This window comes from Bernardetia sp. (assembly GCF_020630935.1).
In the GTDB taxonomy this organism is placed as follows: Bacteria; Bacteroidota; Bacteroidia; order Cytophagales; family Bernardetiaceae; genus Bernardetia.
Genome location: NZ_JAHDIG010000008.1, coordinates 1 through 57,671 on the forward strand (window position 1 = coordinate 1; position 57,671 = coordinate 57,671).

Sequence of the window (57,671 nt, forward strand, 5' to 3'; positions counted from 1 at the left end):
TGCATAAGGCAAAAAAAGAAGAAAGATAATACTTTTTTCGTGCGTTTACCCTAATTTAGGTTAGACTTTTAGTCTGATGACAAAGACTTTATTTACTCCAAAAACTTAGCTTTTGATTTTACAGAGCAATCAGAAAGACTGGTGTACAAAATTAACTGTGATAACCTTTATTATTATTGATTTTGCAAGTAATTAGACTTCACCTCGCTGCCATTTGACAAAAGGCGAAGTATCTTGATTTTTGTAGCCGTGAAAACTAGCAGCTAAGAATATTACAATTCCAAAACCAAGAGCTGTATAGGCAATCAGAGATTCGGTGTACCAATGGCGATATGCAATAGCTATCAATGCCCAAACGCCTACCATAGCCGTTTCTCTTAGATTTCTAGTAGCGATAAGCCCTAAATACAAGCCTGTGGCTGCCACAATCATCAAGACTGTCCATGTAGATGCAAAAAGAGGTTCTCCTTGCCAACCTAAACTGACAAAAAATGCTGAAAGATTAGCTATGGAAGCTACCATAATCCATCCCAAATAAATAACGATAGGCCACCAAACAAAAACAATAATTCGAACAGGTGCATCCCACATTTCTAAACGAAGGTTTTTGGTCAGTTGAATCAAAGAAAGAAGCAAAAAGAACATTGTCATAACAGAAATAGCAATGTGTTCATTCAACCAAACCACTACCCAAGCTGCATTACAAATATTGGCTATAATGAGCCAAAGTCCTGTTTCGTGAATGGTTCGAATAAATAAATTTTCTGATTTGTCATAATCTATTTCTGAATCTTTAAATTTGTGAAGGACATACCATTGGAAACCAACAAAAGCAAAAAGCATCAGAAATATTACTCCCCAAATAGAAAAAGCATAACTTGCTGGGGTAAAAAGCGTATCATATTTCTGACTAATCTCTCCAATTGTTTTGCCTCCGAAAAAGCCTGTATTGGAAAGATAATTCATAAAGACAGTAATAATGAGTGTAAGCGTATTAAAAAATACGAGTAATTTAGTTTTCATAGTGTTGTTTTAGTTAAAAAAATTGGTCAGATTGAGGATATAAAAAAAATATGTTCTTTAAAAAATAGTTCGATATAAACTACAAGTAATAAAATCAAACAAAAAACATGAATCCTACACTACATATAAGTCTTTTACAAGCTAATTTGTTTTGGGAAGACTCTATGAAGAATAAAAGTCATTTTGAAAACTTGCTTTCTAATTTTTTTGAAAATGAAGAAAATCAAAACACAGATATTGTTGTGTTACCTGAAATGTTTACTACTGGCTTTACAATGAATGTAGATTTGGCTGAAAAAATAGAAGATAGTCCAACCTTAGAATGGCTGAAGAAAAACACTAAAAAATATGATGTAGCCATTACTGGAAGTATAATTATTGAAGATGATAAAAAGTTTTATAATCGCTTATTTTTCGTAGAACCGAATGGAAATTATAATTACTATGATAAGAAGCATCTTTTCAGAATGGCAGACGAACAAAAAACCTTTACAGCAGGAATAGAACATCTGATTTTTGAGTATAAAGGTTGGAAAATTTGTCCACAGATTTGTTATGACTTGCGCTTTCCTGTTTTTTCTAGGAACAGATTAAATATTGATAAAGATGGAATAGCTACTTCTGGATATGATATTCTGCTCTATGTAGCTAACTTTCCTGCTGCTCGTGCGTTGGCTTGGAATACACTTTTACCTGCTCGTGCCATTGAAAACTCTTGTTATGCAATTGGAGTAAATAGAATTGGAAAAGATGGAAAAGGAATTAATTATGATGGAGATTCAGCTATTTACAATCCCAAAGGAGAAAAGTTAGATTCAAAAATTGAAAATATTGGAGAGGCTGAAATTTTGTCGTATTCGCTTTCGGCAACGGATTTGCAAGAATATAGAAAAAAGTTTCAAGTCTATTTAGATGATGATAATTTTGAGTTGAAATAAATTTTTAGAAGATATTTTTATATGAAGTTAAATTTATTTTATTTATTCATACTGTTTTGCTTTTCAACTACGCTTCTCTTAGCAAAAACAGCACAAAGTCAAACGTACAGATTGTTGTATCGCTTTATTGATAAAGACACAGGCAAACCGATTGATGGTGTAAGTGTACGCATTTTAAATACATCAAATAATGCTGAACAGGTAACCGTTACTGGAAAAGATGGCGAAACACTTGTTTACTTAGAACCAGAAACTACTTTTTTGATTCGTGCCTACAATAGAAAATATTTTTCGACAGATACCCTTCGTCTTCAAACTCAAAAACTGCCAAATGAAATTGCTAAAAATGACTCAAGACGAGATATAAAAAAAGATATTCCACTAGAAAAAATAAATATTGGTCTAGTAAAAAAACTCGTGGGGGTTTATTTTTCTCCGAATAGTGATGAGGTTTTGCCAGAGTGTAAAATTATTTTGAAAAGGTTGGCGTATATATTACGCCTCAATCCACGTATCATAATTGAAGTAGCTGCACACACTGACTCTAGGGGAGAAGATGCATATAACCTTGAATTAACTCAAAGGCAAGCAAATGCACTTAAAGAGTTTTTGATAGAGCAAGGTATTTCTGATGATAGAATCAAAGCTAGAGGTTTTGGAGAGAGTATTTTGGTAAATCAGTGCCAAAATGATGTCAAATGTACTTCTGCCGAACACCTACAAAATCGCCGTGTAGAATATGTAATTATAGGGTTAGAATAAATCAAAACTTCCTCAAAATCAACTATTTACATTCATTATAAATTAAAGTTTTTAAGTAGCAATACCGAACATATATATTTTTTTAACGTTTTCGTGTTAAGTTCTTTTTAACTAAAAATTATTTTTATGAGTAAGAACAAAAAACTCTTCAAAAAAATAGCTATATGGACAGTAGGTATTTTGGGTATATCATTTATCACATTGGTAGTTCATATTTATTTAGTAACTAATCCTACAGATAAACTTCCTAACCATGACGTTTATTTAAGCCGCATAGATTTCAAAGAAAGTATAGACTCCCTTGAAGCCAATCGAATTATGAATCACATTCGGACAATGAAAGGAGTTACAAATGCGCATTTCAATGTTCCTGCAGGAACACTTGTGTACGGTTATAAAAAAGATATTCAAGACCCTCAAAGCATTTACGAACAAGTATCAAAATTTACATCTCTTAAGTCGGAAAGATTGATAGTAACAGAAGAAGACATTGCAAAAGGCTGTCCTGCATTTGATAAATCTGGTTTTACATACCAGTTTGGTCAGTTTGTAAAAAATATATTTCGTTAGTAAAACTACAACATATTTTTAAGTGTGTTGTATTTATTTTTTCAATAAAAATATAATAATATTATCATCATATTGATATATTTTTATATTCCACCTTTAACCTCACAAAATACGATGAAAAACTTTAAATTTAGATTGAACTATTTAGCAATGCTAGCTTTGGTTAGTCTCTTAGCATTCTCTATGTCATCTTGTAATAATGACGATGATGATGATGACAATGAAACAGAAACACCAACACTTTATGACAGAGTAGGTGGTACTACTATGGTTACTGACCCTGTAAGTGGTGGGCAAATTCAACAAGGACGCTTAACATTACGTGCTGTTGTAGATAGTGCTATTTTTGTAATTGCTGCAGACCCTGAATTGCAACCTTATTTTGCTGTTCTTTTAGCAGAGGTTGGAAACAACGATTTGAGTGGTTTTTCGGCACTAAGTAATAGCTTGACAGATTTTTTTGTAGTAGCTACTAGTGAAAATACAGTAGGTAACTACACAGGCTTAGATATGGTATCTGCGCACGATCCAGCTCAAAACCCTCGCATGGCTCTCAAAGCTGATAATGCTGCAATGGATGCCTTTATTGCAGATGTTGGAGTTTCTTTAGGAAAAAACGGAGTAACAGATCAAGAACTCATCAACGACTTAGTAGCTTTATTAGAAACTTTAAGAGACCCTATCGTGCAACGATAGATTATTATCTAAAATATAAAAAGAAAACTCAACAAGTTTGCAATAATTTGTTGAGTTTTTTTATGTAAGACTAACTTATCTCTTCACTTCCTAAGGAGGATTCGGTCTATTTTCTCTAGCAAAAAATAATATAATCTGATTTCCACTAACGTCTGTCTGAAAACATTCCTAAAAAAAATACTCTTCATTACGAATAATAAAGAGTACTCTAAAAATTTTTATTTTGTCTTTTACATTACTTTCAAACGCTGTCCAACATTGAGTTTGTCTGAACGCAAATTATTGAGTTGCTTCAATCTTGAAACGCTAATTCCTGCATTGTTGGCAATTCCCCAAAGTGTATCGCCTTGTTTGACAACATGATACGTTCCAGAAGATTTGGTAGAAGACGAAGTTGTTGTAGTCGTTCTTTTAGATGTAGAATTGGTTGTTTTAGCAACTGCACTATAACTGCGATTATTTTTCACACCGTACATTACTATTTTTTGTCCAATATTGATTCTTGAACCATAGATTCCGTTCCATCGTCTAAGAGAAGAAACTGATGTTCCGTATTTTACTGCAATACCCCCAAGTGTTTCACCTTTACTTACTACATGGTAGGATTTTGTACCAGAAGGCTTTTTATAAGTTCTACTTGTAGTAGTTGTTCTTGCAGAAGCTGTGTAGCTTTGAGCAGTAGTAGTATTAGCTTTTGTATTTTTATAATTAGATGCTGTTCTAGTAGCTGTTGAAGTGGTTGAACTTCTATAATTTGGATTCTGACAAGCTATCAAAATCTCTTCTTGACTCTTCCAGAAAAATTCAGATCTGTTTTTAGGAATTCTGATAGGATGCTCTTTGGCATAGTTTGGAATAATTCCACGCTTTGCCTCTGGATTCATTGCCTTCAAATCAGCAGCACACATACGAAGCTCATCAGCAAGTTTGTCTAAATTTACATATTGACTAACAAAAACTGTATCATATTCCATTGCATAAACAGGATTTTCCACTACCATTCCGTGGTCTTCTGCATAATTGAATAGATAGGCATACGTTGTGTAAAGAGGTACATACGCACGAGTTTCTCTTGGCAAATAATTGTAGATTTCCCAAAATGTATTTTTTCCAGAACGACGCATCGCCTTTTTCACATTTCCCGGTCCACAGTTGTAGGCAGCAATGGCAAGTTCCCAGTCTCCATCAAAAAACTCATTCAAATACTTCAAGTATTTACAAGCTGCGATAGTAGAAGAGGTTGGATCCATTCTTTCATCTATGTAAAAATTTTGATTCAAATCAAAGACTTTTCCTGTACGTGGCATAAACTGCCAAAGCCCAACAGCTCCAGCATGCGAACGAACTTGTGTTTTAAATGCTGACTCTACGACCACCAAATATTTCAATTCTTCTGGCATTCCTTGTTCTTTCAAAATCTTCTCAAAGAGTGGAAAATATTCGTCCGACTTTGCAATCAGTGTATTGGTATAAGTATAATATTTTACTCCATATTTTTCTATAAAATTTCTAACTTCTGGGGTATAGTTGAAAGGAACTTCTTTCTCAATAGCTTTCATACGAGCAGCTATTTCTTTATCAGAGAGCGCACTTCTAAAATTACCAGCCAAATCTATTTCTTCTAAAAACTCAATCGTAGAATCTTGATGGTCAAAAAAGAGTTCTGCATCTACCATGATTGCCTCATCGCTCACAATTTCTTCAATTTCATTGAGATATTCTACTGGTTGTCCTGAAACATAAGAAACAAAATCAGCCAAAAGATGATAAGAAAAACGTTTTTGGTCTTGCAAATCACTAGAGTCTGAAGGCGTTAGGGGAGTACCTACAATCAGACGCTCCACAGCAGGAGGTGCGCCTGTCGGTGTAAATATAGAAGTCTTAAATCTATGTGAGTTCCACTTTGCCGTATCCGAATAATTTTGATGGAGAAGGTCTGTATTTTTTGTTAGAACAGAATGGTTGAGATGAGTTGAGGATATTGTTTTTTGTTTATCTGTAGTAGAGACTGTATTTTCTAAGGTAAAACTCTTGTGTTCTTCATATTTTAATCCATTTTGCGCTGACAAAGTATTGGTCGTACAGAACACAAATGCAGAAACTAGAAAAAGATGAAATAATGAATTTGCTTTTTCTTGAATAGATAGTTCGCTCATTGGCATAAGTGAAAAAATATTTTCGATAAATTATATATATATTTTTTAAACTGACTACAAATATAATAAACTAAAAATCAAATAGTTATACTATTTTTAAAATAGGCTTTTGTCAAGATGTTAGACTTTTAAGGATATACTCGCTTTTCGATAATAAATGCTATTCCTTTTTCATATCCTTACTCAATAATAATTTCTTTTGAAAATTTGACGTAAAGCAAAATTATATTTTTAGAAAGACAAATATCTTATTTTTTTGATAGGAAATCGAATTATTTTATGTGTTTTTATAAAAAACGACAATCAAATCAGTACAGAAATTAATCCGAAATCTGTTTTTTGTTGTTTTATGGTATATTTTGAAGTATTGTTTTCGATAAAGCTACTAAACTTAGCGATTTATTTCAAGTGTTTTTAGATATATTGATAAGATTTGCCTGTGAAGAATCTACATAAATAATAAAAAAAACTATCAAGATTAGCTCTTGATAGTTTTAAATTTATTCTTGATAGTTTTGTTTCTGTTTCTTAAAAACGCATTCCCATAACTAAAATATCATCTATTTGAGAACGGTCGCCTTTCCATTCTTTAAATCTTTTATCTAAGATTTGTTTTTGTTCTTCTACTGGTTTTTGATGAATTTCTTTCAAGAGAGCTTTGAAATTTTTACTCATAAACTTTTCCGACTTCTCGCCTCCAAATTGGTCTTGATAACCATCTGAAAAGATATACACCATAGTTGGCTCACTTAAATCTACTTCGTGGCGAGTATAATTTCTGTCTAACTGAAACTGAACGCCTCCTATTGGATATTTGTCGCCCTTAATGACACTCATTTCTCCATTTTTGAAATAGACCAACGGATTTTTTGCGCCAGAAAATTGCAATTTTTTAGCTTCTGTATCGATAACACAAAGTGCTAAATCCATTCCGTCACGGCTTTTATTTTCTTCTTGTCTCAATGCTTTTCTCACGCTATCATGAAGCTCATTCAAAATTTTGTCAGATTCTAATACTCCTCTTGCACTTACAATCTCATTCAATAAATCGTTTCCAATCAGCGACATAAAAGCACCAGGAACGCCATGTCCTGTACAATCAGCTGCCGTTACCACAATTTTGTTCTCTTGCTTCACAAACCAATAAAAATCACCACTTACAATATCTCTTGGTTTGAAATAAATAAACGATTCTGGAATAGACTCTTTGATTTCTTCTACACGAGGCAAAGCTGCATCTTGAATACGTTTTGCATAATTTATACTTTCAGTAATGCTTTGGTTTTTTGCCTCAATAATTTCCTTCTGTATTGTAATTTCGTTGGTTCTTTCTTCTATTGTTTTTTCTAAGTCTCGGCTATACCTTTCTAATTTTTGATGAAGTTGTTCTTTTTCTGTAATAGATTCTTTAAGGCGTTTGACGTGCTTTATCGTTTTGGCAATGGTTGCTCCTAAATCGTTGAAGTTGATAGGCTTTGTTACAAAATCAAAAGCTCCATTATTCATTGCTCGTCTGATATTTCTCATATCTCCATACGCCGACACAATAACTGTTTGAACAGTCGGATTGACAACTTTTGTTTTGGAGAGCAATGTAATACCATCCATCTCTGGCATATTTACATCACATAAAATAACGTCTATATTGGGGTTATCTTTCAGTTTTTCAAGAGCTTCTGAACCATTTGCAGCAAAAATAAACTCATATTCATTATTACGAAGCTGCTTTCTGAATTTTTGTTTCATCAAAAGCTGTACGTCTGGTTCGTCATCTACAACCATTAATATTGTTGGCATAGGAATAGTTTATTTTTATTGTAAGGAGGTATATTTATCAGACTATTTTGGAAAGAATAACCTATTTTTCTAGCTTAATTTAACTAAGATTTAAACAAATTTAATGCAAAAAATTAGTTTGCCCTAAACATACTCAAAAGTTGGGACACAAACAAAGAAAAAGCGTCGATTAATAAGGTAAAACATTCGGTAAAAACAAAAAAAGTAGAAACAAAGACAAGAAAAAAGGAACTTTAAAGAGCTAGAATTGAGTATTATTTAGTAAATTTAGAAATAGGTTTCCTTATTTTAAATAAGATTCCATCTAACTGGTAACTGTTTCAACTGATAATCAATAACTGAAACCATGCGTAGTTTTGCAGAATTTAAAGCCCTTTTTGATGAAGACTTACTCCCAGAACTAAAGGAGTTGAAAAAAGAACTTACTTGGCGCAATATCCTTCAATTCGGAATTGTGATAGCCTTGGCTGTTATTTTGAGTGTTCTTTTTGTCTTAATTGCTATGGAAATTGTTTCTATTTGGGTAGTGGTAGTCGTATCTGTGCTTCTTATTGCTGGTGCAATTTGGCAAGTTCGAAAGCTCGCCGACCGAAGAGATATTCAGATGCGCTATAAAAAAACAGTCAATTCTAAGCTCATAGAATTTGTTGCTCCTAGAGGAGAATACAATCCTGATGGTTTTGTTCCTTATAAAGATTTTTTGGAAAGCGAACTCTTTAAACGTGAACCCGATTTTTATGGTGGAGATGATTTGCTAATCACTAAACAAAATGGAGTAGAAGTAAAATTTTCAGAAGTAAAAGCTGCTTGGGAAGAACAAGGAGAAGATATAAAAGGCAATGACTCTAGTCAGTGGCATGTCATTTTTGATGGAATTTTTATGGTTTCGTCTTTACGAAAGAGTTTTCCAGATATGGTCATTATTCCAGATATTTCAGAAGGCAGTTTTGGAAGGTTAGGCTACAAAGCAAAAAAAGCAAATCATCAACACGGAGAATTTGTAGATGTAGAACATCCAGAATTTAACAACTACTTTACAGCTTATGCTAAAGATGCCAAACAGGCAAAAAAAATGATTAGTGAAGAATTTATGGATAAAGCCGTTGAGATTGCTCAAACTATTGAAGAACCTATTTATTTTTCATTTAATGGAAAAAAAATGTACGTAGCTATTCGTTATGACAAACCTATGTTTGAATTTAATACGTATCTTGCAGACATAACGAATCCAGAAAAGCCGTTTGAAATCTTTAAAGAAATGGACTTTTTGGTCACCATTGGAGCTTCGCTGAACAGTATGGGCAAACGCAAAATGCCAGATATGGGCAGCCTTGGAGGTGGATTTGGAAACAACTTTGGAGGCATGAGTGGAATGGGAGGCTTAGGAGATATGGACGGCATGGCAGGAATGGGCATGATGGGAATGGAAGAGCCAAGACAAAAACAGGCAGAACCTAAGGCAGAAGAAGAAGATATGATAGGAAGTTTGGGTTCTATGTCAGCAGAAGATTTAGGGCTAACAGAGGAGGAAATGCAGGCTCTTTTGAGAGGAGAATAGCCTACTGCTGACTAATTGCTTAAATAGGATTTGGCTTCGCTAATTTTCAATTCGTAATTCGTAATTTTTAATTTGTAATTGATATCATGACTTTTTTTCAACGCATCAATAATTTTTATTTTTGGTTTTTTGTTGCCTTCATTTTATGGATGTTTTTTTTAGATGGCAATGATATTCTGAATCAGATTCGAATGCGCCAAACGCTAGACGAGCTACAAGCAGAAAAACAATATTATAGCAAACAAATTGACCTTTTGGAAACTAAACAAGAGCAAATCAATAACGCCAAAAGCCTAGAAGAAATAGCTAGAGAAAAATACCTCATGACCAAAGAAGGCGAAGATGTGTATGTGGTAGATTAATTGAATTTTAGAATTTAGATTTATTAAGCATATAGAATGAAACACAGAAGATAACCGTCGTTGAGGCTCAAAACACAACTATCAACGAGGAAAGGCTATCCTAAACGACGGTTCAAAACCTCGTTTACGGTTGAGAAAGCACATGAAAATATTTTTCATAGCTCTAAGCAATTTTTTACTTTTAACTTTGCATTTTTCATTAATCTACCCCATTTTAAATCCAATCACAAGAACATCATCTATCTGCTGATGCTTACCTTTCCAACGCATAAAACCACGTTCTAAAAGCTCTTTTTGTGCTTGCATTCCCTCTCTGTGAATGTCTTGTAAGACCTTACGGAAACGTTTTTTCATAAATTTCTCATTGTGCTTCCCTCCAAATTGGTCTTGGTAGCCGTCAGAAAAAATATAAAAAGTAGTGGGTTGTGTTACTTCAATGATGTGTTCTGTGAAAGTTGGCGTTTTCTTCAAATACTTTCTTGAATATCCTCCAATGCCTCTAATGCTACCTTTTTGCTGTTCTACTTTCCCATCAGCAATATAAATAAGTGGATTCTTTGCTCCTCCAAAGGTTACCTTCTTATTTTCATCATCTATAACACATATCGACATATCCATTCCATCACGGCTTTGTGTTTCGTTTTGACGTAATGTATTTCGCACAGACTTATCTAGCTCATTCAAAATCATTGCAGGGCTAGTTATTCCCATCACATTTACAATTCTGTCTAAATGTGTTTCGGCAATAATAGACATAAACGCACCTGGAACGCCATGTCCTGTGCAGTCGATAGCAGCAACAATTGTTTTTCCATCTTTTTCTGTAAACCAATAAAAATCGCCACTCACAATATCACGAGGCAAAAATAACACAAAGGCTTCAAACTTATCTTTTAAAATAGAAAGAGGAGGCAAAAGTGCGTGTTGAATACGTTTAGCGTAATTTATACTATCTGTAATGTCTTTATTTTTAGCCTCAAGTGCAATTCTGTTTTCATCTATTTCTCTGTTTTGAGCTTCTATTTTGGTGTAGGCTTGTGAATTATCTAAAGCAATAACAATATAAGTAGCCAAATTTCGCAGAATAGACAAATGATTGGAGTCAAAGGCATTTTCTTTATAGCTTTGCACCGAAACGACACCCATTTTTCGTTCTCCTAACACAAGAGGTAAATACACCACAGAAGAAGTCGTTTTACCAAAAATTGGATTTGGTTTTTCTTCCATATACCTTGCGTACTCTTGCTCCACATTGTGAATTATAATTTCACGCTGTTCATTAAAACACTTCACAGCAAGCTCATTTTTGTCGTTCAAATCTACTACATGAAAAGGAAGGACATTTCCATTTTCAATAAAACCAGAGACTGTCAAATAATTGGCATCTTTATCAAATATAGCGACACCAAAAGCATCAGCAGGCATTACCTTTTGGATATTGTCGTAAACAGCTCGGATAATTTCTTTATGATGTAAACTGGCTGTTATTTGTCTTCCAATATCACTCAAAAGGCGAATATTTGCATACGCACTTTCTAGTTGGTCTCGCTGCACACGTAGTTCTTCAGTGGTTTCTAAAAGCTCACCTGTTCTTTCCTTGACCGAATTTTCTAATCTCTGATTTTGCTCTCTTATAGACTTGGTTCGGAAATAATAAATTCCCCAAAAAACTCCAGCAATAGCTAAAACAAAGAGTGTTCTGAATCCCCATGTTTCCCAATAAGGAGGGCGCATTTTGATTCTGACAGATGCTCCTTCATTGTTCCAAAGTCCGTCGTTGTTGGCAGCACGCACTACAAATTTGTATTCTCCTTTGGGCAGGTTAGTGTAAGAAGCAAAACGACGGTCATTTACTTCGTTCCAGTTTTCTTCAAAGCCTTCTAAACGGTAAGAATATCTGTTATTTTCTGGGTGTAAAAAATTGAGTGCCGTAAATTCAAAAGTAATTACTTGGTCTTCATAATCCAAAACAATCTCATCTACTACTGAAATATGGTGTTTGAGAGGAGAGTTTTTATTATTTTTATCTTTAACAGGTACAGATTTATTAAAAATCTTGAAATCGGTCAATACTACTGGAGGTAAATAATCATTGGGACGAACTGTATCTGGATGGAACATCGTTAGTCCTCCAATTCCTCCAAAAAACATCATACCATCACTTTTTCTTAAATGATATGCTCCAGAATTGAACTCATTGCTCTGTATGCCATCTTCCATAGTAAATTCCCATATTGTACTATCTCCAATGTCAAATTTTAAGATACCATTATTCGTACTCAGCCAAAGGTTTTCTTTTTTGTCTCCCAATACTCCATGAATTACTCGGCTAAGTTTTGGATAGGTTTCTCCAAAATGCAGGGCTTGTCCTGTTTTTGGGTCAAAACGGTTTAATCCATTAGGCGTCCCAAGCCATAGATAACCCGATTCGTCTTCCCAAATAGAGCGAATAGCATTACTACTTATACTTTTTGGGTCGTTGTCTTTGTAAGAAAAATTCTGAAAGGATAAAATATTTCCATTGTTGTCCCTTTTAGCGAGGCTAAGACCTCCTTCTTCTGTTCCTATCCAAAGATTTTGTTTTCTATCTTCAAAAATGACACGCACACTATTTCCAGCTAAAGAAGTTTTATCATTCTTATCATAATTGAAATACCTAAAGCGATATTTTTTAGGTGCAATCGTATTTTGATTCAGATATAAATAGTTTCCTGTTGTGTCTTCATAAATTTCATTTAGTCCCCTTTTAGCTGTTCCTACCCATATTTTACCAAAACTATCTTTATACATTGTATAAATTGCATTTCCACTTGGAGAAGCATTTAAGCTATCATTTGCTTTTTCTACAAAAGTTTGAAATTCGATAGGAATTTGAGTTTGTCTGTCTAGTTTAGCTCTAAAAATTCCATTGTTTATTACTGCTCCCCACAATACAGAGTCGCCCTCGTTGAGCAATGCTGTTATATCTCTGTTATTCGGATTTTGAAAAGAAGATAAAAGTGTGGTGTAATTGAATGTGGAATCTTTAGCTACATTTAGATAACTCCAACCATCTGCTGTTCCTACCCAAAGATTGTTATTATCAGAATTTTCAATACTCCAAACCCAAGCAGGAGGTAAACTATTGGTATTTTCTGGATTATGACGAAATGTTTTGAACTGCTTTGTGCGAGTATTTACCTTAAAGACTCCATTTTTATTTGTTCCTATCCATAAAAGTCCAGATTTACTTTTTGCAATAGCTTGAAAAGAGCCATAATTCTCAAACGTATTTCCTATATTTTGGCGTTTGTAAGTATGATTATTTTGATTAAACTTTCCTAATTCTCCAACAGATATAATCCATAAATCTCCACCTTCATCTTGTGCAATTCCCTCAATCGGATACGGTGAGGCTTTGTAGGCTGAAATGTTATCCCCAAGACGGTTGTATCGCCCTATTCCATTTCTAGTGCCTATCCAAAGAGCTTTAAAACGGTCTTCAAAAAAGCAAGTTATTTGTCCGTTGGGCAAAGTAGAAAAAGTAGAATCAGCTACATATACTTTAAAATTGTTGGTTTTGGGTTGGTAGCGAGCCACTCCATTTTGTGTACCTATCCAAACATTACCTTTTGTATCTGTGTATAAGGCTGTTATTTCATTATGAGGAATAGAGTTATTTTTTCCATCAGCAAAATACCTTTCGAAAGTCTTTGTTTTTCTATCGAATCTATTCAAGCCTTTTTTCGTTCCTACCCAAATTGCTCCTGTTGTGTCTTCAGTGATTGCATTTATTCTGTCATCAGAAATAGTTTTTTTATTAGTTTCTTGATGATAATAGTTTATAAAGTTATTAAAATCAAGATTATACATAGAAAAGCCAGCCCCTGTTCCCACCCAAATTGTACCATCTTTAGATTCGAAAAGCGTCTGTATATTGTTATCTGGCAAAGAAGTAGAATCTCCTCTTTTTAGTTTAAATATTTTGAATTTGTAGGCATCATATCTATTTAGTCCATCTTGTGTTCCAAACCACATAAATCCTTTCTGGTCTTGTAGAATTGAAAGCACTGTAGATTCTGACAACCCTTGCTCACTACCAAGATGCTCAGCCTCTAATGGTGTATCTCCAAAATCGGTAAATTGAGCAAAAGATAAATTAGAAAAAACAGATAAGCCATATATAATCAGAATACAGAAAAAAAGTGTACAGATGTACCTCATGTATTTCATTGAACTCAATATTTATATAGTTTTATTTTTAATATGGAAAAATACGCAAAAATTGAAGCAAAAAGAAAAAAATAAATTTCAATATCACTACTTTCGATAAAAACGTTTTTCTATTAGATAGAATAATTTTATACTCTCACAAAGCATATCATTTCAAAGCTAATACTTCATTGCTCAATAAATTGTTTAGAAGACAAAAAAAGAGTATATTGATATATAAAATATTTAAAACAAACCTGTATGCAAACACTTAAATATCAACTTGGTAAAATAATTGGAATTATCCTTTTAATCATAGGCAGTATTTTCTTTATTGCTATGTTGGGTACAATTAGTGAAGGAAAAAATGAAGTAGTAAATGGTCTTTTGGGAGGAGTAGCTTTGGGAATTATTCCTGCCATAGTAGGTTTTTTCTTATGGAGAAGCTCAAAATTAGGACAGCGTAGATTTCTGATGAATAAATATGAACAACAAATTTTGCAGGTAGCTTCCCAAAACGGTGGACATCTCACACCTACCGAACTAGCAATGAAAACCGACCTAAATTTAAAAGAGTCTAAAAAAGTTTTGGAAACCATGCAATTAGAAGGCTACTGCGAACTCAAAATCTCTTCTAATGGGTCAGTTGTATTTTATTTTAGAGAACTAGATAAAGGAGATGGATATGGAGATAGTGAGCTGTTGAACTAGAAAAAATAAAAAACTCGCTTACTTTTCAAAAGAAGCGAGTTCTAAAGTTTTGCCTAACTAAAAATTCGTAATTAGCTACACTGACTTTCAATTCTATAATTAATAACTTCTATAAAACCTTCTCATATTTTCAGTCAGTTGGCTATAGATGGGCTTAAAGAGTTCAACAAATAAATCTTGTGGTGGTGGTGGCGCAACAGGACGTACTTTAATGGCTTCTTTTTGCTTATCGTCTAAAGCTCTTTTGTCGCCTTGATACGTTCCCCACTCATTTCTCCAAACAAACTCACCTGGATACTTGTCTTGCATCAAAATTCTGTTGGTTTTGGCATCTACCACACGTACGTCTAAAAGTCCATTAGAAACTACATATTGTTCGTGATGTGTATAATCAGCTTTTACAGCATCTGTGATTGTTTTAGACGAACCGTCATCCAAACGAACACTTCTTCTGACGCTATCTACTGCTGTTGTTGTTTTTTCTTTTTGAAATACTTGCCCTACTGTAAACTGATCAAAACTCATCATCAGATATTGGTCAGCACAACAATAGTTTGGAGTTTCCCAAGAAAGATAAAAATCTACAAAATCATTCATTCTTCGGTTAGTATTCAAATATTCCATTACTTGGCTTTGTACAAAATCTCTTCCTACACTAAACGAATTAGGCACTTGAATAGGCTGCACCAATACTTTTAATGTCGCTGCTTCTCTTGCCGTTGTGATTTGTGTCGCTACGTCTTTATATCCTTTTACCCATTCGTCAGCTTTCACGAAGTGATAATATGCTTTTTTTGCATCTTCTCTTGTGTTTAGAGCCATTGCTTTCACACCTTCATTATAACGAGCTTCGGCAGCTTTGTTTTTAGCTTTTATTTCTTCGCCTAGATAGCTTGTCGGATTTTTGACAATACGTAAAGCAGCAGGACTACGACGAATTTCATCGCCCATTGTATTGATTCTTCCATAGCTTTCTGCAATTTTTTCCCAGTTGAGAGGATTTATTTTGGTGTCTAATGTGCGTGTTGTTCTCAAATTTTCCTCTACAGCTCTATAATAGGCTTCTCCTAGTGTTTGTCTAGCTTTCTTGTTATTTGGACTTTGGCGCAGACGTTCTACTGCTTTAAGAGTAGCATCGTAATAATCTCCTCTTTGTAAGGCTTTTTTACCCGACGAACAAGCAGATATTATAAAAAGTAGAATAAATAAATGTAGAAATTTCGTAGAATCAAGTTTCATAATTTTAAGTAGATTAAGTGATGGGTAAATTTATAATTAAATTTGATGGTGTCTATAAAAAATCTGTGCCAAAATGTAATTTTATATTAAAAAAAGATTTTTTTTAACAAAATATTATTACTAATCTCCAATAAGCAAAATCCCAGACCAATAAAAAGGACTATTAAATTTTTCAGAGGTAGATAATTCTTTCTTGGCAAGTCGTAACGCCTCAGTATATGGCTTTCCTTCGGCTACCTGTTTATAGAAAATTTCCATAAGCTCTTTTGTAGCTAAATCGTCTATTTGCCAAAGAGAAAAAACAATGTTTTGTGTTCCTGCATTGAGAAACGAACGAGTAAGCGTAATTACTCCTTCTCCTTCTACTACTTGCCCTACTCCAGAACGACAACTACTCAAAACAACTAATTCGTTTGGAAAAGACATTCCATACAAATCACTGGCATATATTTTCTTTGAAACCAAATTATTTTGAGCAGAATCATTACCAAATAGCCAAATATGAGAATTGAAAGGCGTTTTTGTAAATGTCTGACTATGTGTAGCTAGATGCAATCTACGTGTTTTGGTTGCATAGCTCTCCAAATTTTCTTGATTTGCACGCTGATTTGTTAAAGCTAAGGATTTCCGACCTTTGTTTTCAAATAGTTTGGCTATCTGACTGACCTCTTCTTCGCTGTAAGGCAAAGAAGTAAGTCGGTTTCTGCTATTTGATGCTATGAGATTCTTATTAGTTTCATCAAAATTGAAAACAGGAGCAAGCCCAACAAACTCATATTCATACTCTTTAGACTTTTTTTCCCTTTCCATATTCCATAAAGAGGAAGAATAATGAAAAGATATTTGAAAGTTTAATAGTGGATAATTAATATTTTGATAAGATATATTATCCTTATTTTCAGATGTACTGATTAGCGTAGAAAATGGAATTTGTTGTAGAATAGCATCTGGAATAATAATTAGTTTTTTGCTTTTTTCAATATGTGAAATAATAGGTTGAATCAAAATTTTATAAAGTGCATCACTTTGTGTTACAAATTTTTCTGCACTACCATCTTTAGCAATGCCATTGCGATAGTTTTTGAGTAATTTTTCAAAATCAATAGGTTTTACTCTATAAAAAAGTTGTCTATTCTTATCAATCACTTGGATAAACAAATAAGGTTCAAACCATTGATAAATAAGCATTTGTTCTTCTTCACGTAGATTGGTCTTAATATCTTCTGTTGTTACTAAATGTATTGGTTTTTCTAAATTTTTATAACTTTCAAATTTGCTTGACAGCTCTTCTTTTAGCTTTTGGTGCTTTGTTCTTGTTTCTAAAAGTTGTTGGTTGTAATACGCCAGTTGTGTACTTTGTGCTGGTTCTTCCTTTTCAAGTTGCCAAACTTGGCGTTGATAATGGTCAATCAGAGAATTATAGTTTGCTTCTTTTTTTCTTAGGTTATTAGGCACTTGTGCTAGAAATAGTGTTTCATTGGTCTGCTTTCGCAGTAGAAAAGCACGGTTTTTCTCTGCAAAGTAAAAAGCATCTTCATAAATTTTTTTGTCTATGTTTTTTGATTTGGTAGCTTCAAAACACAATGAAAGAGCCTTTCCATAAACTTCTGTTGTGAGCTTGCTCACTAAAAGTTGGTCATTGTCAGTATATATCTGTGAGCGCATTTTGTCTATCACCTCATCTGCTTTTTTGTAATACTCTAAGCGTTCTGTAAAAGAAAAAACAGGCAGAGCTGCCAGTCCTTTATAAGAATCTATGGCTACTTCGAAATCAGCATATTCTTTCCCTAAATTATTAAGAGAAAGTGATGTTTGGTAGTTTTCTTTTGCTTTTTTAAAGTCTGAAATAGCAGAAAACGTATTTGCTAAATTATTCAACACATTTGCACTGTTCCAATCTTGTTCTTTTACTTCCAATGCTTTTTCATAATAAAAAATAGCCGAATCGTAGTTTTGTTGTGCCTCAAAAGCATAGCCTAAATTGTTGTAGGTTACACCTATTCTTGCAATATTCCAGTTTTTTTGTGGAATTGATTTTTCAGCAGCCAAAGAAAGATGGTAATATTGATATGCAGAATCATAATTTTCAAGATTTCTGTACACCATTCCCATATTGATATACGTAGAAGCAAGTACATAGAATCTACTTTTTAGAAAGCGTTCTTCCATAATCTCTTTTGCTTCCAAGCTATGAGAAAGAGCTTTTTCGTTTTCATCTAGTTTTAAATAAGCCGTAGAAATAATTTGATGTGAACGAGCTATGGCAATAGGCAGACTTTCGTCGTTTGTTTGGGCATAAATTTCAATCACACGTTTGGCATACTCAATCGTTTGTTCAAAGTTTTCTTGCTCTCTATGCAGACTTGCAAATAAAGAATAGATAGCTGCTATCTGCAAATGATTTTCTCCTAATGCTTTTTTGGTAAGAACTAAATACTGATTGGCATACTCAAAAGCTCTTTCGTAATCGTTTACCTTTGAGTAGGTAACAGCAGCCACTTTATAGACATCCATTTTCAAATTTTCAGAAGCTAAGGGATTAGCTAGTATTTTTTTTGAGTAATCAATAGATTTTTGATAAAAATTTTGATAGAAATAAAGTAACGATTTGTGAGCATACAACTGTGCTACTTGTATAGATTTTTCAGAGTATAACTTTGTAAAAATTTCAATATTTTCATCTATCCAAGTTTCTGCCTCCTCCCACTTACGAGCCTCTAACAACAGAACACTTTTCATTTTGATATTATCATACACAATAGATTGAGTAACAGGAAATTTCTTACAAATTTCTAATACAGAATCTATTTCTTGTAGTTTATTTCGTGTTCTTCTTTCTACAAAGGCTTTACTTGTCTTGAGCCACCAAAAACGAAGTGCTAGTTCTGTTTCAGAAGCATACTCTTGTATCACACCTTCCATTTCTGATAAAAATTTCTCACTCTCTTTACTTTCATACAAATCCAATAGTAGAATGTCAGTATAATGCAGTTTGAACTTTACTTCTTCTATTTTATTGGCATCTTTTGGAAGATAATCAATAGCCTTTTTGGCAAATTCTAGAGCATCTTTTGGCATTCCGTATAACCCAAAAAGCTGACTTAAAAAGTAAGTTTGCTGGGAAGCTGTTTCAAATTTATTATCCTCAAATGTCTGAATTTCCAAAAAACTTGTATCTATTTTTGCAACAGTTGCATACCGATTTGCTAACTGATATAATTTTAAATTTTTATAGTTTGGGATTTGTGCTAGTAGTTCTGTGGATTCTTTATAATATCCTTTCCAATACTGATATTTTGCTTCTTGATAAGTAATTTGATGAATTAAATCACTTTCTTTTTTTGGATGTAGCTTTAAAGATTTTAGTTCTTCAATAGATTTTTTTATTGCTTCTGCTTTTCCTATCAAATAAGCTACTCTGAGATATTCTTTTTGAACTTCAATATACTTCTCTGATTCTTTCTTAGGATTCGTTTCTTCTAGCAAACGCTCATAAAAAAATAAAGTACTATCAGTTTGGTTATTTTGCCAATGCTCTACTATTTTTTGCTCGTAAACATTAGTTTGTGCTTTTGAAAGAAAAGGAAATACAATAGCAAAAAATAGTAAAACGTAAAAACATTTATTTTTCATAATTAGATTGTTTATTAGAAGATAGTTAAAACAAATCTAATAAAAAATTGCATTTATCACACTTTTACAAAACAACTAAAATATTTTTTTAGAAAAAATACTATTATCGCTCTTTCAATTTGATGTTTATTTACTCAATCCTTTTACTAACCTTTCTCTATTGTAGCTCATTTCTTTTGGTATGATGGCATAAAGAGACCAGTTTATTTTCGGATTGTACAGGTTTCGTTTTTTAGTTTTATTCCACCAAGGTAGCATTAAGTCTTGTTGTCCGTAATTAAAAATAACAAGCGTGTCAGTTGGGGAGCATATTGTCATTCCAAACAATGGATAATAGCTAGTCATAGTAATTGAATTACCATAAGAAACTTTATCGTTTAGCTCTAACAGAAATATCTCTTCATCATATACCGAATCTTGTACTCCTTCCAATAGATTGATAATAACATCTTTAGGAATATACTTGATAAAAACTGGTTGTACGGTATCGCAGTAATTCAAGTAAGCATTTTCTAAAAACTCCCTTCTCTTCTCATACATAGCTATAAGACTATCTATATTTTTATTTCTTTTTGCCTTTAAAATGGAACTAGAATAAACACTATCCGTTTGTTGCTTAAAAATTTCTTGATAAAATTCCCCTCTAGTAATTTGCTTAGTATGCCAAAGTTCGATAGAGTCCTTAAAGCAAATTTCAAAAACGTATGAGTTTATTTTCTCATAGTTGATATTTAGTTGGTCAGTAATTGAAATTGAAGAAACATCATCTACATCAATTTGCGCTTTAGCAATACTACTTAAGCCTAATATAAGAAATAATATATTTAAAAGTTTTTTCATAAAAAAAAATGAGAAGGTAATGGAAAAAATTTATGCACTATAAATGGAATCATATAAAAAAGTAAAAGTAACATTTAAACCTCATCAACTTCAGTCAATAACACAAAAAGCCAAGGCAAACCTTGGCTCTACAAAAAAACATTCTTGCCGTTATTGGTTTCTCCACCAACAACAGTCCTAAAACTCCAAAATAAATCCAATCGTAGGCAAAACACTAGGCTCATCATCTTCTAAGAAAGTCGGGATGGCGTTTGAACCGTCGTTTCTTATAGGTTGTCCGTCGGTGGTTTGAAAACCCGAATTATCTGCCGTTCTAGCAAAGGTATAGCGTGGAAACTGTGGCGAAGTTTGTACAAAAGCATTCTGAACATCAAAATAAAGGTCTAACGTAATTTTTTTGAAATTGATTTTTTTGTCTATTCTAAAATCAAACTGACTGAAATTACCTAAGCGTTCGGAGTTTAGGCGAGAATTATCCAAAACACCTGTTCCGATACTCAAATAATTTCTTCTTGATTCTAACAAATCAAAAGGTGTGTAAGGTGCACCTGCTGCAAAACGGTATTTCAAACCCATTTCCCAACCTCTGCCAAATTTTCTTCCTAAAATGGCTGAAATCAAATGTCCGTTGTCCCACGCTGAAGCGATGAGTTCTCCGTCTGAACCTGAAAATTCACTTCTAACAAAGGTATAAGAAAATACTGCAAAAATTTTACTGATAAGTTTTTGTTGGAATAAAAATTCTACTCCATAAGCTCTTCCTTCTCCAATACTGGCAACTTCTTCATTTCCGATTGAGCCAAAATTTCCTCCTTGATTAGCAAGTGAAATTCCATCACGCACCGAAACAGGGTAGTTGGCATAGCTTTTATAAAAGCCTTCTAAGGTAAAACGTGTACTTGTTCGTGGTATAAATTCTGTTCCTAAAACGTAGTGTGTAGAAGAAATATATTTGTTGGATTTATTGACAAATTCGCCTGCTTTATTCTGAAAACCCAACACTGTATAAATCGGAAGTTTGAAATAACGCCCTACCGAACCATTTATAGACCACTCATCATTGAGATAATACGAAGCTGAAAGACGTGGAGAAAGTGTTTCGAAAGGATTATTTCCTGTTTCTGTAAACGTATTCATATCTGTACGAACGCCGAAAGAAAGTCCTAATTTGTTATTCAAAACTGTCTTTGAAACTTGTCCAAAAGCTCCATATCTAAAGAAATCAATGGCAGAGTTATAGTTGATAGTTACCTCTGGTTGAATGATATTTCCTGTCGAATCTCTCAATTCTTTTCTGATTCTACTAAAAATATCATTGTTAAACTTTACATACTGTCCTACCAAACCGTAAGCGTATTTCCAACCATTTTTATTTTTATTTACATCAATTCTTAGCTTGTTTTCTATTTCTTGTGATTCTAAAAGCAATGTTCTGAACTCTTCAGTTTCTTGTTTGTCTTCAAATTGGTCTAAACGATTATCAAACATATTTCTACTGAGTGCTACATTTACATATCCATCTTTTACTAATCTTTTGAGCGCAAAACCAGTCGTATAATTCCACTGATTGATACTTGGATTGGAACGTAAAATATACTCTGTTTCTGGTGTAGATTCTTTAGGAGCTTCAAAAGTAAATTCATCTATTGCACCTACTCCAATGGCTGTAAGCGTTGTTTTTTCGTTGAATTTATGCGTTACTTTATATTGAAAATCCCAGTAATTGGGACGGATAGGCAAATCCAAAACAGAAAATAAAAATTGCAAGTACGAACGACGAGCCGAAAAAAGTGCTGTCGTATTTTTTCCTAGTGGAGTTTCAAAAGTAGTGGCAAGTTCTGTTCCTGAAAGACGAACATTTCCTTGAAAACGCTCCGAATTTCCCTCTTTTTGTTTGAAGGTAAAGACAGAAGCAAGTGCATTATCGTAACGAGCCTCAAAAGCTGAAGTACTAAGGGTTACATCTTCAATAAAAGAAACATTCAAAATTCCTGTTGGTCCTCCTGCGCTTCCCTGTGTAGCAAAATGATTGATAACTGGAATTTCGATACCATCTAAATAATAAACATTTTCATTTGGCGCACCTCCACGAATAATAATATCGTTGCGAAAGCCTCCCACAGAGCCACTCGTTGTTCCCACCCCTGGGAGAGCTTGAACTACACGAGAAATGTCAAAATTTCCACCGGGATTACTTTTTATTTCTTCTGTCGTTAGTCTCTGTGTAGAAAGAGGACTTTCAACCGTCGTAGGAGAAGCAGACGTTTCTTTTCTTGCTACAATTTCGACACCTTCCAAATTAGATGCTGATTCGGCAAGTTCAAAATTCAAATTATTAGCATTTCCTGTATTTACAACAATATTAAATTTTGTAAGAGGTGCAAAACCGACATAAGAGGCTTGAATATTATAACTTCCTACTGGAATTTCTAGTTTATAATTTCCTTCCAAATCTGTAACCACACCAATAATGGGGTCACTTTCCAAAACGATGACCGAAACGCCAATCAGAGGCTCTTGTGTGTCTTTATCTCTGACAGTTCCTTGTACAATTCCTTTATTTACAGCTTTTTCTGTTTTAGTAGATTCTTCTTCTATATTTTGATTAGTATCTTGTGCCAAAACAGGAAAAGAAAAAACAAACCATAAAAATAAAAACAGGTAGTTAAACGGTAAAATTTTCATTTGAGATATTTTTTAGGTGAATAAATTAAGTATGTTTTCGTATTAAAAATAAAATTTCAATAATTTTTTATGTGTTTAATGTTGGTTAAACAGAAATTATTTTAGATTGTTTGGACTAAATCACACTTTTTTATTAAATTTCATAAAAAACATTTTCAAATTTAGTACGTTATAGTTTTAAATCAAAACTAATATATTTTGTCAAAGGCAAGCCTTTGCCCTAAAATTTTGTAACAACAGCCGTTGTCGGTGTCTCCACCGACGATACACCTCCCAAAAAAATGAACTACGATATTTTACACCAGCTTATAGATAAAGCTCAAGAATATGAGAACCAAACAGGGCAGAAATTGGAAAAAGATGATTTGGCTGAATTTTCTGCATGGTTATATGAAAAAACAAATGCAGAAGAAGTAGAAAAACAAAGACAGGCTATCAAACTAGAACCTACAGGTGAAACATTAGATAGTCTTATTGGAAAGTTTATTGGCTACATGTATCGTTTTGCTAAGTTTTATGTAAAAAAAGCCTTAGAAAACAGTCCTCTGACTACCTTAGATGATTTTACCTATTTGGGAAGCATTATGCTAAAGGCTGGAAGTACCAAAACAGAAATCATAGACTATCATATCCACGAAAAAACAACAGGCATAGAAATTTTGAAACGCTTGAAAAAAAATGGTTTTATTACAGAAAAAAAATCAGAAACTGATGGGCGTAGCAAGGCTTTATTTGTTACAAAAGCAGGACAAGGAGTATTTTTTGCGCACGTAGAGCGAATGCAGAAAATAGGAGAACTTATTGTGGGAGATTTAGAAGAAAATGAAAAACTACAACTCGTTTCACTTCTGAATCGTTTGAATGATTTTCACCAGCCTATCTATCATGAGAATAAAAAAGAAAATATTGAAAGGCTTTTTAGTTTTAGGAAACAGTAATGAAAAAATCACATATTATTTTCCTGTTTACATTATTTTGTGTTGGCTTTTCTTTCAAATGGATTTTTACAAATCTTGATGTAGAATATTCTGTTTGGCTTCTGAAACCTACTACGCTTTGGGTAGAACAAATTACAGGTTTTGACTTCGATTTTTTGAAAGGAGAAGGTTATGTCTGTACTCAAATTGAGCCTATTACGATTATTGATAAAAGCTGTTCTGGACTGAATTTTTGGCTGATGGCTTTTCTTGTTGGAGGATTTTTGTTACATAAAAAAGTAACTGATGTGTGGCGTTTTTTTTATGCTTTTTTGGTTTCATTTTTCTTGGCTTGGTGTGTTACTATCATTGCAAATACTGGACGAATTGTGATTTCTATTAAGTTTTTATCGCTTTTAGAACCACACATAGAATACGCTCAAAGCCATCTATTACTTGGTATTTTTATTTATCTGACTATGCTGATTTTGTATTATGTGATATTGAATTATGCACTCAAAAAATGGTTTTCTAAAGTTTAGGTAAAAACTTCTGTTTTAGTTTCTTCCAAAAATTATAATACCCCACAAAAAATACGGCTCTGCCTTCTAAAAAGTAAGATGTATTTTTTTTGCTTATAATTTCGTGCTGCATAAAAAAAGCATTTAGCTTTTCACTTTTAGATTGATATGCCGATTTCCAAACTTCTGTGATAGGTACAGGAACATCAAACTTATTTTTTCGGATAAGATAATCACTAAGTTCTATTTCGTCAGACTTCAAATGATTGTCAATAAAACTACGAACAAAATCATAAACTTTTTCTGAAACAGGCATATCTATTTTTGGATAAACTTCATAAAAAGCAGGAGAAATTCGCTCAATAGCTTTTGGGTTGTAGGTTTGAAAAATGAAGAGAAATTTTCGTAAAAACCAAAACTGTCCAAGAGTGCGTTTTAGAAAAAGAATATTTCCCTTTTTAGCAAAATTCTTAATGTAATGGTCTGCTTCTGTATCTTTAAAAACTACACTTACAAAAATGATTTCTAAGGGCTTTTGATGAAATGACGTTTTTAATTTTCTGTTGAAAAATGCCTGCACAGCGACTGTTTTGCCTTCCAATTTGTGCATATAAAAAATAGGATTGTATCTTTCAATATGAAAATGAGTGATATAATTATCTGGAAAAGCAGGGTTAGCTTTTTGTGCAATATTTGTGATTTGTTGAAGTTCTTTTTCAGAAAGTTCTGTTCCTTTTTTGGCTATTATTTCTATCATCTTGTTCTGTATTTTTATTAATACTAATTTTCTTCTCACTCTAAAAAGTGAGCTACATTTTTATTTTTTTTTATAAGCAAGGAACTTCTTTTGTGTTCTTTTTGGTTAGGGTTACAAATTCTAAAAAAAACAACTACTTTGTCAGAACACTTCCAAAGTGTCATACAAATAGTAATTAATTTTTAAGAAAAATATTTTCATTTGGATAAGGCAAACCTTATCCAAAAAATTATAAAACAATGATGTTACGCAAAAACAACCTTTCAAAATATAGGTAATTCGTCTTGTTTCTCTCCCTATTCTTTACTTTTCTCTAAGAAAACAGAATGGTTAGAAATAAGCTGCTCAGAACAACCATTCTACATTACCTTACCGTTGTTGAAGTATTCCTACCAACGACATCTTTTTCATCGCTTTTGTTTGCAAAAACTCTCGTTTTTGTACCTCCTTCGTATTGCCTTTTGTTAGAAACAGCCTAAAAATATAGAAATCATGGCTTTATCAAAACTCAAACTTAGAAAACTTAGAGAACAACAAATTATTCAAGATTATCAAAATTCACTTAAAGAAAGTAAACAACATAGCGTAAAATCATTACGAAAAGTAGCTAAAAAACATTATAACGACGAGCCTTCTCCTATCTATGCAAGTGATAAAGCAAGAAAACTTGTTGAGCTTATGAGTTCGGGTTCTCATAGCAAGGAATTTTCAGATATTGTAGCTCGTATTGCAAAAAAGGGAAAGGTTGAATCGCTATTACAAGAAGAGTATATGCTTGATGCGCTTGCTTCAGTAGCAAAAGAACACGCTTTTTTTGTTAGAAATATTGAAGATTGGAAACCAAAAGGACGTAACTCGTTGAAACTCTTTACTGATTTGGTAAGACACCTTTTTGTAAAGTATGAAGTACCTCATTGTATGACTTCACTTTGGTTTGATAATGAAAATCAACTGGCTAGAAGTTGGTTTATTGATGTAGCACAAGGAAAAAATGCTTCAAAGCTCAACCATTTTCCTGTACCGATTACCAAAAAAGAAGCTCACCACTTTGTAAAAGCTCCTGCAAAATTTACATTTGTAGCTGCTATCAGATACGGACAGGCAAAAGCTATGGGTGCATCTACACCTTTTATCAATAATCTCATCAAAACTGATTTAGGAAAGTACCTTTATCCTAAAGAAAATTTTTGGAAAGAGGTAATAGGATTTTTGTACAGAAATCGTCCGAATGCAACAGCACAAGAACTAGAAATTGTGGTAGAATATATTTGGGCGCAAAAATTTGCCAAAACGTGGGGTGCAAATAACAAGGGGCAAGTGGTTCGGAAGAATCCTCCTTTTCCAAACTTCGAATTGAAAGGTAGAACATGGGATGCCCTTTGGCGAGTAGCTTTTGAATGGTTTAAAATAGTCGGAATTGTTCGTCAAGTACCTCAAGAGTGGGCGCATTTTATTATCAAAGAGAATTATGTTAAAGCCAAAACAGGACAGTGTTTTGTTTTTAATCAACTCTTAACAAGACAAGAACTCTTTGAAGAAGGAAGAAATATGAATCACTGTGTGGGTTCTTACACCAATAACTGTAAGAACAGCAATGCAGCTATTTTTTCTATGCGAAATGTACTTTCAAAAGGAAACTCTTTAGTTACGATTGAAGTAAACCCTAGAAATAGAAATATTGTACAAGCACAGCGTCGTTTCAATCACTCGCCTTCTGACTTTGAAATGAAAATCATCAAAGAGTGGGCAAGAAAAAACGACTTGAAAGTGCCAAGCTATTACTAAAAATTAAAGGTCTGATAAAATGAAAATTATCAGACCTTTCTAATTTATACAAAGCTATTTAACTTATCAGTGTTACTAAATACCAATTACAGTATTCTTAGCCGTTGTTGGTGTTTTACCAATACATGAAATCCTACTCTCCTCGCTTATTAAAAAAACGAAGTCTAATGATTTCTCTTTCATTTAATAATCTCCAGTTACCACGTCCAATGGTTTCTTTTGTAAGTCCTGCATAAACAGTTCGGTCTAGCTTAACCACTTCATAGCCCAAATGAGCAAACATACGTCTTACGATTCTGTTTTTTCCTATGTGTAATTCTATTCCTACTGAAAGACCATCAGGAGATAAAATAGCTGCTCCATCTGCTTTAGCCATTCCATCTTCTAGCTCCAAACCTTGTTTTAGTTTTTCTACATCTTCCTCTGTAAATGGCTTATCTAAAGTTGCTTTGTAGATTTTTTGTACTTCATAAGAAGGATGAGAAAGTTTTTTAGCTACCTCACCGTCATTAGTAAATAATAAAAGTCCAGTCGTATTTCTGTCTAGTCTTCCTACTGGATAAATGCGTTCTGTAGTGGCATTTTTTACTAAATCCATTACGGTCTTACGTCCTCTTGGGTCGCTTGTAGTGGTAATGAAATCTTTTGGCTTATTAAGTAGGACATACACAGGTTTTTCTTTACGAAGCACTTTCCCTTTATACTTTACCTCGTCAGTTGTTCTGACTTTAAAACCAAGTTCTTTGACGACTTTGCCATTCACTTTTATTTCTCCAGCAGCAATAAGTTTGTCAGCTTCTCTTCTTGAGCATACTCCAGAATTAGAAATATAACGATTGAGTCGCCATGTTTCATTGGCAGCAGCAGAGACCGTTTTTTGAGTCGTTTTTTCCTCCTTTGTAGGTTTGGAAATTATTTTTGAGCGTTCGAACTTCTTATCAGCCTTTTTAAAAACTGTTTTTTTTCCCTTTCTCTCAAATCTTGATTCAGCAGTTTGTTCTGGATTGGTTTCTGGTTTCTCTCTACTGGTTTTGTTTCGTTTCAAATTACTAGGTTTAGTAGATTTTCTTTTTTCTTTGTCAAAACGATTTTTTTTAGGTCTTTCCTCTTGGTTATCACCTTTGGGTTGGAAAGATGTTTTTTTACTTGGCTTTTTATCGTTACTTTTCATTGAATCTATTATTCAGTTGATAAATTTAAAATTACGAGCGCATCTCGTAATACAATAGTGTTTATTGATTAGTTATTGATAAAGTTGTTTAAGCAATGTAGCTTTACAATTGTCGGTCTGACCTCAGTCTATTAGGTCAGTCTCAGACCTTAAATAATTTGCTTTTTCTCTATTGGCTTCGCCGACTTTCAAGTCTTAAACAATTTCGATGATTAATTAAAACCTATTAATAAGAATTAGTTTATGTATTTTATAATCATGCATTATTATCATATAAAATAATGAATAGTTAAACCATATAATTAGTATTACAGAATTTACAATTAATCACTAAACATTGATAACTAATCATTCATTATCTTCTTCTTGATTTTTCTTGTTTTGAATTGCTTCTGTCCCTTGCTTAAACTTAAAGAGTGAAAACTCATCGCCTTCTTCTCCCTCTACTTTGGCTTGTAGCTTGGCTTGCTGTTGTGCATTTTCTACATCTTCAGCAGACAAATCTTCTGGCATAGGCAAGTCATCTAAAGAATTTATCCCAAAATAGTGCATAAACTTATCTGACGTTCCGTAAAGAATTGGTCTCCCTGGAGATTTGTCTTTTCCCTTGATAACTAAAAGCTCTTTTTCCAAAAGTTTCTGCACAGCATAATCACAACTTACGCCACGTATAGCCTCTAGCTTCGACTTTGTGATAGGCTGTTTGTAGGCTATCAAAGCAAGCGTTTCGATAGCAGATTTGGAAAGTTTTCGCTTTGCCCTTTGAGTCAGCAAAAGACTTACACTACTCTGAAATTCCGTTTTAGTCAGAAATTGAAATCCTCCTGCAATAGCTTTTATTTCTATCGCAAAATCTGCCTGCTCATAGCGTTTTTGTAGCACTTCAATAGCTTCTTCTATATCTTTTTTAGGAACATCTGTCCCAAAAAGTTCTGACAATACTCGCTCAATTTCTTTTACAGAAATAGGCGAAGGCGAACAAAAGATAAGCGATTCGATATGATTAAGTAAATATTGCACGATAATTTCTTTTTCTGTGTTAAAACAAGTTAGCAAAGGTACGACTTTTTATACAACTTTCTGAAATATAGACTACTAGAATTTCAGTTATTATACTGATATAAAACTTTTTGACTTTAATGATTATAGCTACCTAATAGACTATTTTTTTCTTTTTATTCTTAAAAAAACACAATTCAGTTTTTGTTTTTCATTTGGAACGGTTATTGAAACTTGGAAGAATAACATTTAAAATAAAATCCTGTCTTAGTAATTCGGTACGTTTTTAGTAAACTATTCAATAATCATTTTATTTATCCTAAAAACAAACCATTACTCAACCAAAAATAACATTCAAAAATGAGAAAGATTTTCATAATTTTTATTGCTTTATTTTTTGCAAATGTAGCAACTACCTCTCTTTATGCTCAAGATGCAAATGCTCGTGCGCTTTTGGATGCAATGAGCAACAAATACAAAAAATACAATTCGTTTAGAGCCACTTTTACCTCTACGTTGGCAAGTGAATCAGAAAGTATCAACGAATCACTTACAGGAACAATTACTGTAAAAGGAAACAAATATCATCTCAAAACCCAAGGACAAGAAATCTACAACGACCACAAAACGGTCTGGACATTTTTAGATGATGCCAACGAAGTAACCATTACGAGCTACGACGAAGCAGACGGACTAAACCCAACTGACATTTTTGATATTTATAAAAAAGGCTACAAGTATGTAGTAGTTGAAGAAGTAAAAGTAAATGGTAAGCCTCACAAGGTAATTGACTTAGTTCCAGAAGATAAAAATTTACAATTCTTCAAAGTGCGCCTAACGATAGACAAAGCCAATCATAACCTTGCTAACTGGAGTATTTTTGAAAAAAATGGACGAGTTCATTCTTACAAAATTGCTAACTTCCAACCTAATGTTTCGGTAACAGATTCTGATTTTCAGTTCAATAAAGCCAAACATCCAAATGTGGAAGAAGTAGATTTGAGATAAATATCTTTACGGTCTTAAACTCTAAAAACACCTATTCATTTAAAAATGAATAGGTGTTTTTATTTTCTATAATCACTAAACTACTTGGTTTTGTAATAACAATTCTCCTCTATAAAAATATCAGAGTTTGCTATTTCTTTAAACTCTTTTTTACTCGGAGAAATTAGATACTCTATACTTTCAATCTCTCCTTTTTCATCTGCTGTTTCGTTTTTAGATACAAAACCATAATTAAGCAGAGTATCAGAAGGAAAAATATACCCAATAAACAAACTATCATTCGTCAGACTTAAACGATTTACACTCCAAAAATTTTTACTTTCCTTTCTATTTAGGAAATAACTTCCTTTTACTCTTTTTAAGATGTGCTGGTCAGATAAGTAAAATACTGTATCTATATCTATACAAATTCCCTTTATCGAATCTCCAATAATTTTGACATTACAATTTTTATCTGCAAAAACACTGAGTATTTCTTCATCCGTTAAAATGGTAGAATCTGTATCAAAATCTCTCTTATAAAAACTAACTATTGTTTTTTTATGACCTATAATGGATTTATCACTAATAATCAGCCTTTCGCTTTCATCTAAACAATTTATGTACTCACCTTTTATTTTACGACTGAAAAAGTTTTGTGCTTTTGTGTTCGTAGGTTGAGCCGTTTCAAAACGAATATATTCATATTCTTGGCAGCTAACCAAAAGAAATAGTAAAACGATATAAGCTATTTTTTTCATAGTATTTTAATGATGATATTTTGCGTAAAGGTAAAACCTTTCTATTTCAATCCAAAAACTATAAATTAGTAACAAATCCAAATCAGCCTAGCCAAAATTATTCTTATTATGAAAATCCTATCAGCACAGCAAATGAAAAAAGCCGATAAGGCTACTATTGAAAATGAACCTATTTCTTCTTTAGATTTAATGGAAAGAGCTTCAAAAAAAGCATTTTATTGGATTCAAAATTATTTTGGACAGCATTTAATCAATACAGAATTTCATATTTTCTGTGGCATTGGAAATAACGGTGGCGATGGACTTGTACTTGCTAGACTTCTCTCAAACTTTGCTTTTCAAATAAATGTATATGTAGTAGCTTTTTCAGATAAACGAAGTGATGATTTTAAAGCTAACTTTGAAAGGATACAAGAAATTTCGAATATCAAAATTGTAGAAATCAAAGCAGAAGAGGATTTGAATAAGATTTCCATTTCTGAAAATGACTGGCTCATTGATGCTATTTTTGGATATGGTTTGAATAGAGTTCCAGAAGGAATTGCAGGGAAAGCGATTCAGTTTATTAATAAAAACTCAAATCAGAACGTAATTTCGATAGATATTCCATCTGGGCTTTTTGCAGACAAAAACCAAAGTAAAAGACAATATTTTGATAAAAGCTTAACTATAAAAGCAACACATACACTTACTTTTCAAGCTCCAAAATTTTCGTTTTTCTTTGACGAATACAGTGGGTTTGTAGGTAACTTTGAAGTGTTGGACATTGGACTAGATAAAAATTTTATTGAAAAATTAGACACTCAAAACTACTGGCTTACCACACACAAAATAAAACAAATCTACAAACCACGCACACGAACAGGACACAAAGGAACATTCGGACATGCACTCTTGGTAGTGGGAAGTTATGGAAAAATAGGTGCAGCACAGCTTTCAGCAAAAGCAGCTCTTCGAACTGGAGTAGGACTTTTATCTATCAGAACGCCGAAGTGTGGAGTAGAAATCCTTCAAACAGCTATTCCAGAAGCAATGGTTTTGGTAGATAATTTTGACAAAAAAAATAAGAAGGGTAAAAAAGAAAACAAATATTTTTTATCTGCCTTTTCTGATGATTTATTAGAAAAAACACAAGATTACAAAACTATTGGAATCGGTTGTGGAATAGGAACAGAACAAAAAACACAAGATATGTTTTTACACCTTCTAAAAACCATTGATTATCCTATTGTGATTGATGCTGATGCACTCAATATTTTAGCACAAAACAGAAATTACGAAAATACAAAAGATGATTGGTTAGATTTTGTTCCCAAAAATTCTATTCTTACACCTCACCCAAAAGAATTTGAACGTCTGTTTGGAAAAACCAAAACTGTAGAGGAAAGACACCGACTTTTAAGAAATTTAGCAAAAGAATATGAGCTTTGTATTTTGCTCAAAGGTAGCTTTTCAGCTTTAGCTCTACCTAATGGAGATATGTATCATAGTTCTTTTGGTGATATTGGAATGGCGACAGGTGGAAGTGGTGATGTCTTGACAGGCATACTTACTTCACTTTTGGCACAAGGCTACACGTCAGAAGAAAGCCTGCTATTCGGTGTATTTTTACACGGAAAAGCAGGCGAACTAGCAGCCAAAAACAAATCTAGTGAATCAATGCTGCCTTCTGATTTGATTGAAGAGTTGGGGAATGTTTTTAAGATGCTCTCATAGGCTACATTGCTTTTCCCAAAGCTATATTTAAAGAATCTTTCAAATTCTGACTTGAAATGTGTTTCATATTCATATCAAGACTAATTCCGTCTTCAATTTTTATTTTCTTGGAAGCATAAAAGATAGAATCATTTTGAACAGAAACACCTACCACAATGGCATCTTTTCCGATAGGTAATTTTGTGTACACACCCTCTTCCTTTGTGAAGGAATACAAACCATTATTTCTTTTAAAACTCATCAATCGGACATTCATATCTGGAATTACTAAAGAAAAGTCTATAAAATTTAGTTTAGTATCAGATGTATTAGCTAACATAATTTCGGCTTTTCCTGCTTTTGGGTCGTCGTAGAATCTATCACAATTAATCCAACCTAGTTTTTTGAGAGAAAAGATTGTTTTTTCATAGAGTTTGTCCATAGCCTTCTTGTCTTCAATGGCTTGCTTTTGTTTTTTTAATTCTTGAATAAGAGCTTCTCTTCTGAGGTTGTACTCCAAAATTTCACTTATTTCTTGTTTTGATACTCCTAAGTCTTTTAGTTTTTGATGTGCATTTTTAGCATTCAAATCTACTCCATAATCTTTTATGGTTTTCAATTCTTTTTTTGTTGAATTAGGAAAATATATTAGAGGTTGTTGAATATAGCTCTCTAAAGTTACACTATCTACAATGTACCCAGCTAATTGAACTTTTTTGTCATTTAAGTAACTACTATATGTAGCTTTAGCTATTGAATCCAAATACCATAATGGCTTTTCGTAATTTTGATAATATATATTCGTCATTGTGTAATCTAATTCAAACCTTGAGCAATTCCAGCCATAGTTAAAATAATACATTTTTTCTTTTTCCCAATTTGTTCCTTTTGTCCAACTCATAAAGCTATTCATGAGTAGAAGATCAACAAATCTTGTTTTAAAATCTTGAGTAGCTATTATCGTATTTTCATATTTCGGATTAGTAAGGCTAATTAGTGTGGTATCATACTTACAACTTTTTCCATCGTAAACCCAAAGATAATCAAACCAATCATTCCCTTCAGGATAAAGCAACTCCAAAGGTAAAGGAATCAAATAATCTTCTTCTAGCATAGAGCTATCTACTTTCCAATTTGTGCCATCTCCTGTAAACATCTGAAAACCTTCTTTACTCATGTTTCCCATCGTAGGCATCGAAACGGTAAGCTGTTTTCCTTCTTGAAGTTGTAGAGAATTTCCATCAGAAGTTGCGTCTATGAATAGCATTCCATTTGATAAAAGAAGTTTATCATTAGAAAGCGTTGTGAGTCCAGCTGTAATAAAATCGGAGAGTTTGAAGGCTTCTACTACTTCAATCTTAACTTTTCCCTTGACAGGATTTCCATCCTTGTCTATGAAGCTATTTTGAGGAATAAAAATCTGTGTACCTGCTTCCATTTCAAGCGTAGTAGGAATAGAAGTATCTATTTCTCTATACTGCGTTTTGGGTCTTAATGAAGAATAAGCACTATCGACAGGACTTTCATTAAAAACAGTCGTTTTGATTTTCTTGGTCTGCTCTTTCTTAGTGTCCGAACATGAACTAAAAAAGATAGAGAAAATCAGTAATGCTAGAATAGGATATTTCATATTGTTTTTTAGTTGTGGCTAATTGAGTATCTGTTAGCCATATTTTCAATCTTTAAATTGAGGAAAAGTAACAGATATTTTATGAAGTTTTACTTAAAGTTTGTTCTTTTTCAAAAACTGGATTTACTTTTATTTCCTTTCTCTTCGACATATCGATAGGATAATTTTTTCTTAATTTCTTTAAACAATAAAATGTATTCATAAAGAAAACCATCAAAAATGCACCTCTTCTCAATCTAAAACTTCTGAGTATGCGCTTAATAGAGTTCTTGAGTCCAAAACTTCTTTTCCATAATTCTCTATGTGCTTGTAAAAGTTCTGTAGCTGTCATGTTTTGAGGCTCAAAAGCTACATTGTATCCGTTGTAATAATTCCAGCCTCTTTCCTTTAAAATTCTATCTTCTTTTACTAATTTTTCTTGTAAACTTGTTCCTTGAAAGGGAGTCATGATACTCAAAAAAGGAACATCAATTCCTATTTCCATCAGTTTGTCCGACATATCAACTACAGCCTCATAATCATCATTATCAAAACCTGCGATAAAACCTGCCATTACAGCAATCCCTCTTTTTCTAATTTCAGTTACTGCTTTTTTATAATTTTCAATCTTATTTTGTCTTTTATTGGCATCCTTCAATGATTCTTTTCCGAACGATTCAATACCCAAAAATACACCAATACATCCTGATTCTTTCATCAAATCCAAAAGCTCAGCGTCTTTGGCAATATCCATACTTGCCTGTGTGAGCCACCATTTTTTCAGTGGTATCATTTCTTTGAGCAAAGGTTTAATGTAATTTCTTCTAATTGTAAGATTATCATCCCAAAACCAAACTACTTTTCGTTGCCACCAATACGGAAAATTATCATACGAGGCATCTCTAATCACATCTTCAATCGGACGCAGCCTAAACCCAGGATTTAGTGAAGGAACAGTACAAAACGAACAAGAAAACGGACAACCTCTAGTAGCTTGCAAGACTTTTTTGATAAAAAACTTATTGGGTAATAAATCATATCTAGGCGTTGGCAAATTTTTCATATCACAGGGAATGCCTGTATAAACTCCTTTTAGTGTGCCATTTTGTGCATCCTCCAAAACAGACGACCAAACATCTTCGGCTTCTCCAGTTACGATAGCATCAAAATACTGTAATGACTCGGTTTCATTGTAGGTTACATGAGGTCCCCCTCCAATCACGATTTTACCTCGTTTTTTATATTCGTTAGCAATATGATAGGCAGAATTGGCAAAACCACTAAAAAAAGAAACAGCAATAAGGTCAGCATCCGAATCAAAATTAATGGGTTCTACTTGCTGATGAATAACTCTGACCTCGTGTTCCTTTGGAGTGATAGCTGCCAAATGAATACCTGTAATGGGAGGAACAAAATCTTTTTCATGCCCAAATTCATACCTTTGAATGTAGGCTACAATGATGTCAATTTTCATTTTTTTTATGATTTAATAATAAAACAGAAAGAAAAAAGTAGAAGAAGTATTACTAAATTTAATAAAAAAACAACGACTTAAAATCCCTTATGCTATGAAAATCAATAATTTAAACAAAATTAATTTTGACGAATTGATAGAATGCTTTTTACTTTCTTTTGAAAATTATTTTGTCAAAATGCCTACAGATGCAGAATATTACAAGCGACGATGGCAAACGGCAAAAGTAGATTATCGCCTTTCTTATGGAATGTTTGATAATAATAAATTAGTTGGTTTTATAATTCACGCCATTGACAAACGAGATGGAAAGTTAGTTGCTTATAATACAGGAACAGGTGTAATTCCTTCTCATAGAGGACAAAAAATAGTACATTCTATTTATGAATATGCTATTTCTGATTTAAGAAAAAATGGAGTAGAAAAATGTATTTTGGAAGTCATCACAGAAAATACAAAAGCCATAAAAGCCTACCAAACTGTTGGTTTTGAAATAACAAAATGCTACAAATGCTTTGCAGGAGAAACAAACTTTGAAAATCAAATAATAGATAAAACCAAAACACATATTAAGAAAGTAAATTATTCGGATATAAACTGGTTAGAAATGCCGAATCAAAATAACTATTCTTGGGACAATCATTTCAAAACTATCAAGAACGGAGACTATGACTATTATCAAATTTGGAATGAGAAAAATTTAGAATCTTTTTTTATTATCAACCCTAAAAATGGGTATATCGCACAATTTGATATTTTAATAGATGAAGAAACATATAAAAATCTAGCCTATCAAAGGCTATTTTCTGCCATAAAGAAAATTTCGCCCTTCATCAAGGTCAATAATATTGACACAAAATTTGAAGACAAAATTAACTTTCTTAGTTCAATGGGCATTAAGAATAACATAGACCAATATGAAATGGAAATGAATTTATATTAAAACTTAGAATACTGAACATGAGATAAAAAGTTGTTGGTGTCACTACACTAAAATACCAACGAACGTTACTTTTCCCTGTTCTGTGACTCACAGAACAACAATATCTATTGATGTCCAGTACTCTAATTAAAACTATTTTATATCCTTTTCTAAGAGTTTCATAAATATGAATTATGTAAAAATAATTGGACTTTATTTTGCAACTATTGAATTAGTTGCTACTCCAATAAGTAGTTAGATTAAAAATATGTTCACTCATACCAAATCAATTATGAATACTCAAAAAGCTAATACAAGTCTAATTGGAAAAATACTTCTTTTATCTTTCCTGTTTTTGTTTGTTGGAACGACACAAATTTTTGCACAAAGCGCAAGAGGAAGGCAAATGCGAAATAAAAATGCTACAGCAGAAGGAAAAGCCGAAAAACGTTCTCAACAATGGCAAACAAAATTTGGATTGAACAACTTACAAACTTACCAGTTAGAAGTTGCTATGCTCAAACAAAATAGAGATATGGAGAGACTAAAAGGAGGAGGAAATGGCTTTGAGAAAAAAGAAAAACGTCAAGCCATAAAAACTGAATTTGAGGCAAAAGTAAGAAACATCTTTACTCCGACTCAGTATGCCAATTACCAAAAAATGAAAGCCGAGAAAAAAGAGAAAAATAAGAATAAAGGAAAAATAAAGTATAAAAACAAAGGCAAGAATAAAAATAAGAAAATAGACCATTACGATAACGACAATTTTTAAACTCTCATTCTACTTTAAGTACTGAAGACAATGAAAATGAGTTCATAAGGTGAAAAATTAGCTTCGCTGCTTTGGCAGGTCATAATTCTTAACTTATTTTCATTGCTTCCATAATCTCCTCTAAGGCTCTCTCAGCTGTTTCTAGTGCGCCATGAACAGTGGCAAAATGTCCGTTGTAATGGGTGGCTTCTCCTGCAAAAAATATTTTATCTTCTACAGGACGAGCCAAGTGTTTACGAAGTTTGTGTGAACCTACTGATGGATACGAGTATGCTCCTTCAATATATTCTACTTTTGCCCAATCCAAATATTCAAAATCTAAAATGGTAGCCGAAGCATTGCCATCAAAATGTTTGTCTAGCTCGTCAATGAGTTTTTCTAAAATTTGCCCTTTTGAAAAGCCATTTTCTGTATAATATTTGGCTTTATCTCCCATAATAAATGCTGTCAGTCCAAACGTTGAAGCATTTTTTATGTAGGGAACTGTTTCCCAATATTCACTAGCAGCTTCCATTCCTACCAAATACTCAGTTGCTATGCCATCGTTGTATTTTTTTTGCCAAAAATTTTCAGAAAAATTGAGAAAAAACTTGATGGCGTAACTATCCATTCCTATTTTATCAATAGCTTCTTGTTTTTTAGGTGGTAGTTCTGGCAGGAAGGTAATTTTATTTTGTTTGAGTTGTGTAAGGGGAACAGTTATGAGTGCTGCATCGGCTCTATAATTTTGAAAATCTTTGGTAATGATTTCTACTCCTTCTGCAAACGAACGCACCATCACAACAGGTTTATTGAGTTGCAAAATTGGTTTTGTTTTTTCCTTCCACTCATCCAAAAGACTTTCAAAACCTATACACATTCTATAATTTTGTTCTCCTGCTTCCCATCGGTAGGCTTCAACAGCAAGAGCTTTCATTCCAATATTTTCCAAACTCGTTCCCATTGCACCAGCAAAGGCTTCATACCAACGATAGGCATCTGGCTGACGTGTAGGTGTAATTTCGTGCTGTTCTAAAAAAGATTTGAGAGAAATATCTTCTCCTTCGTAGTTATGGTGTGCATCATAAAATTCTTCGTAGTCTGCAAAATATTGTTTGGCATCTTGTAGTTTTTTGATTTTTCTATGAGAAAAAAGTTCATCTCTCCAAAGAAAAGAAGAGCCTCCTTCTTTATGGAGTTTATCAGCTTTTTTTGCCATTTTATGCCAAAGAGTTCCCTTTCCGTGTACAAATTCTGCTCCCATTTCTAGTTTATAAGGAAAACGGTCTGTTTTTGTCCATACTCTTCCCCCTGTTCTGTCAGAAGCTTCTAATAAAGTTACTTCATATCCTTCTTCCATTAGCAGACTGGCAGCATACAAGCCTGCTGCCCCAGCTCCAACTACAATAATTTGCTTCTTATTTTTGATTTTTAAGGATGAGTTTTCCATAATTAAATGCCTACTTTACAAAGAGAAATAAGTATGTTCATTGTAAAAATAGCTTTAATTTAATTAGCTTCAAAAACTAACAAATGTTATTTACAGCTCGTTAAATCAAAAATAAGTCAAATAAACAGCTGCTGATACTCTATTTTAAAAAATAGTATGTATTTTGGCTTAATTTTTTAGCCTAATTATTTATATCAAAAACCTATCATAAGGATTGTGTAGAAGATAAAGAGTAAATTAAAATAGTCAAATAGATAGGGTTTTAATCTTCTTCCAACATTATAAAACTACAGCATGAAAACATCTCTAAAAAACATATATTCAGATACAACTGATGTATCTGCTCTAGAAAGAGCTAAGGTATCTATCCATACTAAGCTAAAGTCTGCTTTCAGATTTGGCTACTTAGGAGCTTTTGCCCTTCTTACGCTCTCTTCTTGTGGTCAGAGCCAAAAAACAGCCGAAGCAGAAGAACTAGACTCTAGTCAAGTTCCGATAGAAATGGTTGCTCAAAATGTTGCTCTCCAATATCCTAGCCTTACCACATTAGATAATCCAGATGAAGATAGTGAAGAGAAAAACCGTTTCTTGCTTACTCTTTTAGTGCAGGCTCTCACACAACAGCACTATCAACCACTTGCTTTAGACGATGATTTTGCAGGAAAGACATTCGATTTGTTCTTGACAAGAATGGATAATAATAAGCGTTATTTTACTAAAGATGATTTTAAAAAAATAGAAGCTCAAAAAAATCAGATTGATGAGCAAGCTATGCAAGGCGATTATACATTTTTCAATACAGCTTATGAAATTTTTGAAGAAAGGCTAAAGGAATCAGAAGAAATCAGTAAAGAAGTTTTATCACAACCATTTGACTTTTCTAAAAACGAATCTATCGAATTAGATGGAGACAAAACAAATTACGCAGCAGATAAAGCAGAGCAAAAAGATAGATGGCGAAAACTCTTGAAATATCAAGTGATGGTTCGCTTAGATGACTTACTGTTGGCAGAAGAGAAAAAAGCAAAAGAAGAAGAAGGTTATACAGCTAAATCAGTTGAAGAGCTAGAAAAAGATGCTCGTGAGCGTGTACAGAAAAACCAAGATGAGTTTTTTAAGCGTATGTATCGTTTAAAGAAAAAAGATTGGAGAAATCTTTACTTAAATAGCATTACAAGTGCTTATGACCCACACACAGAATATTATCCACCAAAAGACAAAGAAAACTTCGATATTCAGTTTTCTGGTCAGTTTGAAGGCATTGGAGCAACTTTGCAGGAGCGTGAGGGCGAAATTAAAGTAATGGCAATCGTTCCGGGGAGTGCATCTTGGAAGCAAGGCGAGCTCAAAGAAGGCGATATTATTCAAAAGGTAGCGCAGGGAGATGAAGAGCCTGTTTCTATTATAGATATGCCTTTAGATGATGCTGTTCAGCTTATTCGTGGAAAAAAAGGTTCAGAAGTACGCCTAACCGTTAAGAAAGTAGATGGCACAACCAAGATAATTCCGATTATTCGTGATGTCGTTATTTTGGCAGAAACGTATGCAAAATCGGCTGTTTTAGAACCACAGAAAGGAAAGAAAATTGGTTATATCAAACTTCCTTCTTTCTATGCTGATTTTAGAAATCAGAACGGACGCAACTCTTCTAGTGATATGAAAGAAGAATTGGAAAAGCTCAATGATGAAAATGTAGAAGGTCTGATTTTAGATTTGAGAAACAATGGTGGTGGCTCGCTTGCTGACGTTATCAAAATTGTAGGACACTTTATTGAAACAGGGCCTGTGGTGCAGGTCAAGCAAAGAGGAAGCCTCCCACAAGTTTATTCAGATAATGACAAAGAAGTAGTTTTTGATAAGCCTTTGATTGTTTTGGTCAATGAATTTAGTGCATCGGCTTCTGAAATATTTGCTGCTGCTGTTCAAGACTATAATCGTGGTATCGTGGTGGGTAGTCCAACATTTGGTAAAGGTTCAGTTCAGAATTTTATGGATTTAGACCGAGTTTTGGGTAACGACTATGACAATATTAAGCCTTTGGGAGCTTTAAAACTTACCATTCAGAAATACTATCGTATTAATGGAGGTGCAACACAGCTTAAAGGAGTTGTTCCAGATATTACTCTTCCAGATATGTATTCGTATATAGACTTTGGTGAGGAGCAAGAACCTTATGCGCTAAAGTGGGACGAAATTAGAGAAGCTCGTTACAAAGAATGGAATCCGTCTTATAAACTGTCAAAAGTACAAGAAGACACAAAGAAGCGAGTTTCTAAGGATGGTATTTTTTCTTCTATTGATGAGAATGCCAAGCGTCTGAAAAAGCGTAGAGATGAAACACTTTATTCTCTAAACTTAGAAGAATACAGAACTCTACAGCGTCAGTTGGAAGAAGAATCTAAAAAATACGAAAACTTAGCTAAAGCAGACGAAACGCTCAAAATCTTTGCTGTCAAGAAAGATTTAAAAGAAATCGAATCTGATACTGTAAAGCAAGCAAGTTTTGATAAGTTTGAAAAAGAACTCAAAAAAGACATTCACTTGCAAGAGGCAATTCGTATTATGAACCAAGTGCAATAATTTTTAGCAATCTGCACAAAAAAAAGAGTTTGAAACTGGTGTTTCAAACTCTTTTTTTATTTATTTTTCTGATAGAATCTTAACCAATCTTTTCCATATAATCTTCTAGAAAGACTTCGTCTGTGAGTGTATATACCAAGTTTCCTTTATGTGAAACTTGTAATTCCATCACACCAGCATCAGAGAGTGAATCCAAAATTTCTTTTGTTTCGTCAATCGGTGTATTGGTTTGTAAGGCTACTTGTGTAGGCGTAAGCTGTCCTCTGTGTTGGGCTGCCAAATACAAAATATCTAGCTGCTTTTTCTGAAAAAGTTCTTTTTTCTGTTTTTTATGAAGACGAACTGTATTCCATCCAGAAGCTGCTGCAATACTTCCTGCACTCAGAACACCAACGAGCAAATCTATATCTCCTGAGCCAAGAAACTCCCCCAAAACTGCTACACTAACAAAAGAAGAAACACCTCCTGTTATTGCAGAAGCCACTTTAAAAAATTGATTTTTAAAACCCATAACCGTAATTTTTTATAAAAATGAAGCAAATAAAATCTGTTAATTAAGATACGGTTATTTTTTGAGTTAAGATATGAGAAATTTAATTTTTAAGGGATTTTAGTAAACATTTTTTTCTTTCTTCTGATATAATTTCCACCAAGGCGTACTGGGACTGTCGTGGTGTTCGTAATGATAGCCAAAAAAATAACACGAAATAAATGCCCAAATGTGGTTTTTTTTCTGACTTCTTGAATGGTGTTTGTTATTTGGAGCGTGCCTGTGAGGTAAATATGTTCCAAAATAAAAGAGCTGAAAAGTAGAAACTACTGACGGAATCATCCAATAAAAAATAACATTTTCTATCGGAAAAATGAGCTTCAAAACATTGTAGGTAATTGCCATCAACAGGATTTGCCAAACAGTAATGTAGTTTTTAGCAAAATTGAAATACCAAATCCAAAAGTTGCCATGATGAAAGTCTGGGTCTTTGTCTGTGGCTACAAAACGATGATGTTCGTGGTGTTTTTTGAGAAGTCTTGGGTAATAGTTGAAGGCAAAAAGTCCTGTTGCAATCGTTCCGATAGTATGATTTACTTTAGAGTTTTTCGAAACTGTATGGTGCATTGCATCGTGTGCTGTGATGAAAACACCTGTATAAAGATGAGTTTGGATAAGAAAAAACAGATAAGTCAGAGGATTGTACCAGTTTATTTCATAAAATGCAAGTAAAAAGCTAAGACTAAGAAGCCAAAGTGTAATAACTGTAATGCCGATATATGTTCCCTTTTGATTCATTTTTTAATGACTTCTGCAACTGATTAGTTAAGGATTTATAGGATGAAAGGCAGGATTAAATATGGTTTTATTTTTTAAGTATAAATAAAAATTGTCTCAACTATTTACTGCTAACTGCCCTTTACTTCTTCAAACTTCACATATTCGCCTACTTTATCAAAATTATATTTCTTTCCTTTGACTGTTTTTTGTGTGGCTGGCGTTTCGACACGCAATTCTCCTTCTGGACGAATATCGTTTTGAGCTTCGTATTGTTGTTGGGCTTGCTTTTGCATTTTCTTGACGAGCTTCTTCATCAAGAACTGCATTATTTTTCCAGAAAAAAAATACAAAACCAAAAGAATAATAACCGAAATAATAAAGAACTCTAACATTTGAATTAGTGATAAATGGTAAATGATTAATTGTAAATTATGAAGTCCTAAATCCTAGTTCTGTGTCTCATAGAATATAACCCTTGTAAAAATTAACTCTCTAATTTACAGAAAGTTTAATCAATAATTTGCGCAATGTATTTCATAATTTGTTCAGTTGCTCCTGTGTGTTGAATAACGTATTCCCTCGTAATTTCGTTAATCTGTTCTCTGAAATACTCGTCTGTAAAAAGGTTTTTTAGTAATTTTTCTGCTTCTTTTGCATCTGAAACCGTAAAAGCTCCTTTTTTTTCTAATAAATCGTTGGCTTCTTTAAACTTTTGATAGTTTTTATTTCCAAAAAGAATCGGCATTCCAAACGTAGCAGCTTCTAAAATATTATGTAGCCCTTTTCCATATGCTCCTCCTACAAACGCTACTTCAGCATAGCTATAAATAGAAGATAAAAGTCCAATATTATCAATAATCAAAACATCAGCATTACGTAATTCTTGAACCTTTACTTTGTTGCTCAAATTTATTTCAGAATACCGAATTGTAGATAAGAAATTAAAAGCGTTTTCTACTTTTTGAATGTCAGATGCTGCAATAGTATGAGGAGCAATTACTAATTTGAAGTTTACAATATCTTCTCTAGCTTTATATTTAAAATGATTTTGATCTTTGCTTTTATTTTCCTTTATCGCTTTACACGCAGGCGCAATTACTTCAATATCTTCTTGCCACGAACTCCCCACTACCAAAAGATGATGCTGACCTGCAAACTTTTCTATGATAGGAAGTTCTTTACGTTGTGAAACAATGTGTGCTACCCTATCAAAGCGAGTATCTCCAGAAACCTCTACATTCTGAAAACCAATCTTATTTAAAAGCTCTTTAGAAGAATTATTTTGCACAAAAAAATGAGTAAAGCCTTCTAACATTTTCATTGAAAAGTTATTTTTCTGCTTAAAAAAATGTTGGTCAGCTCTAAAAATTGTCGAAACTGAAAAAAGTGGAATGTTTTGTTTGTGAGTTTCTTTTATGATATGATACCAAAATTCATATTTTACAAAAAAAGCAATTTTGGGCTTCGTAGTTTCTATAAAAAACTGGGCATTGCTGGGTGTGTCTATTGGAAGGTAGGTAATTATGTCTGCTTTTTCATAATTTTTGCGAACTTCATAACCACTTGGAGAAAAAAATGTCAAGAGAATTTTATAATGAGGATAGTCTGCTTTAAAGGCTTCTATGAGGGGTCTGCCCTGCTCAAACTCTCCCAACGAAGCACAGTGAAACCACGCCACAGGTTGTTTTATTTTTTCAAACTTGGCTTTTAGTTCTGCTCTCCAGTTTCGTCTTCCTTCCCTAAATAGATTTGCTTTTTCATTGAAGGGAGCAGCTAATTTTATTCCTTGCCAATATCCCCATAGAGAAGCGTCATACAATAGGCTTTTCATTTTATACTTTCAAAAAATTCTCAATTTCAGTTATCAGTTCTGGAATTGCCTCCAAATTTAGGGTGTGTCCTTTTTTAGATAATAATTTCAGTTCTGCATTCGGTAAAGCATCTACAATATTCTGTCCCATTTTTGGAGTTGTCAAAATGTCTTGTTTTCCATGAATAACTTTTACTGGAATAGTTACAGGTTTTAGTTTTTCTCTATAATCTGTACTATTTTCTGTCGCATCCATCAGTTTCATCAGAGACTCAGAGCTAATTTTGTTTTGCAAACGTGCATTCTGAATTTCTTGAATAGGAATAAGTGGACTAAAGAAATACTCTTGCCCCAAAACGGCAGGAAGCATCACATCAAGCATCAGTTCATATCCTCCTACCAAAAGCGCACGTCTCCAACTTGTTCCTATAAAATCAAAATAGGGAGTACGATTGGCAAAGGTAGAAATCAAAACAGCTTTTTCAATGTTTTGAGGATAGTTTACCAAAAGTCGCATCGCTACAGCTCCACCGTATGAAATACCGACAGGAACAACTCGTTTAGCATTTATTTTTTCTAAAACTTGATTGACATCAGCAGCGTGCTGCTCAAAACTTCTGTATTCGCCTTTTTGGTCAGATTGTCCTTGAAAAATTTGGTCTATCAGAACTATATTAAACTGATTTTTCAATACTTGTACTATCGGAAACCAAGAAAGAGTAGATTGTGAAAGTCCGTTGAGAAAAACCAATGTGTATTTAGAATCATCTATAAAATGATGTTCGTAATAGATAGAAAGACCGTCTGGCAATTTTAATTTCATTTGTTTTTGTTTTAGTATATTTTCTGTTCTGTGAGCCACAGAACAGGGATAAATATTTATCGTTGGTAAAAACATCAACAACGAATTTATTTCATTCGTAATTTGTAATTGTCCAATTCGTAATTAATTACCCATTTTCCCAAAAAAATTATTTCCTACTGCATTTTTATCATTAGAAAGATAAAACTCTCTAAAACAAAAAATTACCTCTAGATGTGAGAGAAAACCATCTTTGTTAGCATCCATTTTTGAGAATGCTTCTTCAGCATAATTTTCACTTTGCTTACAGAGCCTATAGAAATGTGTAAACTCTTTTTTGTCCCAACACTTATCTTTATCCAAATCTATCAGATGAAACAAACTTTCGATAAAAGGGTACACATAACGCTGATAAGAAGCCGAATCGGCTATCAAAACTTCATGAACCTCTACAAACTCTTCTAAGCTAATTTTTCCATCTCCATTTTCATCGGCTGCATCAATGAGTTGTCTCCAAAAACGATGAAACATTTGTTGCAAACGCTTTTGATGTGCCTGTTCGGCTTCATCTTCTGAAATAGCCAAGTTATCTACAATTTGGTCTAATTCTTTGGGTTCGATAAATCCATTTCCATCTCTATCAAAAAAATGAAAAAGATGAGTAAGTTTCTTTTTTTGGAAGGTAGTTAGCATAGACATTTTGATTGAAAATGGATGATTAACAATAGACAATGAAAATTACAGATATTTTTCTAAGCGAGCAAAAATGTATAAAGTATAGTCCCAACAAATTTCAAATTATTCATTTTACTTTTTTTACCCACGCCACAAACTTCTGCATTTCTTCGGTTGCCATAAGCTTTTCTTTGGTATTGTATTTTTCGCCTAGTGTTTTCTCATCCCAAAACTTATGAATCGTAGAATGACATTTTCTACATACCATAATTCCTCGTGTTTTCATTTCTTCTTTTCCAAACTTTCTTAAAAAAGGCTTTTTTCGGTGCATTTTTCTAGGAATAAGATGATGAAAACTAAGTCGTTTTTCTCGTTCGCAAAGCTCACATTTTTCTTCTTCTTCGTGTTCCAAATTCGGATACTTTGAATAGTCTATTTCGTAATCGTTCATTTTTCATAAAATTTTGATGATTATTTTCAACACTCTACAGAGTGTTCTACATTTTTAGAAACGCTTATTTTTTGTTTGAGGTTCTTTTTCGCTTATTTTTGTTATTGGTTCAAAGTAAATTATACACAAACTCTTCTCTATGGCAACTGTTTCCACTTCTCATAACTCTACAAATCATTTAAAAAACAAAAAAATTCTTTTAGGTGTTTGTGGCAGCATTTCAGCTTACAAATCGGCTCTTTTGGTGCGTCTGTTAGTAAAACAAGGCTGTGAAGTTCAAGTAATCATGACAAAATCGGCAACTGATTTTATTACTCCTCTCACACTTGCCACACTTTCCAAAAAACCTGTTTTGACTGAATTTATAAAAAATAAAGAAGGTGTTTGGAACAACCACGTCGATTTAGGACTTTGGGCAGATGTATTTGTTGTTGCACCAGCTTCTGAAAACACAATTGCAAAACTTGCCAACGGACTTTGTGATAATTTGCTTTCTGCGACATATTTATCAGCTCGCTGTCCTGTTTTTGTTGCTCCTGCAATGGATTTGGATATGTATCAGCATCCCTCAACGCTTCGAAATTTGGAATTTCTAAAAAGCTATGGCAACATCTTGATTGAAGCTACTCATGGAGAGCTTGCTAGTGGACTCGTTGGACAGGGAAGATTAGAAGAACCCGAAAATATCGTTAGTTTTTTGAATGACTTCTTTGAAAATTATAAGCAAGAAAAAGCTGTTACAAAAGAGATAGAACCTCCTTATTTGCCCCTCAAAGGTAAAAAAATCACACTTACAGCAGGAGCAACTCGTGAAGCCATTGACCCTGTGCGTTACCTTACCAATCATTCTTCTGGAAAAATGGGCTACGCCATTGCAACAGAAGCACAAAAATTAGGAGCAGAAGTTATGCTTATTTCTAGCTCTAATTTAGAAGTGCCAGAAGGCGTAGAAATTACAAAAGTCGGTTCGGCAGATGAAATGCTTTTGGGCGTAGAAAATGTTTTTCAAGAAACAGATATTTTCATTTTTGCTGCTGCTGTGGCAGATTATCGTCCGTTGGAAGTAGCGACACAGAAAATCAAGAAAAAAGAAGGCGTAGATAACATGGTTATTGAACTGACCAAAAATCCAGATATTGCTGCAACGATTGGAGGAAAAAAACAGAGTAGTCAGTTTTTGGTAGGCTTTGCATTGGAAACTAATAATGAATTAGAAAATGCAGAGTCAAAGCTCAAAAAGAAGAATTTGGATATGATTGTTCTTAATTCTTTGCAAGAAAAAGGTGCAGGCTTCGGACACGATACTAACAAAATCAGCATTATTGATGCAAAAGGTAAAAAAGATTTTGAACTCAAATCAAAAACTGAAGTAGCAAAAGATATTTTGGAAACTATTATTGAAAAGTTAGACCTTAAGAAAAATCCAGTTTTGGAGGAAGAAAAGAAAGAAGAAGTCAAGAAACCAGTTCATAAGAAGTTTGAAATCAATAAGGAAGAGGAGTTTTAGAAAGATGGAAAGATTTACGAATGATAGAAATCAGTTCGTTGAAGCCATAGAAAACGAGCTGATGGAATATGAAAAACAAAAAGATTTTGAGCATTTGTTTACTTATGTAGAAGTTCCTTTTTTCCTACGTTATGCTTTTTCTTATGCTTTATGGTTTGATAAAAATAACTCAAAGTATTTTTTGAAGAGAAAAGAATGGAATGCAAAATATGACCATTCAAGATTTGATAAAGGAATATACAATTTAGATAGGCTAGCAATCATTGAAAATGAAGTATCTTTAAATGACACAGACAGAGCGTATTTTGACAAAGTAGAATGGACATTATTAAACACCATAGACTTTGAAGGAATCGTATTAGACGGTCTGACGTGTAAACTTCGAATAGGAAAAGAGAATAAAACTTTGGTATGGAATCCTGATAGTAAGATGAATAATAAACTAAAAGAATTAGTGTATCTTATACGAAATTGGAAGAGAAAATTTGATGATTTTAAATAAAAATATAAAATGACTAAACAACAACTAATCGACCAAATTTGTGAACATCATTATGCTTTTATTGACTATGTCAGTACGCTAAGTGATGAAGATTTTGAAAAATCCATTCAAGACAAATGGACAGCAGGGCAGCAAGTAGAACACATGATAAAATCTGTCAAGCCTATCACGCAAGCATTTCTACTTCCTAATCTTCTGCTTAAAGTCGTAATTGGTAAATCTAATCGTGAAGGACGTTCTTATGATGAAATAGTAGCAAAATACCATCAAAAGCTAGAAGAAGGAGGAAAAGCGCCCAATCGTTTTGTTCCCAATAAAATAAGCGCAAATCAAAAAGGCTCTCTCTTAAAATCCTTGAAGAAAGTAACTTTTACATTAAGCACTCAAGTAGAAAATTTCTCAGAGGAGGAATTAGATACGTTGCTACTGCCTCATCCTTTGCTTGGCAAACTTACGCTACGTGAGATGATGTATTTTACCGTTTATCACGTACAACATCACCATCAAAAAACCATAGAAAATCTCAGATGAAAGACATAGAGATTTGAAATAGCTTTCAATTAAAATCATAACTTTGCAGTTCATTATTCTTAACAATCATTTGGCTTAGATAGATAATTTCTCTGTTTTTATGGTCTTCAACTCGTGGGAGTTTGCACTCTTTTTTCCCTTTGTCATTTTTTTATTCTTTGCTTTTCCTTTTCGTTATAGATGGATAATCTTGCTAGTAGCGAGTTATGTATTTTACATGGCGTGGAGAGTAGAATATATTTTACTACTTATTTTTTCTACTTGTATTGACTATTGGGCAAGCAACCAAATGAGTAAAAAAAGTACTAAAAATGAACGAAAGCCATATCTCTATGTCAGTATTTTATCTAACCTAGGGCTTTTGTTTAGTTTCAAATACCTTGATTTTTTTGCTTCTAGCTTTAATTATGTTTTTCCTTCTACTTTACAGATTCCATTGATGCATCTTGTGTTGCCTATGGGAATTTCATTTTATACTTTTCAAACGCTTAGTTATTCTATTGATGTATATAATGGAGAAATAAAAGCTGAAAAACACCTTGGTATTTTTGCTGTCTTTGTCTCTTTTTTTCCACAACTCGTAGCAGGTCCGATTGAAAGAGCTTCCAATTTACTTCCCCAATTTAGAGAAAAGCATTTTTTTGATGAAAAACGAATTAAGTTGGGTTTACAACTTATGGCGTGGGGGTTTTTCAAAAAATTGGTTATTGCTGATAGAGTAGCTATTGTAGTTAATCAAGTTTATAACAGTCCTTCTGACTTTTCAGGTCTTAGTATTTGGATAGCTTCTATTTTATTTGCTTTTCAAATTTATTGCGATTTTTCTGGATACTCTGATATTGCTATTGGTGCTGCACAAGTAATGGGCTATAATTTAATGAAAAACTTTGACCGTCCTTATTTTTCAAAATCCATTTCAGAGTTTTGGAAGAGATGGCATATTTCACTCTCTAGCTGGTTTAAAGATTATGTTTATATACCATTAGGAGGTAATCGTACAGTAAAATGGCGTTGGTACTACAATTTGTTTATTACCTTTCTTATTAGTGGGGTATGGCACGGAGCAAACTGGACTTTTGTCATTTGGGGAGCTTTGCATGGCTTTTATCTCATTGCAGCCCTACAGATTCAACCTATTAGTAATTGGATTTATTCTAAGTTTTCTATCTCCAAAGAAAGTCTTTTTTATAAATTTTTCCATATCAGCATTACATTTTTTTTAGTCTTGGTGGCTTGGGTATTTTTTAGAGCTAATAATGTTTCTGATGCTTTTCTGATTTTGGAAAAAAGTGTGGAAGGTAATTTTTTAGCTCAAATCAAAGACCTTTTCTTGCCTTTCAAAGAAACTTTTATCAGATTTTCTACGGCTTATCTGAAAAGCGACCTTACCTTACAAAACCAAAATTTAGGAATCAAATTTTATGAGTTTTTGATAACTCTTTTTGGGCTTTTTATTATGGAAACAGTGCACTTTCTACAGAGAAACCATTCTCTAAGAGAAGAAATTTCAAAACTACATTGGATTCTACGATGGGGACTATATTATGCTTTTATAGCTTCTATTATCTTCTTGGGCAGTTTTGGAGAGGCTTCTACATTTATCTACTTTCAATTCTAAGTGTATGTTATGAAAACAGTAATTAAAATATCACTTCTCGTTTTACCTTTTATTTTGTTTTACACGATTGGGTTATTTTTTTTAGACTCACACCTTAGAAAAGATAATTATTTGTATGGTAGTTTAAATAAGCGAGAAAGATTAGAAAATGTATCTTCTCCAAAAATGGTTTTTGTAGGTGGTTCTAGCATGGCATTTGGCTTAGATAGCAAGAAAATAGAAGAACAACTTGATTATTCTGTTGTCAATATGGGTTTACACGCAGATGTCGGTCTAAAATATATGCTATTAGAGATTGAAGATGAGATGAAAGAGGGAGATGTTATTGTACTTGGAGCAGAGTATGAACAATTTTTAAATTACTTTTATGGTGGACAGCCTTTAGTTGCTTTATCTTTTGACATTAATAAAGATTATTATAAGTTTTTCGACTTCTCAAGCTATTCAGAACTTTCAAGTTCAATTCATAAATACACTCTAAAAAAAGTGGCTCATAGCGTATTGAAGAGTTCAAATAGTGGGCAAGTCTCTGAAATATATTCGTTAAATTCATTTAACCCTTACGGAGATGTGGTATCTCATTGGAATAAAAGCCCTAAAGAATATATATACAATTTTAAAATGCAGCCCAATATCAGCAATGATGCTTTTTTATTTTTGAAAAAATTCAAAAATAGAATGAATAAAAAAAATATAACTCTCATAATTATACCTCCCATCATTCAAGATTCACAGTTTAGGTTAAATGAGAAAATTATTAAAAAAATAAACAATAAACTGGAGGAAGAAAGTTTAGATTATTCTAGCCCTTATTCGAAATATGTATTTGCTGACTCATTATTTTTTGATTCCCCTTATCATTTGAACAGAAAGGGAATTGATATACGTATGAAACATCTTATTTTTGATATAAAAAAGCATCTAAATACTGCAAACTAATTTCAAATTATAAAGCTAAATCATTGAATTTCTATTGCAATTTCAAAGGGTTATACTGTTCGTGTCAGTGGAAGCAAAAAACAAGAGGGAGTAATTCCAGATATTGTTATTGAAGATTATTTATTAGATGAAGAAGATGAGATTTTGGACGAACTCTTAGAAAGAATTAAAAATAAGTAAGACAAAAAATGTAATCTGAGCTTGCATATAAAAAGGTCAGTTTACCAACATAAAAGTTAAACTGCATCAAAAGTATGTCGGTACTGCCCTATTGGGCTGACCTAATTGGAAAATAAGGTCAGTCTCGTAGAGCCTTTAGGTTTGTATTTATTATAGCAAGTTGTAAAGTACATACTTTTTTCTTTTTTTGTAATAAAGAAAAAACGTGGTAGAAAAGTAGGCGAATTATCGCTAGAGGTAGACAGAAAGGTCTATGGTCTGAACAAATCCTGCTTTTCATTTACCTGTAAGGTTCAACTAACATTTTGAGTTTATAGGCTCGTTAGCAAGGTTTTAAATAACACAGATTTTTCCACGTCTTTTACTGATTTATCTTCCATAAAACTACTATCGATTATGCTCAATTACAAATACTTTGTTGGCGTAGATGTAAGTAAATCTACTTTGGACATCGCACTTTATCAAGGTCAGCACTACCTAAGTCATCATCAAATAAAAAACGAGGTCTCCTCTATAGAAACTTATTTTGCTAACCTATCTTCTACTTACTCTGACTTTACTCCTTCTCAAGTCTTACTATGTTTAGAGAATACGGGCAGGTACATGAACTTTCTACTTTCTTCACTAAGTAGTCAGTCCTATTGCATTTGGATAGAAAATGCTTATTCTATTAAACATTCATTAGGTCTACGAAGAGGTAAAAACGATAAAGTAGATGCGATGAGAATAGGAGAGTATGCTTCTCGCTTTTCTGATAAAGCACTTTTATATAAGGCTAGTAGCCTCTCTGTTCGAAAACTAAAGGCAATGCAATCTGTAAGAAGTCAGCTTGTAGAAAGTAGAAAAAGACTACTTACTGACCTCAAAGAAGCACAGAAATATGACCAAAAAGAACTTTATCACATCAAAAAGAAAGCTACTTATCGGACACTCAAAGCATTAGATAAAGATATTGAAAGTGTTGAAAAACAACTAGAACAAGTTATAAAGGAAGATACCCAACTTACTCGTATCATGAAGATACTCTGTTCTATACCAGGTATTAAAAAAGTAACTTCTATTGCTCTAATTATTGTTACAGAAGCATTTACTAAGTTTGAGTCTGCTAAACAATTAGCCTGTTATTGTGGAGTAGTACCCTTTGAAAATCGTTCAGGAACTAGTCTTAGAAAAAAAAGTAGTGTCTCCAAAAAATCTGACAGAAAGATGAAAGCACTATTAACCCTTTGTGCCAGATCCATTACACGAACAAAGGGAGAACTAAACGACTACTATCAAAGAAAACTAAAAGAGGGAAAAGAAAAAATGGTCATTTTAAATGCTATTCAAAACAAACTTATTCTTAGAGCCTTTGCTTTAGTAAGAGATAATAGAATGTATGAAAATAAATATCAAAATAAAGTTGCATAATCCCTAACATTCAGACCGACAAAAAAAGGGCAAAATAGTTTTTATATTGGTATAACTACGCTTTAGGCAAAAATACTTCTGCCATCATACACCTTGCACTTCCCCCTCCGAGGGCTTCGATAGTATCTAAAGAACTGCTCAAAATTTCGCAATATTTCTCAATTCTTTCTACTTGACTTTCATTTAACGACTGATGAGCAGCTGCTGACATCACAAGATAAGATTTGCCATCTGTTCCATTTACCTGCAACATATTTCCTGCAAAATGATGCTTTTGCTCTTCGCTAATTTCGATGATTTTTTTGCCTGTTTTTTCTAAACTTTCAATGACATTTTTTCTTTCTTCCAAATCATCAATAGAATCAGCACATAAAATGGCAAACTCATCTGCAACACACATCATTACATTGGTGTGATAAATAGGCAACCTTTTACCATCTACGGTTTGATTCGCTGTAAATTTAATGGCAGTATAGCCAAATTTTTCACAGAAATCTTCTAAAACTTTTTCATCTGTTCGCACTGAAATAGCTGCATAAACGAGCTTGTTTGGTCTGTCCAAAATCATACTACCTGTGCCTTCCAAAAAAAGTCCTTCAGCTTCATAGTCTGAAAAATCTATCACATTTTTTATTTTCAAACCTTCTTGGCTTTGTAATTTTTCTAAAATATCTGGTCGTCTTTCCAGTCTTCTATTTTCTGCAAACATAGGATATAAACCAACTTTTCCATCTGAATGAAAAGAAACCCAGTTGTTTGGAAAGATAGAGTCTGGCGTGCTTGGAGTGAGTGTGTCTTCTATTACAATGACATTGATTTTTTTAGTTCTTAGTTTTTCTACAAATTGGTCAAACTCTGTAATGGCTTTTGATTGTATTTCGGATTCGCTTAGTCCAGCTATAGCTTTTTGGTAATAATTATTTACGGCTGTTTGTTCATTAAACATAAATTTGACAGGACGAATCATCATTAGTGTAGAAGTGCTTTGTTGGTTTGTCATTCCATTTATTTTATGAGGTTATAATTTTATTTTGCTCTTTCTAGTGGCAAGGTCGAACACCTTAATAATCCTTCCATTTTTGAAATTTCAGAATAGGGAACTTTCTCTACTGTAAATCCTCTTTTTTCTAAAACGGTAGCTAAACGAGTAAAATTTTTCTCCAAAACTACTACTTTCGGACTAATAGAAAAAACATTGGAGTTCATCTCATACATTTCATCTCTGTTGATATGAATTAGATTTTCTTCTCCAAAATACTCTTTCAGATAATTATAGTCTTCCTCAAATTTAAAACCACCCTTATAAATAATAGCTTCATTCTTTCCAATAGGCTGAAAGCAACAATCTAAGTGCAACGCATTGTCTTTGGCTACTTCGTCTGATTTATTGAGTTGGAATCCTTTCACTTTTTTGTTGGGAAATTCTTTGGTAAGAAAGTCTAAACCTGCTCGGTTAGTTCTTGCCACCACATATTTATCAAAATCTTCTTTTTCTGAATAGCCTACAAAAATATGGTCTTTCCACGGCATTACATCGCCTCCCTCAATTCTCACACCTTCAGGTACTACAACAAGTTGTTGGGAGTCAATTTCATCTAAAATATATTGAATTCCCTTTATTTCTTCTTTTCTATCCTTGAGGATGGTAGGTTGTATAAACTTATCCTCAATCACGAAACCAATGTCTCTAGCAAAAATTTGATTGTAGTCTTCAATAATTTCGGGACGATATACTTTTACGCCATACTTTTCCAAAACATTTGAAAATGCTTTTATTTCTGCTACCATATCAGCTTCCTTTGGGTACGTACCAGCAATAATATGTTCTTTTGATTTTGGGTCATACGCCTCTTCAAAGTGTGGTGTTCTGCCTATGCGCCTAGCAGCTCCTAAGATAACTGCTTTCAAAGGGGAAGTTTCATCATTTACAAATATATCTATCATATAAAATTTTCAAGTTTTTATCGAAAAGGGTTGATTATTTTTATTTTTAGAGCTTTATTTTTGCAAATATTGTAAATTTAATTCGATTTCATAGAGACATCAACCCATCAATTACTGTATTGCAGGAAAAGGCGTATTTATAATCCTTAAATCGGTAGGTAATTTTGAAATAAACTCACTCCATTCTGGAATGGTATCTCTATGAATAGTCGCAAAGTAATTTTCTTTTCTAACTCTAGTTTTTATTCTTATTTGCAACTGACAATAAAGGGCATCTATATTTGTATTAGGATGATAAATAATATGATATTTAAACTCTGTTATTCTTGCAAAATCAAAAAATTCTCTTAGCTCTTTTGTTTTATTATTCTCTATTGCTAATCCTCTTAATTTATAGTCTATATAAATAGAAAATTTTGACTGCATATTTTCCATTTCTTTAATGGATTTATTTTTTGTTTTTGCTGGTAAAATAGACTTTATTCCATACGTCAAACAAGAACCAAAAAGAATAAAAAATGCCATCCATCCCACAATTTCATTAGATTCTTCGCCTATTATAAGACTAAAAATAATGGAAATAAACCCTCCAAATATAGAAAAGACACACCCTACATTATTACTCATAAACATAGGACTATCAGCAAACCCAAAACTTAGCACTTCTTGTGTGTACTTATTATTTGCTTTTAGATAAAGTGTTTGGGGAAGAGGCAAAAACTTGAGTGTTTCAGTTTGGTCGCAATGCGAATGTCCTAAATACTCCCAACTTTCAATAAAAAAAGCAGACTTACAAGCAGCACAAACTACGACCGTATGCCCTTCTTCTATTTTTTCTCCTGTAATGGGGTCAATTCGATTTTGATTTAAAAAGTCTTGATGATTCGCTGTAAGCTGATGAGAGTGGAACATTATTTCTTATGTGCAAAGTAAATATAAGATATTGTTTTTTGTAAAAAGTCGTTACTGTTGAAAAGGTGTATTGATAATTCTTAAATCAGTAGGTAATTTTGAAATAAACTCACTCCATTCTGGAATAGTATCTCTGTGGATAGTAGCAAAGTAAGTTGTGGAAAACTGCTGTCTCATTGTTATTCTTATTTGTAATTGACAGTAAAGCGCACCTAGTTCTGTGTTTGGATGATAAATAATGTGGTATTTAAACTCTATCATATCTTCAAAAGCAAAAAAATATCGTAATACTTTTGTTTTATTACTTTGCACTTCTAAACCTCTTGATTTGTAATCTATAAATAAATTTAAACTGGCTTCTAGGTTTTCCATTTCTGTGATAGATTTATCTTCTATATTTTTTGGTGTTGCTCCTGCATCTACAATAAATCCACTAATAAGACTCAATACGATACCTACTATAAAAATAGAAAAGCCTACACCTCCGCTAAAAACATTCCCTATAACAATAGCAAATATAAAAGATACAATACTTAAGAGAAAAGATATTAAACAGCCAGAATTATCATCATTTCCCATAAACATATGACTATCAGCAAACCCAAAACTTAGCACTTCTTGTGTGTACTTATCATTTGCTTTTAGATAAAGTGTTTGGGGAAGAGGTAAAAACTTGAGAGTTTCGGTTTGGTCGCAATGCGAATGTCCTAAATACTCCCAACTTTCAATAAAAAAAGCTGATTTACAAGCAGCACAAACTACAACTGTATGCCCCTCTTCTATTTTTTCTCCTGTAATGGGGTCAGTTCGATTTTGATTGAGGAAATCTTGATGGTTCGATGTAAGTTGGTGTGAATGGAGCATTATTTCTTAGTTATGGAAAAAGAATATCTTTTCCTTACAGATAGTAAAACAAAATTTTATATTAAGTAGTTAGCTGGTATAATTTTGTTATTTTCAAAAGCTAGTGCAATTTTATAAAAAGTTGAATTTTAACTTTGTCAAGGATCTTTTCGAAGAAAAAAACAGACCTTGACAATAGTTTTTATAAACTAAATTGTACTACTCAACTACTTAGTTACAGAAAGTTGAAAGCTACTGCTTTAAAAATCACTAAGAATTTCTCTGATGAGTCCTGCTTCATAACCTTTTTGTAGTCCATAATTCGTCGCTTTTACTTTTCTTTTATAAGCATCGTCTTCTTTTTCTAGCAAATCTGACCATTTTTTTTCTAAAAGCTCATACAAAACAGAAAAATATTCTTGCTTATCAATTTCAGAAGCTAGGGCATCACTAATTACTTTTTCTGAAATATCTTTTTGTACTAATCCATATCTAATTTTTTTTCGTCCCCACTTTTTATAATTAAATTTCCCTCTCACATACGATTCTGCAAAACGCTTTTCACTCAAAAAGTTTTCTTCTTCTAAAAGTGTTATGATAGCATAATGGTCACCTTCATCGATTTTCCATTCTGCCAGTTTTTCGTAGATTTCTTTATGACAACGCTCTTGATAGGCACAAAAGGCAGCTAATTTTAAGAAAGCTTCTTTGGGTGTGAGTTGTACGAAAGGCTTGGG

Annotated in this window: 48 protein-coding genes (1 of these 48 running past the window's edge); 21 read left to right on the plus strand and 27 right to left on the minus strand. The window is 33.0% G+C overall.

All coding sequences use genetic code 11. The annotated features are described in order from the left end of the window. Positions 1-192: 192 nt before the first annotated feature. Positions 193-1,023, minus strand: coding sequence for a hypothetical protein (locus tag QZ659_RS03770; RefSeq protein WP_291722075.1), 831 nt, complete (start codon positions 1,021-1,023; stop codon positions 193-195). 107 nt (positions 1,024-1,130) lie between these two features. Between QZ659_RS03770 and QZ659_RS03775 the strand changes: the two genes are divergently transcribed. The 4 genes from QZ659_RS03775 (at position 1,131) to QZ659_RS03790 (ending at position 3,989) form a co-directional block, all read left to right on the plus strand. Continuing rightward, positions 1,131-1,961, plus strand: a complete 831-nt coding sequence (locus QZ659_RS03775; protein WP_291722078.1) for an amidohydrolase — start codon at positions 1,131-1,133, stop codon at positions 1,959-1,961. Between the two features lie 21 nt (positions 1,962-1,982). Then, positions 1,983-2,723: an OmpA family protein gene (locus QZ659_RS03780; protein ID WP_291722081.1), complete on the plus strand. Its 741-nt coding sequence runs from the start codon at positions 1,983-1,985 to the stop codon at positions 2,721-2,723. A 126-nt stretch (positions 2,724-2,849) separates the two neighbouring features. Continuing rightward, entirely contained in the window at positions 2,850-3,293 is a 444-nt protein-coding gene (locus tag QZ659_RS03785; protein WP_291722084.1) for a hypothetical protein, read from the plus strand. A gap of 183 nt (positions 3,294-3,476) precedes the next feature. Next, positions 3,477-3,989 (plus strand): hypothetical protein, encoded by a 513-nt coding sequence (locus QZ659_RS03790; RefSeq protein ID WP_291722087.1) that lies wholly within the window; start codon positions 3,477-3,479, stop codon positions 3,987-3,989. A gap of 230 nt (positions 3,990-4,219) precedes the next feature. Here QZ659_RS03790 and QZ659_RS03795 read toward each other — a convergent pair whose 3' ends face one another. Both QZ659_RS03795 and QZ659_RS03800 read right to left on the minus strand, forming a co-directional pair. After that, a complete protein-coding gene (locus QZ659_RS03795; RefSeq protein WP_291722090.1) occupies positions 4,220-6,145 on the minus strand; it encodes a lytic transglycosylase domain-containing protein in 1,926 nt (641 codons plus the stop codon). Between the two features lie 528 nt (positions 6,146-6,673). Beyond that, on the minus strand, positions 6,674-7,942 hold the full coding sequence (locus tag QZ659_RS03800; RefSeq protein ID WP_291722093.1) for a response regulator: 1,269 nt from the start codon (positions 7,940-7,942) through the stop codon (positions 6,674-6,676). A 346-nt stretch (positions 7,943-8,288) separates the two neighbouring features. On the opposite strand from QZ659_RS03800, the gene QZ659_RS03805 reads away from it, so the two are divergent. Further along, positions 8,289-9,500: a DUF3137 domain-containing protein gene (locus tag QZ659_RS03805; protein ID WP_291722096.1), complete on the plus strand. Its 1,212-nt coding sequence runs from the start codon at positions 8,289-8,291 to the stop codon at positions 9,498-9,500. 86 nt (positions 9,501-9,586) lie between these two features. Then, a complete protein-coding gene (locus tag QZ659_RS03810; RefSeq protein WP_291722101.1) occupies positions 9,587-9,862 on the plus strand; it encodes an FtsB family cell division protein in 276 nt (91 codons plus the stop codon). A 204-nt stretch (positions 9,863-10,066) separates the two neighbouring features. Here the strand turns inward: QZ659_RS03810 and QZ659_RS03815 are convergent, their stop codons facing one another. Next, positions 10,067-14,074, minus strand: coding sequence for a two-component regulator propeller domain-containing protein (locus tag QZ659_RS03815; protein WP_291722104.1), 4,008 nt, complete (start codon positions 14,072-14,074; stop codon positions 10,067-10,069). A 240-nt stretch (positions 14,075-14,314) separates the two neighbouring features. On the opposite strand from QZ659_RS03815, the gene QZ659_RS03820 reads away from it, so the two are divergent. Next, on the plus strand, positions 14,315-14,764 hold the full coding sequence (locus QZ659_RS03820; RefSeq protein WP_291722107.1) for a hypothetical protein: 450 nt from the start codon (positions 14,315-14,317) through the stop codon (positions 14,762-14,764). Between the two features lie 99 nt (positions 14,765-14,863). On the opposite strand, the gene QZ659_RS03825 is transcribed toward QZ659_RS03820, so the two are convergent. The 4 genes from QZ659_RS03825 to QZ659_RS03840 all read right to left on the minus strand — a co-directional run bounded on the left by QZ659_RS03825 (position 14,864) and on the right by QZ659_RS03840 (position 23,161). Further along, entirely contained in the window at positions 14,864-16,003 is a 1,140-nt protein-coding gene (locus tag QZ659_RS03825; protein WP_291722110.1) for a hypothetical protein, read from the minus strand. Between the two features lie 120 nt (positions 16,004-16,123). Beyond that, the gene (locus QZ659_RS03830) at positions 16,124-19,636 is read right to left on the minus strand and encodes a CHAT domain-containing protein (protein ID WP_291722113.1); all 3,513 of its coding nucleotides are present in this window, start codon (positions 19,634-19,636) and stop codon (positions 16,124-16,126) included. 126 nt (positions 19,637-19,762) lie between these two features. Continuing rightward, on the minus strand, positions 19,763-20,476 hold the full coding sequence (locus tag QZ659_RS03835; protein ID WP_291722116.1) for a hypothetical protein: 714 nt from the start codon (positions 20,474-20,476) through the stop codon (positions 19,763-19,765). 177 nt (positions 20,477-20,653) lie between these two features. Continuing rightward, complete coding sequence (locus QZ659_RS03840) at positions 20,654-23,161, minus strand: TonB-dependent receptor (protein WP_291722119.1); 2,508 nt, start codon at positions 23,159-23,161, stop codon at positions 20,654-20,656. Positions 23,162-23,442: 281 nt separating this feature from the next. Here QZ659_RS03840 and QZ659_RS03845 point away from each other — a divergent pair, with 281 nt between their 5' ends. After that, on the plus strand, positions 23,443-24,099 hold the full coding sequence (locus tag QZ659_RS03845) for a MarR family winged helix-turn-helix transcriptional regulator (RefSeq protein WP_291722122.1): 657 nt from the start codon (positions 23,443-23,445) through the stop codon (positions 24,097-24,099). Next, the gene (gene xrtK, locus QZ659_RS03850; protein ID WP_291722125.1) at positions 24,099-24,620 is read left to right on the plus strand and encodes an exosortase K; all 522 of its coding nucleotides are present in this window, start codon (positions 24,099-24,101) and stop codon (positions 24,618-24,620) included. The genes QZ659_RS03845 and xrtK overlap by 1 nt, the downstream gene beginning before the upstream one ends. Here the strand turns inward: xrtK and QZ659_RS03855 are convergent. Next, the gene (locus tag QZ659_RS03855; protein WP_291722128.1) at positions 24,610-25,356 is read right to left on the minus strand and encodes a hypothetical protein; all 747 of its coding nucleotides are present in this window, start codon (positions 25,354-25,356) and stop codon (positions 24,610-24,612) included. The two genes, xrtK and QZ659_RS03855, sit on opposite strands and share 11 nt — an antisense overlap. A 492-nt stretch (positions 25,357-25,848) precedes the next feature. On the opposite strand from QZ659_RS03855, the gene QZ659_RS03860 reads away from it, so the two are divergent. Next, complete coding sequence (locus QZ659_RS03860) at positions 25,849-27,141, plus strand: PcfJ domain-containing protein (RefSeq protein ID WP_291722131.1); 1,293 nt, start codon at positions 25,849-25,851, stop codon at positions 27,139-27,141. A gap of 133 nt (positions 27,142-27,274) precedes the next feature. Here the strand turns inward: QZ659_RS03860 and QZ659_RS03865 are convergent, their stop codons facing one another. Continuing rightward, positions 27,275-28,312 carry a pseudouridine synthase gene (locus tag QZ659_RS03865; protein WP_291722134.1) on the minus strand — a complete coding sequence of 346 codons (1,038 nt, stop codon included), beginning with the start codon at positions 28,310-28,312 and terminating at the stop codon, positions 27,275-27,277. Positions 28,313-28,660: 348 nt separating this feature from the next. Next, a complete protein-coding gene (scpB, locus tag QZ659_RS03870) occupies positions 28,661-29,332 on the minus strand; it encodes an SMC-Scp complex subunit ScpB (RefSeq protein ID WP_366935843.1) in 672 nt (223 codons plus the stop codon). A gap of 339 nt (positions 29,333-29,671) precedes the next feature. Here scpB and QZ659_RS03875 point away from each other — a divergent pair, with 339 nt between their 5' ends. Then, positions 29,672-30,319: a LolA family protein gene (locus QZ659_RS03875; RefSeq protein ID WP_291722138.1), complete on the plus strand. Its 648-nt coding sequence runs from the start codon at positions 29,672-29,674 to the stop codon at positions 30,317-30,319. 80 nt (positions 30,320-30,399) lie between these two features. On the opposite strand, the gene QZ659_RS03880 is transcribed toward QZ659_RS03875, so the two are convergent. Then, a complete protein-coding gene (locus QZ659_RS03880; RefSeq protein ID WP_291722141.1) occupies positions 30,400-31,059 on the minus strand; it encodes a hypothetical protein in 660 nt (219 codons plus the stop codon). A 108-nt stretch (positions 31,060-31,167) separates the two neighbouring features. Here QZ659_RS03880 and QZ659_RS03885 point away from each other — a divergent pair, with 108 nt between their 5' ends. Beyond that, positions 31,168-32,775, plus strand: coding sequence for an NAD(P)H-hydrate dehydratase (locus QZ659_RS03885; RefSeq protein WP_291722144.1), 1,608 nt, complete (start codon positions 31,168-31,170; stop codon positions 32,773-32,775). Position 32,776: 1 nt separating this feature from the next. On the opposite strand, the gene QZ659_RS03890 is transcribed toward QZ659_RS03885, so the two are convergent. Both QZ659_RS03890 and QZ659_RS03895 read right to left on the minus strand, forming a co-directional pair. Further along, positions 32,777-34,384, minus strand: coding sequence for a hypothetical protein (locus QZ659_RS03890; RefSeq protein WP_291722147.1), 1,608 nt, complete (start codon positions 34,382-34,384; stop codon positions 32,777-32,779). Between the two features lie 79 nt (positions 34,385-34,463). Beyond that, a complete protein-coding gene (locus QZ659_RS03895) occupies positions 34,464-35,837 on the minus strand; it encodes a B12-binding domain-containing radical SAM protein (RefSeq protein ID WP_291722150.1) in 1,374 nt (457 codons plus the stop codon). 94 nt (positions 35,838-35,931) lie between these two features. On the opposite strand from QZ659_RS03895, the gene QZ659_RS03900 reads away from it, so the two are divergent. Together QZ659_RS03900 and QZ659_RS03905 are read left to right on the plus strand one after the other, a co-directional pair. Continuing rightward, positions 35,932-36,780 carry a GNAT family N-acetyltransferase gene (locus tag QZ659_RS03900; protein ID WP_291722153.1) on the plus strand — a complete coding sequence of 283 codons (849 nt, stop codon included), beginning with the start codon at positions 35,932-35,934 and terminating at the stop codon, positions 36,778-36,780. Positions 36,781-37,051: 271 nt separating this feature from the next. After that, a complete protein-coding gene (locus tag QZ659_RS03905; protein WP_291722156.1) occupies positions 37,052-37,531 on the plus strand; it encodes a hypothetical protein in 480 nt (159 codons plus the stop codon). 88 nt (positions 37,532-37,619) lie between these two features. On the opposite strand, the gene QZ659_RS03910 is transcribed toward QZ659_RS03905, so the two are convergent. Beyond that, complete coding sequence (locus tag QZ659_RS03910; protein ID WP_291722159.1) at positions 37,620-38,960, minus strand: flavin monoamine oxidase family protein; 1,341 nt, start codon at positions 38,958-38,960, stop codon at positions 37,620-37,622. A gap of 294 nt (positions 38,961-39,254) precedes the next feature. On the opposite strand from QZ659_RS03910, the gene QZ659_RS03915 reads away from it, so the two are divergent. Next, a complete protein-coding gene (locus QZ659_RS03915) occupies positions 39,255-41,540 on the plus strand; it encodes a carboxy terminal-processing peptidase (RefSeq protein WP_291722162.1) in 2,286 nt (761 codons plus the stop codon). Between the two features lie 79 nt (positions 41,541-41,619). Here the strand turns inward: QZ659_RS03915 and QZ659_RS03920 are convergent, their stop codons facing one another. From QZ659_RS03920 to QZ659_RS03950, 7 genes are all read right to left on the minus strand, one after another. Further along, the gene (locus tag QZ659_RS03920) at positions 41,620-42,051 is read right to left on the minus strand and encodes a hypothetical protein (RefSeq protein WP_291722165.1); all 432 of its coding nucleotides are present in this window, start codon (positions 42,049-42,051) and stop codon (positions 41,620-41,622) included. A 99-nt stretch (positions 42,052-42,150) separates the two neighbouring features. Next, positions 42,151-42,828 carry a fatty acid desaturase gene (locus tag QZ659_RS03925; RefSeq protein ID WP_291722167.1) on the minus strand — a complete coding sequence of 226 codons (678 nt, stop codon included), beginning with the start codon at positions 42,826-42,828 and terminating at the stop codon, positions 42,151-42,153. A gap of 110 nt (positions 42,829-42,938) precedes the next feature. After that, the gene (locus tag QZ659_RS03930) at positions 42,939-43,202 is read right to left on the minus strand and encodes a DUF4834 family protein (protein WP_291722170.1); all 264 of its coding nucleotides are present in this window, start codon (positions 43,200-43,202) and stop codon (positions 42,939-42,941) included. Between the two features lie 116 nt (positions 43,203-43,318). Beyond that, the gene (locus tag QZ659_RS03935; protein ID WP_291722173.1) at positions 43,319-44,641 is read right to left on the minus strand and encodes a 3-deoxy-D-manno-octulosonic acid transferase; all 1,323 of its coding nucleotides are present in this window, start codon (positions 44,639-44,641) and stop codon (positions 43,319-43,321) included. A 1-nt stretch (position 44,642) separates the two neighbouring features. After that, positions 44,643-45,443, minus strand: coding sequence for an alpha/beta fold hydrolase (locus QZ659_RS03940; RefSeq protein ID WP_291722175.1), 801 nt, complete (start codon positions 45,441-45,443; stop codon positions 44,643-44,645). 123 nt (positions 45,444-45,566) lie between these two features. Beyond that, positions 45,567-46,115 carry an EF-hand domain-containing protein gene (locus QZ659_RS03945; protein WP_291722177.1) on the minus strand — a complete coding sequence of 183 codons (549 nt, stop codon included), beginning with the start codon at positions 46,113-46,115 and terminating at the stop codon, positions 45,567-45,569. A 109-nt stretch (positions 46,116-46,224) separates the two neighbouring features. Continuing rightward, positions 46,225-46,548 (minus strand): hypothetical protein, encoded by a 324-nt coding sequence (locus QZ659_RS03950; RefSeq protein ID WP_291722180.1) that lies wholly within the window; start codon positions 46,546-46,548, stop codon positions 46,225-46,227. A gap of 139 nt (positions 46,549-46,687) precedes the next feature. Here QZ659_RS03950 and coaBC point away from each other — a divergent pair, with 139 nt between their 5' ends. From coaBC to QZ659_RS03980, 6 genes are all read left to right on the plus strand, one after another. After that, positions 46,688-48,055, plus strand: coding sequence for a bifunctional phosphopantothenoylcysteine decarboxylase/phosphopantothenate--cysteine ligase CoaBC (coaBC, locus tag QZ659_RS03955; RefSeq protein WP_291722183.1), 1,368 nt, complete (start codon positions 46,688-46,690; stop codon positions 48,053-48,055). A 4-nt stretch (positions 48,056-48,059) separates the two neighbouring features. After that, positions 48,060-48,557: a hypothetical protein gene (locus tag QZ659_RS03960; protein ID WP_291722185.1), complete on the plus strand. Its 498-nt coding sequence runs from the start codon at positions 48,060-48,062 to the stop codon at positions 48,555-48,557. Between the two features lie 9 nt (positions 48,558-48,566). Continuing rightward, the gene (locus QZ659_RS03965; RefSeq protein ID WP_291722188.1) at positions 48,567-49,088 is read left to right on the plus strand and encodes a DinB family protein; all 522 of its coding nucleotides are present in this window, start codon (positions 48,567-48,569) and stop codon (positions 49,086-49,088) included. Between the two features lie 100 nt (positions 49,089-49,188). Then, positions 49,189-50,706, plus strand: a complete 1,518-nt coding sequence (locus QZ659_RS03970) for an MBOAT family O-acyltransferase (protein ID WP_291722191.1) — start codon at positions 49,189-49,191, stop codon at positions 50,704-50,706. 9 nt (positions 50,707-50,715) lie between these two features. Then, entirely contained in the window at positions 50,716-51,645 is a 930-nt protein-coding gene (locus tag QZ659_RS03975; RefSeq protein ID WP_291722194.1) for a hypothetical protein, read from the plus strand. 576 nt (positions 51,646-52,221) lie between these two features. Next, positions 52,222-53,235, plus strand: a complete 1,014-nt coding sequence (locus QZ659_RS03980; RefSeq protein ID WP_291722197.1) for an IS110 family transposase — start codon at positions 52,222-52,224, stop codon at positions 53,233-53,235. A 55-nt stretch (positions 53,236-53,290) separates the two neighbouring features. On the opposite strand, the gene ctlX is transcribed toward QZ659_RS03980, so the two are convergent. The 5 genes from ctlX to QZ659_RS04005 all read right to left on the minus strand — a co-directional run. Further along, positions 53,291-54,235 carry a citrulline utilization hydrolase CtlX gene (ctlX, locus tag QZ659_RS03985; RefSeq protein WP_291722200.1) on the minus strand — a complete coding sequence of 315 codons (945 nt, stop codon included), beginning with the start codon at positions 54,233-54,235 and terminating at the stop codon, positions 53,291-53,293. 26 nt (positions 54,236-54,261) lie between these two features. Beyond that, the gene (locus tag QZ659_RS03990; RefSeq protein ID WP_291722203.1) at positions 54,262-55,179 is read right to left on the minus strand and encodes a dimethylarginine dimethylaminohydrolase family protein; all 918 of its coding nucleotides are present in this window, start codon (positions 55,177-55,179) and stop codon (positions 54,262-54,264) included. Positions 55,180-55,290: 111 nt separating this feature from the next. After that, positions 55,291-56,091, minus strand: coding sequence for a hypothetical protein (locus tag QZ659_RS03995; RefSeq protein ID WP_291722206.1), 801 nt, complete (start codon positions 56,089-56,091; stop codon positions 55,291-55,293). 51 nt (positions 56,092-56,142) lie between these two features. Then, positions 56,143-56,955, minus strand: coding sequence for a hypothetical protein (locus QZ659_RS04000; protein WP_291722209.1), 813 nt, complete (start codon positions 56,953-56,955; stop codon positions 56,143-56,145). 239 nt (positions 56,956-57,194) lie between these two features. Next, positions 57,195-57,671, minus strand: the 3' portion of a protein-coding gene (locus QZ659_RS04005; RefSeq protein ID WP_291722212.1) for a regulatory protein RecX. It continues 150 nt past the right edge of the window; only the last 477 of its 627 coding nucleotides appear in the window; its start codon lies beyond the right edge, outside the window; its stop codon occupies positions 57,195-57,197.

What these genes read in the sequence shown, in the direction of transcription:
- QZ659_RS03770 (WP_291722075.1), bottom strand. Translation starts at nt 1,023, where the DNA reads ATGAAAACTAAATTACTCGTATTTTTTAATACGCTTACACTCATTATT.
- QZ659_RS03775 (WP_291722078.1), top strand. Translation starts at nt 1,131, where the DNA reads ATGAATCCTACACTACATATAAGTCTTTTACAAGCTAATTTGTTTTGG.
- QZ659_RS03780 (WP_291722081.1), top strand. Translation starts at nt 1,983, where the DNA reads ATGAAGTTAAATTTATTTTATTTATTCATACTGTTTTGCTTTTCAACT.
- QZ659_RS03785 (WP_291722084.1), top strand. Translation starts at nt 2,850, where the DNA reads ATGAGTAAGAACAAAAAACTCTTCAAAAAAATAGCTATATGGACAGTA.
- QZ659_RS03790 (WP_291722087.1), top strand. Translation starts at nt 3,477, where the DNA reads ATGTCATCTTGTAATAATGACGATGATGATGATGACAATGAAACAGAA.
- QZ659_RS03795 (WP_291722090.1), bottom strand. Translation starts at nt 6,145, where the DNA reads ATGAGCGAACTATCTATTCAAGAAAAAGCAAATTCATTATTTCATCTT.
- QZ659_RS03800 (WP_291722093.1), bottom strand. Translation starts at nt 7,942, where the DNA reads ATGCCAACAATATTAATGGTTGTAGATGACGAACCAGACGTACAGCTT.
- QZ659_RS03805 (WP_291722096.1), top strand. Translation starts at nt 8,289, where the DNA reads ATGCGTAGTTTTGCAGAATTTAAAGCCCTTTTTGATGAAGACTTACTC.
- QZ659_RS03810 (WP_291722101.1), top strand. Translation starts at nt 9,587, where the DNA reads ATGACTTTTTTTCAACGCATCAATAATTTTTATTTTTGGTTTTTTGTT.
- QZ659_RS03815 (WP_291722104.1), bottom strand. Translation starts at nt 14,074, where the DNA reads ATGAAATACATGAGGTACATCTGTACACTTTTTTTCTGTATTCTGATT.
- QZ659_RS03820 (WP_291722107.1), top strand. Translation starts at nt 14,315, where the DNA reads ATGCAAACACTTAAATATCAACTTGGTAAAATAATTGGAATTATCCTT.
- QZ659_RS03825 (WP_291722110.1), bottom strand. Translation starts at nt 16,003, where the DNA reads ATGAAACTTGATTCTACGAAATTTCTACATTTATTTATTCTACTTTTT.
- QZ659_RS03830 (WP_291722113.1), bottom strand. Translation starts at nt 19,636, where the DNA reads ATGAAAAATAAATGTTTTTACGTTTTACTATTTTTTGCTATTGTATTT.
- QZ659_RS03835 (WP_291722116.1), bottom strand. Translation starts at nt 20,476, where the DNA reads ATGAAAAAACTTTTAAATATATTATTTCTTATATTAGGCTTAAGTAGT.
- QZ659_RS03840 (WP_291722119.1), bottom strand. Translation starts at nt 23,161, where the DNA reads ATGAAAATTTTACCGTTTAACTACCTGTTTTTATTTTTATGGTTTGTT.
- QZ659_RS03845 (WP_291722122.1), top strand. Translation starts at nt 23,443, where the DNA reads ATGAACTACGATATTTTACACCAGCTTATAGATAAAGCTCAAGAATAT.
- xrtK (WP_291722125.1), top strand. Translation starts at nt 24,099, where the DNA reads ATGAAAAAATCACATATTATTTTCCTGTTTACATTATTTTGTGTTGGC.
- QZ659_RS03855 (WP_291722128.1), bottom strand. Translation starts at nt 25,356, where the DNA reads ATGATAGAAATAATAGCCAAAAAAGGAACAGAACTTTCTGAAAAAGAA.
- QZ659_RS03860 (WP_291722131.1), top strand. Translation starts at nt 25,849, where the DNA reads ATGGCTTTATCAAAACTCAAACTTAGAAAACTTAGAGAACAACAAATT.
- QZ659_RS03865 (WP_291722134.1), bottom strand. Translation starts at nt 28,312, where the DNA reads ATGAAAAGTAACGATAAAAAGCCAAGTAAAAAAACATCTTTCCAACCC.
- QZ659_RS03875 (WP_291722138.1), top strand. Translation starts at nt 29,672, where the DNA reads ATGAGAAAGATTTTCATAATTTTTATTGCTTTATTTTTTGCAAATGTA.
- QZ659_RS03880 (WP_291722141.1), bottom strand. Translation starts at nt 31,059, where the DNA reads ATGAAAAAAATAGCTTATATCGTTTTACTATTTCTTTTGGTTAGCTGC.
- QZ659_RS03885 (WP_291722144.1), top strand. Translation starts at nt 31,168, where the DNA reads ATGAAAATCCTATCAGCACAGCAAATGAAAAAAGCCGATAAGGCTACT.
- QZ659_RS03890 (WP_291722147.1), bottom strand. Translation starts at nt 34,384, where the DNA reads ATGAAATATCCTATTCTAGCATTACTGATTTTCTCTATCTTTTTTAGT.
- QZ659_RS03895 (WP_291722150.1), bottom strand. Translation starts at nt 35,837, where the DNA reads ATGAAAATTGACATCATTGTAGCCTACATTCAAAGGTATGAATTTGGG.
- QZ659_RS03900 (WP_291722153.1), top strand. Translation starts at nt 35,932, where the DNA reads ATGAAAATCAATAATTTAAACAAAATTAATTTTGACGAATTGATAGAA.
- QZ659_RS03905 (WP_291722156.1), top strand. Translation starts at nt 37,052, where the DNA reads ATGAATACTCAAAAAGCTAATACAAGTCTAATTGGAAAAATACTTCTT.
- QZ659_RS03910 (WP_291722159.1), bottom strand. Translation starts at nt 38,960, where the DNA reads ATGGAAAACTCATCCTTAAAAATCAAAAATAAGAAGCAAATTATTGTA.
- QZ659_RS03915 (WP_291722162.1), top strand. Translation starts at nt 39,255, where the DNA reads ATGAAAACATCTCTAAAAAACATATATTCAGATACAACTGATGTATCT.
- QZ659_RS03920 (WP_291722165.1), bottom strand. Translation starts at nt 42,051, where the DNA reads ATGGGTTTTAAAAATCAATTTTTTAAAGTGGCTTCTGCAATAACAGGA.
- QZ659_RS03925 (WP_291722167.1), bottom strand. Translation starts at nt 42,828, where the DNA reads ATGAATCAAAAGGGAACATATATCGGCATTACAGTTATTACACTTTGG.
- QZ659_RS03930 (WP_291722170.1), bottom strand. Translation starts at nt 43,202, where the DNA reads ATGTTAGAGTTCTTTATTATTTCGGTTATTATTCTTTTGGTTTTGTAT.
- QZ659_RS03935 (WP_291722173.1), bottom strand. Translation starts at nt 44,641, where the DNA reads ATGAAAAGCCTATTGTATGACGCTTCTCTATGGGGATATTGGCAAGGA.
- QZ659_RS03940 (WP_291722175.1), bottom strand. Translation starts at nt 45,443, where the DNA reads ATGAAATTAAAATTGCCAGACGGTCTTTCTATCTATTACGAACATCAT.
- QZ659_RS03945 (WP_291722177.1), bottom strand. Translation starts at nt 46,115, where the DNA reads ATGCTAACTACCTTCCAAAAAAAGAAACTTACTCATCTTTTTCATTTT.
- QZ659_RS03950 (WP_291722180.1), bottom strand. Translation starts at nt 46,548, where the DNA reads ATGAACGATTACGAAATAGACTATTCAAAGTATCCGAATTTGGAACAC.
- coaBC (WP_291722183.1), top strand. Translation starts at nt 46,688, where the DNA reads ATGGCAACTGTTTCCACTTCTCATAACTCTACAAATCATTTAAAAAAC.
- QZ659_RS03960 (WP_291722185.1), top strand. Translation starts at nt 48,060, where the DNA reads ATGGAAAGATTTACGAATGATAGAAATCAGTTCGTTGAAGCCATAGAA.
- QZ659_RS03965 (WP_291722188.1), top strand. Translation starts at nt 48,567, where the DNA reads ATGACTAAACAACAACTAATCGACCAAATTTGTGAACATCATTATGCT.
- QZ659_RS03970 (WP_291722191.1), top strand. Translation starts at nt 49,189, where the DNA reads ATGGTCTTCAACTCGTGGGAGTTTGCACTCTTTTTTCCCTTTGTCATT.
- QZ659_RS03975 (WP_291722194.1), top strand. Translation starts at nt 50,716, where the DNA reads ATGAAAACAGTAATTAAAATATCACTTCTCGTTTTACCTTTTATTTTG.
- QZ659_RS03980 (WP_291722197.1), top strand. Translation starts at nt 52,222, where the DNA reads ATGCTCAATTACAAATACTTTGTTGGCGTAGATGTAAGTAAATCTACT.
- ctlX (WP_291722200.1), bottom strand. Translation starts at nt 54,235, where the DNA reads ATGACAAACCAACAAAGCACTTCTACACTAATGATGATTCGTCCTGTC.
- QZ659_RS03990 (WP_291722203.1), bottom strand. Translation starts at nt 55,179, where the DNA reads ATGATAGATATATTTGTAAATGATGAAACTTCCCCTTTGAAAGCAGTT.
- QZ659_RS03995 (WP_291722206.1), bottom strand. Translation starts at nt 56,091, where the DNA reads ATGTTCCACTCTCATCAGCTTACAGCGAATCATCAAGACTTTTTAAAT.
- QZ659_RS04000 (WP_291722209.1), bottom strand. Translation starts at nt 56,955, where the DNA reads ATGCTCCATTCACACCAACTTACATCGAACCATCAAGATTTCCTCAAT.